The sequence below is a fragment of the Aquirufa salirivi genome, assembly GCF_045310485.1.
Lineage (GTDB): Bacteria > Bacteroidota > Bacteroidia > Cytophagales > Spirosomataceae > Aquirufa > Aquirufa salirivi.
Genome location: NZ_JBEWZH010000009.1, coordinates 115,344 through 161,305, shown reverse-complemented (window position 1 = coordinate 161,305; position 45,962 = coordinate 115,344). Strand labels below are relative to the sequence as shown.

Sequence of the window (45,962 nt, the reverse complement as noted above, 5' to 3'; positions counted from 1 at the left end):
TTCATCATTTATATTTTATAATCTCTTAATGGTATTGATAAAATATGAATTTCATAGGTTCATATTTTAAAATAATCTTATTCAGCTATCAAATAATTGGTTTAATTTTAAAGTATATCGAATGCTAATTTTGATTTTCCCCATTTTGGGAAAGTCAATATCAATGGAACTATTCATACGAAAAATTATAAATAGAATTTTCAAATTCGTTTATATAAAGACATTTATAATTCATCATTTATATTTTATAATCTCTTAATGGTATTGATAAAATATGAATTTCATAGGTTCATATTTTAAAATAATCTTATTCAGCTATCAAATAATTGGTTTAATTTTAAAGTATATCGAATGCTAATTTTGATTTCCCTCTTCTGAGGAAAGTTAATTTATATGGAACTATTCATACGATAAATTATCAATAGAAATTTCAATTTCGTTTTAGATAAATACATTTATAATTCATCATTTATACTTTATAATTTATTTATGTTTTTCTACCATTCTCCCATCGGTTTTATCCAAATAGGCCTTTCTGACAAAGGATTGACTTCCTTGCAATTTGTAGAACAAGGAGGAAATGATGCTTTGCCTGATGACTTGAAGGCTATGCAGGATGAAGTAGTTCGGAACCTAGATGCCTATTTTGAGCAAGCTAATTGGAAGTGGACTTGTCCTGTCGATTTTTCATCAGCAACTACTTTTCAAAAGAAAGTTTGGTCTATTTTGTTGGAAATTCCAGTAGGAGAGGTGATGTCCTACCAACAAATCGCTGAGTTAATCGAACAACCCAAAGCAGCGCAAGCGGTAGGGAATGCCAATGCTCAAAACCCTGTTTTGCTACTGGTGCCTTGCCATCGAGTTATTGGCTCTGATGGTTCATTGGTTGGTTATCGAGGAGAATTGTGGAGAAAAGAATGGTTGTTAAAACATGAAGGATATCCAGGCCTAAGTCAGCAATTGAATCTTTTTTAGGCTTATCTTTGGGCATGGGAAATGATGAAATTGTCGACGCACTAGAATTATTGGTGAAACTATGGGATGTCCATGGGGTCAATGAGTTTAAAAGCAAGAATCTGGCTTTTGCAGCCCGTGGACTAGATAAATATCCCGGTAAAATCTCTTCTCTTTCAGAAACAGAATTAGTACAAATACCCGGCGTAGGGAAGTCCATTGTTAAGATTATTTTAGACCTAATTCAAGTTGGTAGCAGCTCCGACTTAGATGGAATACTAGAACAAACTCCTCCAGGGATATTGAATCTGTTGAAAATCAAAGGTCTAGGTCCCAAGAAAGTGGGTTTAATCTGGAAAGAACTAGGCATTACCGATTTGGATGATTTGCTTACTGCTTGTGAAGAAAATCGCTTGGAGCAATTGAAAGGCTTTGGGAAAGCGGTTCAGGAAAATGTACAGTTATACATCCAATTCCTCAAGCAAAATTCTAAAAAGCTTCGCTTAGATAAAGCCACTCATCTGTCGCAACTCATTCTAGAGCAGTTGAAAACTAAATTCAATCAAGTTGCTGAAGCAGGGGAGTTATCTCGGAACTGTGAAGTTATTTCCGAACTCGTTTTCTTAGTTGAATCAACTGATATCTTTGGTTCTGGTGCTCTTATTAATTCCATCGATGGGATGGAAGAAGACATAAAAGAATCATCTCCCTTCACTTGGAGAGGTATATTTCATGGGCATTTATTGGCGATTCAAATTCATGTCATTGCACCAGATCAATGGGAAAATGCCCTTTTTCAGCAAGTGGCGCATCCAGAGCATTTAGTAGTCATTCAATTTTATAAGCATTTTCAAGGTAAGGCGATTGCCTCTGACAAAGAGGTGTATGAAACCTTGGCTTTGCCCTACATCATTCCTGAAATGCGGGAAGGATTCAAGGAATTTGAATGGTCGCAAAAGCATCAATCCGAGGAGTTGATTCAATACTCCGACTTAAAAGGATGTTTACACAATCATTCCACTTATTCAGATGGAAAAAATACCTTATTGGAAATGGCTGAGGCTTGTCGAGCTCAGGGGTTGCAGTATTTTGGTATAGCTGACCACTCTCAATATGCCGCCTATGCGAATGGTTTAAAGGAAGACCGTGTTCTAGCCCAACAGGAGGAAATAGATCAATTGAATGCCCGATGGAACGATTTTACCATCTTAAAAGGTATTGAGGCAGATATTTTACCTGATGGTTCTTTGGATTATGATGCCTCTGTTTTAGCGCGATTTGATTATGTGGTAGCCTCGGTTCATGCCCAGTTGGCCATGGATATAGATCGTTCCATGCCGCGTGTTTTGAAGGCAATCGAAAATCCATATACTTCTATATTGGGTCATCCTACGGGCCGACTTTTACTGACACGTGCTGGTTTTCCACTACAAATGGATAAGATTTTAGATGCCTGCAAGGCCAATGGCGTTAGCATCGAATTAAATGCTAGTCCGTATCGCTTAGATTTAGACTGGCGATACATTTATGATGCCATGGATAAGGGGATTTATGTTTCCATCAATCCTGATGCCCACCAAATAGAAGGCATCAGAGATATGGAATATGGGGTCAAAGTAGCTCGAAAAGGAGGTTTATTGCGCTCCTTAACCTTGAATGCTTTGAATGTACAAGACTTGAAAACCTTTTTTAAAAAGGCTTAGAAGTTTGGTTTCAATAGGTATTTAGCATAGAATTCATCAATCACCCTAACGGCTTCGGTAGGTGTATCAACTAAGGAGAATAAGTCCAAATCTTCCTCATTGATATTCCCTTGCGTGATCATGGTGTTTTTTACCCAATCAATTAACCCTTTCCAGTAGTCTGTTCCTACCAATACGACGGGGAAACGTCCAATTTTATGGGTTTGAATCAGTGTCAAAGATTCAAACATTTCATCCAAGGTGCCAAATCCCCCTGGCATGATGATAAATCCTTGTGAGTATTTCACAAACATAACTTTTCTGACAAAGAAGAAATCAAAATTGATGTTCTTGTCGTGATCGATGTAAGGATTGGCAAATTGTTCAAATGGCAATTCAATATTTAATCCTACAGATCTACCACCTTCGGTTTTTGCTCCTTTATTACCTGCTTCCATGATACCTGGACCACCACCGGTGATAACTCCATATCCATGTCTTACTAGTTTGGCGGCAATTTCTTCTGCCACTTGGTAATAAGGATTGTCTGGTTTTGTTCTAGCTGATCCAAATATGGACACACAGGGGCCAATTTTTGAAAGTTTATCAATACCTTCTACAAACTCACTCATGATCTTGAATATCCTCCAAGATTCTTCTGATTTTATTTGTGCCCAGGTTTTGTCTCCAAATGCTTTTTTGATTTTTTCTTCTTCGTGCTGCCGATCGTTCTCCAACATAAATTTATTCTTTTGATACTTCGCAAATGTAGGATTTATCCGCTTACCTTTGTCAAGAATTTAGAACTAAAATACAAGACAATGAGCTTAACTTTTGCTGTTGGTGGTGATCATGCCGGATTTGATTATAAAAATGATTTAATAGCTTTCTTATCAGAAAGAGGAATCACAGTGAAGGATTATGGTACTTTTTCAGCGGATTCAGTGGATTATCCAGATTTCGCGCATCCTGTGGCTTCAGCCGTAGAAAATGGCGAGCAGCGTTTCGGTTTATTGTTATGTGGTAGCGCCAATGGAGTGGCCATTACAGCAAATAAACACCAAGGTATTCGGGCTGGCCTAGCTTGGAATGTGGAAGTAGCTAAATTAGTTCGGCAACATAATGATGCCAATGTCATTTGTTTACCTGTTCGTTTTATCTCTTTAGAAGAAGCTAAAGCTTGTTTAGCCGCATTCATAGAAACTCCCTTTGAAGGTGGTCGTCATCAAGGGCGCGTAAGTAAAATCTCTTGTAGTTAAGGATTTTTTTGGTACAAATTGGGGGAGATTTGTCGATACGACTTCCTCAAACTAGGTAAATAGACGCTCAGCTTTTTGATGTTGTTTTCTGCATCGTAAATGTAATCTGGAGCGTCTTTTTCAAAATATTCATGCAGTAAAACCACGTTTTTATACTGATCTAAATTAGAAAACAGGGGTTTTGCTAAATCCCAATTGACAAATGGCCCAACCATTTGGTTCCCTAAATATTCTTCTATTTGAGGCCCCAATACCATTAATCGTTGATTTTTTAAAGTCAAGGTTGGGGCAGGTATGCGCTCATGATCCTTGTTTTTGAGTTCAATTTGCACATTGTACCATGTACCCGCAATTAACAACCAGATAGCTATTTCTTTCAGAATGGAATTGCTACTCAAATGGAAGATATTGAGTCCAAAATAAGCTAGCGCTGGAAGGAAAAAAAGTAAATTGATACGAATCAAGGAAGGGACGGTCAAGGTGGCCAAAATGGCTGTGATAAGCCAAATTAAATTAGTTTGCTGTCCTTTTTGCGCATTGGAACGGATTCTTCTACTGCGTAAAACCAGCCAAAAACCCCAAATTCCAATGAATAAGGCGGGAGCAAAAACGCCAGCAATTTGAGTGACTTCCAATTGCTCAGGGACCTGAAACTGAAAGGCTGATCGTTTAAATACTTGAATCATGAAGGGCAAATTTCCATTGATGGAAAAGAATAAAATATTCAAGGAGAAGACCATGAAGAACCCAACAAACATCAATACGATTTGTCGCAAGGTGATACCCGAATAAAAGAGTAAACTCAATAATGCCCACACAAAAAATATAGAATAACTCAAATAGAATAAACTGGCGATGGCCATGTAAATACCTATCAATATGACACGGTCATTGACAAGCAAAGTTCTTTGTTGGTAGATAATTTCTCTCCAAGCCAATAATAGAAAAGTCAAGCCGACCAAAGCTGGTCCTGGGGCTAAAAACTCCATGGATAAATGAAAGATGATGGCATACATCAAAAAAGGCAAATACCCGATTTGAGGCATCAATTCAAAGCGCTGTATGGTTTGTTGAAAAATATAGCTTTGGTAAATAACAATGATGGAAGATATATAAATGTTCCAATGTACTGGAATCGAAAACCATTGTATGATCTGATAAAATAAAGCAGCTAAAGGGGCTGTATTATCACTAATGTCCTCATAAATCAAAAATCCTTGATTCAGTTTTTGACCTAATAAATAATTTTTTATCTCCCACGGAAATGGAGCCAAGCCCCATTGCTGGATATAAAATAAACTAATAAGCCAAATGGCTACCAACAAAAGGGTAGGCAAGATGGAATCAGATTTGAAAATTTGGAACATATTTTTGGAACACCTTCCCTAAATTACGGTTAATCCAATTATTATTCTGAAATTTGTGAGATTTTTAGGTAAAGAAAGGAGAAATATGGAAAGCAAGCGTCAACAAAAGTTTGGTCGACAAATACAAAAGGATTTAAGTGATATCTTTCAAAAAGAATTTAGAGAAATTTTTGGGAAAGGGATGGTCACAATTACGGATGTAAAAATGAGTCCAGATTTATCGGCAGCTCGTTGTTATTTGAGCTTTCTTTTAGTGGATGATCCACAGAGTATCGTGGATGTTTTAGAAGAAAAAACCAAAGCCATTCGAAATGCTTTGGCTAATCGCATTCGTCATCAAGTACGAATCATCCCACATTTGTCGTTTTATTTGGACGATACTGCTGCTTATGCAGCTAAAATTGAAGCTTTATTTGAAGGATTGGTCATTCCTCCAGCTACGGAAGAGGAAGATAAATAAATTGTATTCCCTTGAATCTACCCTTATTTGTTGCAAAAAGGTATTTTTTCACCAAGTCTAAGGCGAGTTTTATCACCTTCATTTCCCGTATTTCTATGTTAGGAGTAGGGTTGGAGGTTATGGCACTCATTCTAATTTTGTCGGTTTTCAATGGTTTAGAAGAATTCCAAAAGGGATTATTTAAAACCTATGACCCAGATTTGAAGATTATATCTTCCAAAGATGCCCGATTTACGCTTTCGCCGCAACAACTAGTAGCAGCAAAATCATTAGCAGGCGTTCGTTTTGTCAATCCCATTTTAGAAGATCAAGCGCTTATTCGGTATAAGAACAAGCAATTGGTGGTTCGTTTTAAAGGGGTTGATGATGAGTTTTTGAAGGCCGAACGTTTAAAGAAACAAGTGGTAGAAGGTGATTATTTTGTCCAAAATGGAGAACATGCCTTTGCTGTCGTCGGTATTGGTGTGTTTTTAGATATGGGAATGAGTTTTGAAGATGTCTTTACACCCATAGAAGCATGGTATCCCAATCACCAAGCTTTAAAACGATTTACTGTCAATGAGCAGTCTATTCGTAGCAATCACTTTTTCCCTTCTGGAGTGATGGAAGTGGAGCAGTCTTTTGATAATCAAATGGTATTAGTTCCTTTGACTTGGATGGAAGAACTAATGGGTGTTGAAAATCAAATTTCCGCTTTGGAGATTATGGTCGAAGATGGTGCAGATGCGCAACAAATTAAAACAAAACTGGTCGGTTTATTTGGGAATACTTTTCAAGTTCAGACTCGAGACGAGCAACATGCCGCAATTTTGAAAGCGATCAAGATTGAAAAATTCTTTGCTTTCTTGATCATGGCATTTGTGATGGGAATTGCTTCCTTTACCTTGTTTTATGCCCTTTCTTTATTGGTCATTGAGAAAAAGAAAGATTTAGCCACCTTATTGGCTATGGGTTTTACCAAAAAACAGATGTTCCAAACATTCTTATTGGTAGGTGTATTAATTAGTTTCTCAGGAGCCATCATCGGAATGATCTTAGGCTATGGTTTAGGCTATATCCAAGAAGAATTTGGTATTATTTCTTTAGGAATCCCCAATTCACTGATCGACGCCTATCCCATCCAAATGCGCTTAGGAGATTTCATCCAAACTGCCCTGGTGGTCATCCTCGTTACCTTCTTTGCGTCCATATTTCCAGCGAGGAAAGCCGTTGAAATGACTTTTAGGCGCTCGTAGGTGGATTGAATTCTCCTTCCCATTTAGACACCACACAGGTAGCTACCCCGTTACCCGCCACTGATGTTACCGTTCTACCCATATCCAAGAAAGGATCGACTCCTAATAACAAGGCGATTCCTTCAGCAGGTAAATTAAACATCGTCAAGGTTCCCGCAATAATAACCAGCGAGGCTCTAGGCACTCCTGCAATTCCTTTGGATGTAATCATCAAGGTTAACAGCATGGTGATTTGTTGCTCTAAGCTTAAATGTACCCCATAAGCTTGTGCTATAAATCCTGTGGCAAAGGTCATGTACAACATAGACCCATCTAAATTAAAACTATATCCTAAGGGTAAAACAAATCCTACAATTCTGCGACTGCAACCAAAGCGTTCTAATGCTGCTATGGTTTGGGGAAAGGAGGCTTCCGAACTGGCCGTTGAGAAGGAGATTAACAATGCCTCTTTGAGTTCTTTTAATAATGCCCAATAAGGTATTTTATTAAAAATACAGATTAGCCATAAGATCACCACGGTAAAGAATAATAGGCCGCCTAAGAAACAAATCATTAAATAACCGTAACTGATTAAAATACTTAATCCCTTATTTGCTACTACAGTAGTCATTGCTGCAAAAACAGCATAAGGAGCTACTTCCATCACATAATTGACCATTTTAAAAACCACTTCAGCTAAGTTTTCAAATACATGAATCAGCTTTTTACCGGTTTCACCTATGGAACCAAGAGCCACACCAAAGAATAAAGAAAAGATGACAATTTGAAGAATTTCATTTTCTGCCAATGCCTTGAAAAAGCTATCTGGGAATATATGTAAAATGAAATCTTCCATGGTTTTTACCTTAGAAGCATCAATCCCCGTAGAAGTTCCCGCTGCAGGCTTTGGCCAAGATTGTAAACTTCCTGGTTGAGTGATATTCACCACAACGAGTCCAGTAACTAAAGACAGTAAGGTAGCGAAATAAAAATATCCAATGGTTTTTAAACCAATTCTACCAACGGCTTTAAAGTCCCCTAATTTGGCAATGCCCACTACCAGCGTACAGAATACGAGTGGTCCAACAATCATTTTGATTAAGCGAAGGAAAATCTTGGATATTACTTGAAAACGTTGTGCCCACTCATGACTTTCTTCAGGAGAGAATGACAAGTAGAAGTATTCACCTAATGCAAGGCCTAGAATAAATCCTAAAATGATTTTTTGGGTAAGGCTTAATTTCATATGTTTAGCGAAGTGTAAGTAAGGATTTATAAAAAGGTTTGCGGTAGGCTATCATCCCCCAAAGTAATGGATAAAGTAGAATATCTAAAAATTTAGAAGAAGTGGAATAAGAAATCTGATCAATGACGAGCGTTTGATTATTGGGTAGTTTCTCTAAGATATGCTCGTGTTTCCAATAGTTCATTCCCAAAGGAATGCGCCTACCTTCATCGATAAAATAGATTTTATCATCACTTTGGAAATCTTCCGTAATTTCTGAGTCCCAATACAAGCTAAATAAGCCTAATTTGATTTCTAATTGGACTAGATCTCCTTTACGACAGCCATCAAATCGCTTGATGGATACAGGAGGGAATGGGGGAGATAATTTGCTTAGTAAATCTTTATCAAAAAGAGCCCAAACATATTCAATTGGTGAATTAATAGGCGTTTGGACTCTGAATGATGGCATAAGGTTGAGTTTACTTAATCATATAACTTACAAGACTTAGTAATGTTGAGAAAATCGTTTTCACACCTATAACAATATATTTAGTCCAATGACTTCTCTCTTCATTCAATTGCGCGTCTTGTTGATTATCCTCCTCCTTTTTCTGGACTTGATTAAATTCTTTTTTCGCTGAACTAATCAAGGGCTGCTTAAATTGCTTGGTACTATCAATTCCCACAAAATATGTTTGTGGTCTCATGGCAGAATATTCCACCAATCCAAAACTACTAGTCATGATGTAGATCATGACAACTCCCAAAAAATGAATGGATTTTTTCACGGGTTTAGTCTTTAATTTTCTTTTTTGCTGATTCTACTGCTTGATTTTGAAGAATTAAAGCATCTTCAGTTGCTTTTTGATCTAATTTATTTTGCTCTTGGTTAGCGAGTAATTTCTCTTTTTCTAATTTCGCTTCTTCTAATTTCTTCGTTAATAATTCGGTTTGCCTTTTATTAGCCTCTAACTCTCTGACGAGCCTTTCTGCCGATTTCGTGTTTTTTACCTTTTGACTAGTCAAATTTGCTAGCTTTTGCTCTTCCTTTCTTACCGCTTCCTCTAAATTTAGAATTTGAATAAAATCCTCTAACCAAGCGGTGGCCTCCTTAAATTGGGCATGACCAGTTTGAATGTAATCATCTGGGCCTAAAGCGATGGAAACAAACAATTTTGTTTTATTATTTTCTTCAGAAATTTTAGACAATAAGGGGAATGAGTTCTTAGAAATCGATGTAATACGCGTATCAAAACTATTGATAGCTCCACCTTTTCCATTTTCTACTCGACCAAACTTCTTTAAATAGTTTTTCCAACTTTCAATGGCGTATTTTTCCTCTGTTGCTAAGTAAGTAAAAAAGCCTTCTTTTTTGGAACGCTCAATCTCCGTCATACCCGAATATATTTGAGCTTGACCCACGAATGCACCGAAAACAAATACTGCTAGGAAAAAATACTTAGACATAGACTTAATTTGTTGAATATAAAGAACAAAGGTAAATTTTTTAGTCAAAATACGAAATCAATTTACTGGACATTTTTCTGTAAGCGCCAGGACATTTTTTTGATGCTCATCTTGAAAGGCAAATAGAGTCCAAGGGCCACCTTCTTTTATTTTCCATTTCTTTCGTATTTCTTCGGGACTCATCGGAAAGTTTCTCGTACTGATATTGGCTTTTCCCGAAGGAATATGTGTCTCAATCCATTTTTTATCTGGATTTCCCTGAGCTATTACCTTAAATTGTCGACCAGAAAAAGAAGCCTCTCTTTCAGTAGAAGTATATAAATGGGTATTAAGCCCTAATTTTACTAGCTGATCTCCCGCAATTAATTTAAAGAAACCAGCTTTTAGTATACCTGCATGGGGTTCGTATAGGTATTGACCTAATGGACCCATTTTACATGGTGCTTTTCGCTCATCGCTTAATTTGCCTTGAAAAATCAGACTATTACTTAGACTTAATTCATGGATTTCTATCACTGGATCCATCGTAGCGTGTTGCGATTTTAGAAATAGTAATTCCTTTACCTCATTTTTTACTCCGATAATCCAAACTTTATCCACTCCTTGTAAACTATGAATGGCCCGACTGATATCAAGAAGGGGACTAGTTTTAATTAATAATTGGGTGTTCCCATTAATACAAGGTAAGAGTTCAAGCACATTGGGTTCACAATCTTCCAATAAAATGACTTTTTCTCCTTTGGAACCTCTTCTAGCAGGATCTAGGTAAATATAATCCCAACTCGAAGTATGCCTTTTCATATAGTCTATCCCGTCACCATGTATATGTTGTATGGAATCTCCCAATAATACCTGATGATTGAATTGAGTAATTTGTGCTAATTTTTCATCCCTTTCTACATACGTTACGGAATGCCCCAGCTGGGCAAATGCCCATGAGTCGACACCCATACCACCCGTTAAGTCAATTATTTTTCCTTGAATCAAACTAGCCTTGAAAAGTGCCGTATCCTCTGATGATGCTTGTTCTAGATTTAATTGGGGAGGAAAAAATACTTCTTCTTGGGCAATCCAAGAGGGTAATTTATGTGCTAACTTCTGCCTAGCTTGAATCTGAGGAACTAGTTTACCTAAGGAAATGCCATTGTTTTGTCCCTTTGACAGACTTAACTGATATGGGTCATCGTGGGCATGTTCTTGAATAAATTTGATTTCCTCTTTGGTTAGCATCTTGCAAATTTAAAGCCTTATTTAATTTTCTCATCTAAGACGAAAGGAATTTGATTTTATTGTAAATTTATCATCTAATCTATAATCAAAGCCATGAGTAAGTACAGCATCAAACTTAATGGGAAGAAACATCTGGTAGATGTGGCTTCTGATACGCCCCTTTTATGGGTAATACGTGATGAAATTGGGATGACAGGGACCAAATTTGGATGTGGGATGGGTCTTTGCGGCGCCTGTACTGTTTTATTAAACGGAAAACCCATTCGCTCTTGTTCAACGCCGATATCAAGTATCAAGCCTGAAGATAAATTAATCAGTATAGAAGGTTTATCTACTACGACAAGTCATCCAGTTCAATTGGCTTGGATAAATGAACAAGTTCCACAATGTGGTTATTGTCAATCGGGTCAGATTTTAGCTGTTGCATCTTTATTAGACTCCAATCCAAATCCAACAGATCAAGATATTGATACCGCTTTGGCAGGAAATATTTGTCGATGTGGTACCTACCAAGACATGCGCAAAGCTATACATGCTGCCGCCAAATCTATGAAAAGCCAATCTAAAACAAAATCCAAATGAGCGCAAATACAACAAAGCAAACCTCGAGAAGAGATTTTATCAAGATAAGCGCTCAAACGGCAGCTTTTCTTGCTATTGGTTTTGAAAATTTAGCCAATGGAAAAGGGGTGAAAGTCAAAAATTTGGCTCATGAACCACATATTGGAGTAGAAATAAATCCTTATGTACTGATCAACGAATCAGGGAAAGTAACTTTATTTAATGCAAGACCCGATATGGGTCAGGGAACATCCCAATCTATACCGATGCTGATTGCAGAGGAATTAGAAGTTCGTTTAGATCAAGTTGAAATAGTTACTTCTGACGGTTCAGCCAAATTTGGCTCTCAATTGTCAGGAGGCTCTTCATCCGTAAGTACCCGATACTTACCTATGCGAACAGTCGGTGCTGCTGTCAAAGAAATGCTTGTACAGGCTGCCGCAAATCAATGGCATGTTCCAGTGAGTGCCTGCTATGCCAAAGAAGGACGCGTATATCAAAAGAATAAATCCATCAGTTTAGGATACGGGGAATTAGTAGCTTCGGCAGCTAAATTACCTGTGCCTGCCAATCCTGTACTTAAAAATCCAGCCGATTTCACCCAAATTGGTAAATCCATTCCAAGACCTGAAATTCCTTCCAAAGTGAATGGAACCGCTAAATTTGGTATGGATGTCGTTATACCCGGTATGTTATATGCGAGTATAGCTCATGCTCCAAGTATACATGCCAAAGTGAAATCTTATCAAGGAGAAAAAGCAATCGCTAGTCAAGGTGTAAAATTTGTACTTAAAACGGAGCGTAAAATGCCTCATGCTAGTACAGAAGCAGTAGCCGTATTAGCTGACTCCTATTGGGCTGCCTTAAAAGGGAAGCGTCTTTTAGATATTGAGTGGGAAAGCACAGAAGCTGATTCCATGAATACAGAGAAGTATTTCAATCAATTGAAAGAAGCGGGTAAATCTTCCGGTTTTGAATACAAAGAATCGTTGACAGGTGATGTGAATAAGGCATTTGCTGGAGCCAATCAAGTCATTGAGGCTTCCTACCAAACGCCATTTTTAGCTCATGCGCCGATGGAGCCCGAAAATGCTACCGTATATGTGCAAGATGGTAAAGTGGAAGTGTGGGCACCTGTTCAAGGGCCTGACTCATTGGTCTCAGAATTAGCGGCTTATCTAGGTATTAAAAAAGAAAACGTTAAAATTAATGTTACTTTCTTAGGAGGTGCCTTTGGTAGAAAAGCCTATTACGATTATGTCTTGGAAGCAGCGCATTTATCCAAGCAAATTAATGCTCCAGTTAAAGTCGTTTGGACGCGAGAAGATGATACCCAACAAGGACCCTTCCGTCCGGGGATGTTATCTGTCATGAAAGGTGCTTTAGATGCACAAGGTAAGGTGCTGGCTTTTGAACATCGCTTAAACGGAGCTTCTATTTTAAATCAAGTATTTCAAGTTCCTATTGACAATGCTCCTGATCCATGGGCAGAAGAAGGTATCAATTTACCCGATAGTCCATATACCTTCCCAAATAGAAGAAACTCCTTTAGTCTAGTTAAAACTAAAATCCCCATTCTTTGGTGGCGATCAGTGTATGCTTCTACCAATTTATTTGGTCAAGAATCATTCATCGATGAATTAGCTCACCAAGCTAAAAAAGACCCATTGGCATTTCGATTAGACATGTTGGCTGGTTCTCCTCGTTTCGTAGGTGTTTTAAAGAAGTTAGCTGAATTGTCGAATTACCAACAACTAAAGGCTCAAGGTAAAGCCGTTGGTATCGCCATCGCTCGTTCCTTTTCTTCCATTTGTGCTCACGCCATAGTGGTGGAAAAACAAGGAAATGGAGTGGTCATTAAAAAAGTATACTCAGTCATTGACTGCGGTGTGGCCATTAATCCTCGAAATATTAAAGCCCAAGTGCAAAGTAATATTACGATGGGTTTAACAGCTGCCATTAAGAATGAAATTACCGTGGTTCAAGGACAAACCCAGCAAAGTAATTTCCATGACTACGCTGTGCTTCGACAAGGTGAGATACCTGAAATCGAAGTATTTGTAATGACCAATAACGAAGCACCGGGAGGAGTAGGAGAACCTGGACTTCCTCCAGTAGCTCCTGCCTTGTGTAACGCGGTTTTTTTAGCCACAGGAAAGCGTGTAAGAACATTACCATTTGATATCTCAAACGTCTAATGATTGGAGTTCTGTTAGCAGCGGGTTCTTCCTCCCGACTAGGTGAGCCTAAGGCTTTAATTCATTTAGGTCAGAAAACATTAGTAGAAAGGAGCTTGCAGGTTTTGCAAGCTCCTTTTATTGATACCATAGTCGTGGTGCTTGGAGCAGAAAAAGAGGCCATTCGGTCGATCATTTCTCAGGAAAGGATAGAAATACTTGAAAGCCAAGAATGGGCTTTAGGTCAAGGGAATACTTTATCTGAATGTATGAGAGCTTTGGCACCTAGGCAAGAGCCTGTTCTCGTTATGCTAGTAGATACTCCATTTGTTCTGGAAAAACATCTTCAAGCCCTAGTTGAAGCTCATGTCTCAAATCCGAGTCACGTCATTATCTCTTCATTTCAAGGTCAATCTTCTCCACCTGTTTTGATTCCTTTTGAACACCAACAGAAATTATATGATTGGAAGGGAGATAAAGGTTTTGGACCTTTTTGGAAATCTCATCCAGACATTTGTCAATGGATTTCTTTCAAGGAAGAATACCGAGATTTAGATAAAGCCGAGGATAAAAAGTATTGGGAGGAAAATTGGGATAAATAGACCAAATAATCGGAATAATCCTGATGTAATCGTTTCCCTCCAAGCAAAAATTATTACCTTTGTGCTCAATTGTGTGCTTCCCAGCCATTTCTTACATTAAAATTTATATTGTGGAATCCAACGAAAGCTTACCCACCCTCGAAACAGCCCAAAAATTAGGTTTACTTCCAGAAGAATATGATCGTATTCAGGAGATTTTAGGTCGCAAGCCTAACTTCACTGAATTATCCATTTTCTCTGTCATGTGGTCTGAGCACTGTAGTTATAAAAACTCCATTGTTTGGTTAAAAACCCTGCCGAAAGATTCTCCACGTATGTTGGCTAAAGCCGGTGAAGAAAATGCAGGTTTGGTGGATTTAGGCGACGGTTTAGGATGTGCCTTTAAAATTGAATCACATAACCACCCTTCTGCTTTAGAGCCTTATCAAGGTGCTGCTACGGGTGTAGGTGGTATCAATCGTGATATTTTTACCATGGGTGCTCGTCCGATCGCTCAATTGAACTCCTTGCGATTTGGAAATATAGAATTAGCCAAAACTAAATGGTTAGTAAAAGGTGTCGTGAAAGGGATCGGTGATTATGGTAATGCCTTTGGTATTCCTACCGTTGGGGGAGAAGTATTCTTTGATGATTGTTATTCCACGAATCCTTTAGTGAATGCCTTTTCTGCGGGTATTTTAAAAGTTGGAAAACAAGCTTCTGCTATTTCTTATGGTGTTGGGAACCCCGTATTTATTGTTGGTTCAGCAACTGGAAAAGATGGTATTGGTGGAGCAAGTTTTGCTTCAGAAGATATCACCTCAAAGTCATCAGAGAAATTACCTGCCGTACAAGTAGGTGATCCTTTCCAAGAAAAATTATTATTAGAAGCTTCTTTAGAGATCATTGAAGCAGGTTGTGTGATTGGTATTCAAGATATGGGTGCAGCAGGTATTATTTGCTCTACGTCTGAAATGTCTGCCAAAGGAGAGCATGGAATGATCATTGATTTATCTAAAGTTCCTACGCGTCAACCGAATATGAAACCTTTTGAAATTCTTTTATCAGAATCTCAAGAGCGTATGTTAATTGTGGTAGAGAAAGGTAGAGAGCACGAGGCTAAAAAGATATTTGATAAGTGGGATTTAAATTGTGAACAAATTGGTGAAGTGACTGACACAAAACGTCTTCAATTCTTCCAAGATGGACAATTGGTTGCCGATGTTCCGGCAGACGATTTAGTATTGGGCGGAGGCGCGCCAATCTATCACCGTGAATACCGTGAACCAGCTTATTACCAAGAGTTTAAGAAATTTAAGATAGATTCTGTTGCCGATTTAGAAGCCGGTGAAATGAGTAAAGCATTTGATTTTTTAATGAATCACCCAAACATTGCTTCTAAAAAATGGGTAGCCGAACAATATGATTCTTCCATTGGGCGTGCCAATCGGAACACTAATGCTCCTTCGGATGCTGCGGTGGTGAAAGTACATGGATCTAATAAATCCATTGTGATCACGGTCGACTGTAACTCGCGTTACGTGAATGCTGATCCAGAAGAGGGTTGTGCGATCGCAGTAGCTGAGGCCGCTCGTAATATTGTATGTTCTGGTGGCGTGCCCGTTGCGATCACCAATTGCTTGAATTTCGGTAATCCTTATGTACCAGAGGTATATTGGCAGTTTGTAGGTGCTATTAAAGGTATGAGAAAAGCCTGTTTGGCATTTGAAACTCCAGTTACTGGTGGTAATGTGAGTTTTTATAACCAATCGTCTGATGAAGGTCCAGTATTCCCAACACCTACGATCGGTATGTTGGGGATCTTAGAGGAGGCGAGTCAGAAAATGACTTTAGACTTCAAAGAAGAAGGAGATTTGATTTATTTAGTAGGAGAAAGTGTGAATGATATCGCTTCTTCTGAATATTTGTATTCCTATAAAGGTGTTAAAGCTAGTCCATCTCCGCATTTTGTTTTGGAGACGGAACAAAAAATTCAAGGAGGAATTGCTCGTTTGATTCAACAATCCTTGATTCAATCAGCGCATGATTTATCTGATGGGGGTTTATTAGTTGCTTTAGCTGAGTCATCATTCCCTCGTCAAAAAGGTTTTGCCATCAATTCCGACCAAAACATTCGTCAAGATGCTTTCTTATTTGGTGAAGCTCAAAGCCGTGTTTTAGTGTCGGTTGCTCCTGAAAAACAAGCTGCATTTGAAGCTCAATTGAAGTCACAAACGATTCCATTTAGTGCTTTAGGTGTGGTTACGGGTCGTGATTTCATCGTAGATGGACAAATTGTTTCTTCTCAAGCCCAGGCTTCTGAATCATTCCATACAGCATTGGAAAAGGCATTGAATTAAACAAAATCCCCACAGAAATGAGCCGTTATCTACTACAGTTTTCGTACGATGGCGGCTTTTTTCATGGATTTCAAATTCAGCAAAATGCCATTTCAGTTCAGTCGGAACTTGAAAAGGCTCTGAGTACCATTGCTGGCATTTCTGTGGATTTAGTGGGGAGTAGTCGAACTGATACGGGTGTTCATGCCCGCGAACAATTTGCTCATTTTGATATTTTTGAGGAGGCAAATCAGCCAAAGGTGGATTGGGTATATCGATTGAACCGGATACTTCCTGCAAGTTTAGCCATTCAGGCCGTATATCAAGTGCCCGATGATTTTCATGCGCGTTTTGATGCTACAGGCAGAACCTATGAATATCGCATTAGTCAGTCAAAAGATCCTTTTTCACGAGAATATGCTTATTGGTTTGAAGCTCCATTAAACTTGGATGCAATGAATCAAGCTGCTCAGATGCTATTGAATCACCGAGATTTCCAGAGTTTTTCTAAGGTAAAAACAGATGTGACGACTTTTGACTGTCAAATAAGTCGAGCAGAATGGAAAAAAGAAGGCAATCAGTTGATTTTTACGATTCAAGGAAATCGCTTTTTACGCGGCATGGTTCGTGCAGTAGTTGGGACCTTGATTGAAATAGGGCTGGGTAAATGGGACCAAGCTGATTTAATCAGGATTTTAGATGCGAAAGATCGAAAACAAGCCGGTAGGGCTGTTCCTGCGCATGGATTACATTTAATAGAAGTTGCATATCCAGAAATTACGTTCGTTTCCAAATGTTCATCATAACTTCCATCCAAGTGCTGGCCATTTGAACCTTAATCGTTTTGGCTTTATAATTGATGCTTTTCTGATTGTATTTACTAATCCAAATCTCTTTAAATCCAAGTTTTTCTGCCTCTGCGATGCGTTGATCTATACGTGTCACAGCACGTAATTCTCCTCCTAAACCTACTTCGGAAGCAAAACAAATACTGGAATCGATGACTTTATCTTCATGTGAAGAAAGTAAAGACATACAAGCAGCTAAATCCAAGGCTGGATCATCTACTCGGATACCACCCGTTATATTCAAAAACACGTCTTGTGTTCCTAGCCTAAATCCTCCTCTTTTTTCCAGAACGGCCAACAACATATTCAATCGTTTGGCATCGTATCCCGTAGCAGTTCTTTGCGCCGTGGCATAAGAAGTTTGGGTGACTAAAGACTGGATTTCAATCAATAGGGGTCTATTTCCTTCCAAAATGGTTCCAATAGCTATACCTGAAGCAGGCTCATCTCTGGAGGAAAGGAGAATTTCAGATGGATTGCTCACGGGCCTTAAACCATTGCCTAGCATTTCATATATTCCTAGCTCAGAAGTACTTCCAAATCGATTTTTCGTAGTTCGAAGAATTCGGTAAATCATATTTCGATCTCCTTCAAATTGTAGAACTGTATCCACTAAATGTTCCAATACTTTAGGACCTGCAATGGATCCTTCTTTGGTAATATGACCCACAAGAAAGATGGGTGTACCACTTTCTTTGGCAAATCTCATGAGTTCCAAGGCACATTCTCTGATTTGAGAAACAGAACCAGGACCAGATTCTATCTGATCTGAATATAAAGTTTGTATGGAATCTATGATGATTAGATCAGGCTCTAAATCGACCAAATGCTTGAAGATTTGCTGAGTGTTGGTTTCTGTCAAGATGTATAAATCTTGTGAAATTGGTCCTAAACGGTCAGCTCTCAATTTTATCTGTTGTTCTGATTCTTCTCCAGTGACATACAATATTCTTGGACCTTGAAGAGAAAGCGCTACTTGAAGCAGCAAGGTAGATTTACCAATGCCTGGCTCACCGCCGATCAAGACTAAACTTCCAGGAACGATACCTCCACCTAAGACCCGATTGAATTCTTCATCCGAACATTGAAGTTTGGGACTGCTCTCAAAGCTGATTTCCTGCAATAATTTAGGTACAGGAGCCGTTCTACTAGTGCTTTTATTTTTCCAAACTTCAGCTGGATGTATGGTCGTTTCAATGAGTTCTTCCACAAAAGTATTCCATTCTCCACAAGCAGGACATTTACCTAACCATTTAGGAGAGGACTGTCCACAAGATTGACAAATAAAAGAGGTTTTGGCTTTGGCCACATAAATAGATTAAGAACCCAAAATTACGCTTTGATTTGGTTTTTCCTTTTTTTTCGAAGTAAAAAGGATAATTTTACAAGCTAATTGAATTAAACCGCCCAATCATGAAAAAGTCAATGAAGTTCAGCTTACTGTTTTTGTTCCTTTCAGGAATGATTTTTCAAGCTAATGCCCAATTTGGGGCTAGAAAAGTTACAGGTAGTTTATTCCGATTTGGAATAAAAGGAGGTATCACTTTGTCCTCCATTAATGTAGAAAGTATGACATATAAAGGAGCCTCTGTTCCCATAAATGATATCATCAATCAGAATCTTGCATTAAAAACAGGTTATGTTGGTGGTGTTTATGCACGGGTAGGACGTAAATTGTTCATTGAGCCTGAAGTATTAGTTACTGCCAAAAATGCCACAATCAACATAACTAGTATGAATAAAATGGTGGATGTAGCTTATACAAGTTTAGATGTACCTATATTGTTGGGATACAAACTAGGACCATTACACGTTTTGGCAGGTCCTGTGGCATCGTATAATTTGAATTCAGATAATACCATTGCTCAGGCGATTACTTCCGTAGCATCTTCAGCCTCTGTTCGAGATGCTATCTCCAAGGCGTATTTTTCCTACACCGTAGGAGGAGGTTTGGATTTATTGGGATTAACTGTAGATCTACGCTATGAAGGGAATTTAACAGATTTGTCAAATACGGTGCCCATTCCTTCCGATGTGAATATTTCTCAAAAGGCTAGTGTATGGCATCTTACCTTAGGTATAAAAATATTATAATTAACGTTTTATTGAATGAATGAACAAATAAAGGTGATTCAGGATGAAATTGAGGCTTTTGTCATTTCAAATGAATCTGATGTAGAGCAATTCCGAATTCAGTTTGTAGGTCGTAAAAGTCGTTTAGCTAGTTTATTTGACGGGCTAAAAGATGTACCTGCTGAAAATAGGAGAGAGGTTGGTCAAGCCTTAAATCAATTAAAAAATCTAGCTGAAAATAAGTTTACACTAGCTCAGGAATCATTTGCTGATGCAAAGTCTAACTTTGTCATTCCTTCGGATTTGACTTTATCTAGTCCTGTTCAGCAAGGAACTATACATCCCTTGACTTTGGTCCGTAGCCGAATTTTAGAAATCTTCAATCGCATGGGATTTTCGGTTTCTGATGGACCAGAGATAGAAACAGATTTTTACAACTTTACTGCCTTAAATTTTCCGGCTAATCACCCGGCTAGAGAGATGCAGGATACGTTTTTCATTGAAAAAGGAGCAGGAGAAATTCAAGATGATGTTTTATTAAGAACGCATACTTCCAATGTGCAAATACGTTTGATGCAGCATCAGAAACCTCCCATTCGTTCGGTTATGCCGGGTCGTGTTTACCGAAATGAGGCAATTTCTGCTCGTGCGCACTGCCTTTTTCATCAGGTAGAAGGATTGTACGTTGATGAAAAAGTGAGTTTCAAGGATTTGAAAGATACACTTTACCACTTTGCCAAAGAGATGTTTGGAAAAGATACCAAAGTTCGTTTCCGGCCATCTTATTTTCCATTCACTGAGCCAAGTGCCGAAATGGATATTACGTGTCTATTGTGTAAAGGGGAAGGTTGTAACGTATGTAAACAAGCAGGATGGGTAGAAATAGCGGGAGCAGGAATGGTCGATCCTAACGTCTTGGAAAATGTGGGTATTGATTCGAAGAAATACAATGGATTTGCCTTTGGAATGGGTATTGAACGCATCACTATGTTGAAATATCAAATCAAAGATTTACGCTTATTTACCGAAAATGACGTTCGATTTTTAAAGCAATTCAATTAACAACTCTTAACAAAAAGCTTTTTTTTGGCAGGATGAATCCCTGTACATTTGATTTTAATTTCTAACATATGATGAATTTTAAACGCTTAAATAATGTAACTGGATGGTTCGTATTTACCATCGCATTAGTTACTTATACACTAACCGTTGAACCTACAGCCTCCTTTTGGGATTGCGGTGAATTCATCGCCTGTTCTTATAAGCTACAGGTTCCTCACCCTCCAGGAGCACCCTTATTTCTTTTACTTGGAAGAATGTTTTCATTATTGGCGCTGGGAGATGTGAGTCGGGTGGCCTTTTGGGTCAACATGCTTTCGGTTATCAGCAGTGCATTGACTATCCTTTTCATGCATTGGACCATCGTGATGATTGGTCGTAAGGTCATTAACAAATCATTTGAAGAACTTTCTAAGCCAGAAACCTATACCTTATTGTTTTCTGGGGTAGTTGGTTCCTTGATTTATACGTTCTCTGATTCTTTCTGGTTTTCAGCAGTTGAAGCAGAAGTATATGCCATGTCGTCATTCTTTACAGCCATTGTAGTTTGGGCGGCTTTCCGCTGGGAATTAGTCGAAGATCGTGCTGAAGCGAACCGTTGGATTTTATTTATTGCTTATTTAGTAGGTCTGTCCATCGGTGTCCATTTATTGAACTTGGTGACTTTACCTGCCTTGGCCATCTTATATTATTTTAAGCGTGAAGCTAAACCAACTTATAAAGGCGGTTTTATAGCCATGTTTATTGGTTTAGTTATTTTGGTTATCATTAATTCAGGTATCATTCCTGGCTTACCTTCTATTGCATTCAAGTTTGAATTATTCTTTGTGAATTCACTTGGATTAAGTAATGGTAGTGGAGCTCTATTTTTCTTGTTTTTAGTTATTTTGGCCGTTGTTTTAGGAATTCGTTATTCATATGCCAAAGGTAAAGAGGTGTTGAATATTGCCTTGTTTTCATTTGTATTCCTGATGATCGGTTATTCCACCTATACTGTGGCCTTAGTACGTTCAGGATATAATCCTCCGATTAACGAGAACGACCCAAGTAATATTTTGAATTTCTTAAAGTATTTGAAAAGGGAGCAATATGGTGAGCGTTCTTTGCTATACGGTCCTGTATATACGGCCGAAATTGAAGAATTTAAGCAAGGTGAGCCTGTTTATAAGTTGAAAGACGGTAAATACGAGGTTTACACTTACAAACCAGAATACGTGTACCAAAAGGACCAGCAAATGTTGTTGCCTCGTGTATACAGTAATTCGCCTCAGCATGTGGCCTTGTACCAAGAAATGTTGGGAATTCCAGCGGGTCAAAAACCAAGTTTTGGGGATAATCTCCGCTTTTTATTTACGCATCAAGTAGGGCATATGTACATGCGATATTTGTTGTGGAATTTCCTAGGTAGAGAAAGTGATTATCAAGATGCTTGGGCTATTAATCCATTCCAAGATTCATCCAAATTACCAGAAAATTTAGCCAATAATAAAGCCAGAAATAACTATTTCTTTTTACCACTCATCTTGGTTTTCTTAGGTTTTTACCTTTTGTACAATAAAAATGAAAAGGATTTTCTGATAACAATTTTAATGTTCGTTCTCAGCGGAGTAGCCTTGGTGGTTTACTTGAATTCTCCACCTGTGGAGCCTCGTGAGCGTGATTATATTTACGTAGGTTCTTTCTATTTTATGGCGATTTGGGCAGGTTTAGGTGTCATGCAAATCGGTGAATGGTTGACCAAAATTGTTCGAAGTCCGCAATTGAAATGGTCATTATTAGCTGTATTTGGACTTTCTGCACCCTTGATTATGGCTCAGCAAAACTGGGATGATCACGATAGAAGTGGTAGATATCATCAAATCGACTTTGCTAAAAACTTGTTGAATAGCTGTGCGCCTAATGCCATTCTATTTACTGGGGGTGACAATGATACTTTTCCTCTTTGGTACGTACAAGAGGTAGAAGGTTTCCGTACCGATGTGCGTGTTTGTAATTTATCTTTATTGGGTACAGATTGGTACATCGATCAAATGAAGCGTCAAACGTATCAATCAGCACCCTTGCCCATTGAATTAACCAAAGACCAATTCTTAGAGGGTGTTAATGATCAAATCATGTACAATGGTAATCCGAACATCACGGGGATGTCATTGCCAGACTATTTGGATTTATTGCATAAAAATGACCCGAGAATTCAAGCTCAGACTCAATCGGGCGATACGATCAATACTTTCCCTTCAGATTCATTGGTCATACCCGTTAATCCTACGGAAATTGCGTCCAGTAATTGGTTCCCTAAAGAGTTTACTCCATTCTTGAGTACCAGCATTGGTTGGAAGCTTCCGGGTAAAAATATTTTCAAAGGTGAATTGATTCAATTGGAAGTTATTTCAAATAATGCGAAAGCAGGGTGGAAGCGTCCTATCTATTTTGCATCTACTTTGCCGAATGATCAATATTTAGGATTGAAAGAAAGTATGCAATTGGAGGGTTATGCTTACCGTTTGATGCCTTTCAAAATCCCAGGAGCCAAAGATGGTTTTGTGAACACAAAAATCATGGCTGATAATTTCTTAAATAAAATGTATTGGAGAGGTTTAAATAATGAAAATATTTACTACCATGGAGATTTTTATTTGGGAATTCCTAGTGTTACGGCCCGACTAGGGGTGTATCGTTTAGCCGATCAGTTGATTCGTGAAGGTAATTTACCCAAGGCGAAACAAGTATTGGATTATTTGGATAAAGTCATGCCGAACAAAGTCATTCCATACGACCAGTTTTCGGCTAGCTCGGTTGGTTTGTATTTAGAGATTGGTGATGAAGCTAAAGCCTTGAGTATGGCGAATACCATTATTAAACGAAATTCTAAGGCGATTGATTTTTACTTCTCTGAGGACAATATTCGTTCACATGATCGGGATATACAGATCGCATTCTATGAGATGAATTTGATCGTTTCTGCTTTTAAAGAATCAAAAGTTAATCCTGCGAAGTACAAGGAATTGGAAGAAATTTTCAATAAACAGATTACCCGTATCAATGGGTAAAATGATGATTGATTGCTGTAAAACAAAGAAAGGCTTGAGTGATCAAGCCTTTCTTTGTTTTAATACATATTGAGTGTTTTCTAACTGAACATATCTCGAACCTTGTGGAAGAATCCCTTGTCGGATTTTCCTGGTTGAGGAGTAAAGTTTTCCGAACTTCTTAATTTCTCTAAAATCTCAGTTTCTTCTTTGGTCAATTGTTTGGGTGTCCAAATATTCACGTGTACTAATTGGTCACCTACATGATAGCCATTCAACTCTTTGATTCCTTTGCCTTTTAAGCGAAGAATTTTACCACTTTGAGTTCCTGCCTCTAAATTGATTTTAGCTTTACCTCCGATCGTAGGAACCTCTACTGAAGTACCTAAAGCGGCATCAGCAAAGCTGACGTATAAATCAAAGATGATATTATTGCCATCTCGGTGTAAAACCTCATGGGCTTCCTCTTCAATCACAATTAATAAATCACCCGCTACTCCACCCCGAGGAGGAACATTTCCTTTTCCATTCATGGATAGCTGCATATCGTTGGATACACCAGCAGGAATTTTGATTGGGATGATTTCTTCTTCTAAAACACGACCTTCACCAAAACATACATCACATTTAGCTCCAACACTCTTACCTTCACCACTACAAGTAGGGCAGGTAGAAGAAGTCACCATTTGACCTAACATGGTTTGTTGTACGCGACGAACTTGACCTGAACCTTGACAAGTTTGACAAGTCTTTAAGTTGGTACCATTTTTAGAGCCGTTTCCAGAGCAAGTCTTACAGGCTACATGACGTTTAACTTTAATTTTTTTCTCTACACCATTGGCAATCTCTTCCAAATTCAGCTTGAGCTTAATACGTAAGTCTGAACCCTTGCGCTGGCGTCTTCCTCCACCACCTCGGCCTCCAGAGAAAAAGTTTCCAAATGGGCTTTCGTCACCAAAGATATCTCCAAATTGAGAGAAGATATCTTCCATGTTCATATTTCCACCATTGAATCCTCCACTAGCAGCACCACCCATACCGGCATGCCCAAATCGGTCATATTGGGCTTTTTTCTGGGCATTGCTTAAAACTTCATAGGCTTCAGCTGCTTCTTTGAATTTTTCTTCTGCTTCTTTATTATCAGGGTTTTTATCTGGATGGTATTTAATGGCCATCTTACGATACGCCTTCTTAATCTCCTCCTCAGAAGCTGTTTTAGCTACTCCCAATACCTCGTAATAATCTCTTTTTTGAGCCATTTTACTTATTAATTACCAACCACCACTTTCGCAAAGCGGATGACTTTTTCGTGTAACGTATATCCTTTTTCAATCACTTCTATCACCTTACCTTTATCAGCTTCTGTTGGTGCGGCAAATTGCGTAATACAATCATGTATTTCCGCATCAAATACCTCACCTTTGGCAGGTAATTCTTTTAAACCTTTCGATTGTAAAACCGAATTGATTTTGGCAAAAATTAATTGAATACCTTCTGAAATTTCTCCTTCGGGAGCATTGGCTAGAGCGCGTTCGTAATCATCGATGACAGGAAGTAATTCTACGATCAATCCTGCTGATGCCGTTTGGATTAAGTCTACTTTTTCTTTAGCGGTCCGCTTTCTAAAATTTTCAAAGTCTGAATACAAGCGAAGGTATTTTTCCTTCATTTCTGCCAACTCATCCGTAGGAGTCTCTTGGGTATCTGTCTCTTCGTTATCTGTCAAATTTTCCTGATTTTCGGATTGGATTTTCTCTTCTTCTAAATTATTCTCGTTTTCTTTCTTTTTCATAAGGCAAAATTAATACGCTTTCATAGCCTCACAAATCATAAGCCAAAAAGTATTTTATGACAGTTTGGCAGAGATAAGGCATCTTCGTAATTTTAGGAATATGACACGAGATCCCAAACAAGTTTCTTCTTTGATTAAAAATCGCGCTTTTGAGGCGGGTTTTTCTTTTTGTGGAATATCTAAGGCTGATTTTTTAGAAGAAGAAGCTCCTCGTTTGGAGGCTTGGTTAAATCAAGGATTGCAAGGTGAAATGGCTTATATGGCCAATCATTTTGATAAGCGTTTAGATCCTCGAAAATTGGTTGAGGGCTGTCAGACAGTGGTTTCATTAGTTTTTAATTATTTTCCTAGTCCAGAACTTGTACCATTAAATCATCATTTTAAGATTTCCAAATATGCCTATGGTGAAGATTATCACCGGGTGGTAAAGGATAAAATGCAAATTTTGTGGGATAAGCTCCAAGATGATTTTGGTGAAATTTCGGGCCGAATGTTCGTAGATTCAGCTCCTGTTTTAGAAAAAGCATGGGCAAAGAAATCGGGTTTAGGCTGGATGGGTAAAAACGGCAACTTAATTATTCCCAAGCAGGGGAGTTTTTATTTTATTGCAGAATTACTTATTGATCTACCTGCTGAACCTGATGGACCTATCAAGGATTTCTGTGGGACCTGTACCCGATGTATTGATGCTTGTCCTACTGATGCTTTAAGCCCATACTGGGTAGATGGGTCAAAATGTATTTCCTATTTCACCATTGAATTGAAAGAAGGCATTCCGGCATCGATGAAATCGGATTTTCAAGAGTGGATTTTTGGATGCGATATTTGCCAAGATGTTTGTCCATGGAACCGCTTTTCCAAAGCACAGCATGAACCCAGGTTGGAAGCGAAACCAGCGTTTTTAGAGATGGAAAGGGGAGATTGGGAATCTTTGTCGGAAGAGGTATTTAAAGAACTATTTCATTATTCGGCCATTAAACGGACTAAAATAACAGGCCTACAACGAAACATAAATTTTGTAAATAAAAAAAACGAGTCATGAATTTCATGACCCGTTTCTACAAAATTAAACCCTAAAGTGATAGTCTTACGATCAATTGTAGATCAATTTCTTCTGTAGTCTTATAGCTTTCCCCAATAAGGGCTGCTGCTCTTCGACCGATTTTCTCAGGTTGATTGGAAAGTACGGTGATTCCTCCTGATAATATTTCTTTATATCCTTGATCATTGTAGGAAATGATTCCCACATCTTGTCCTAATTTCCAGTTTTGCTTATCTGCGTATTTGATGGCCTGAATTAAGTCGGAATCATCTAAAGTAAAGTACAATTCACCTTGGTTTAATTCTTCTCCGTCCAGACCATCCAATACTTTAAAATCCATGTTGATGGATTCACAGAAATCTCCACAGCCATTGATAAATTCCGCATCGAAGTATTCTTCTTCGGTAAGCACGAGATTTAAGCAACGGTATTTTTGAAACAGGTTTGTATGGTTGGTAAATTCTTGAATGATTTGTGATTTGGGATGACAAACAATACTCGCATGGGTATTTTGCATGCTTTCAAATTGTTGGTCCAATAAGATCAAACGATCTCCCGCAATCTTCTTTAAACATTTGATGTTTTCTTCTTCCTCTTCGATCAAATGCGGCATAATGACATAATAGTGGTAATTACCCAACTGCTGACCTAAAATTTCTTGAAATTGGCGCGTCTTGTATTGATACGTAAAAATATCTACTAAGACATTTTTACCTACCGCCTCATTGAATGAATTGAAGATGGCTTTATTCGTATCGGTAATCTTACCCACTAAAAACATCACTTTTGTTTTTAGTTTCAATGAAGAATTTGAAATGAAATATCCTTTTCTGAAAATGGAAGTAATGGCTCCCATTTTGTGTAATTCGGTGTAGGCTCTTTCTACTGTATCTCTGGACAAGTAACATTCTTCTGAAGCTTCATTGATGGATGGAAGCCGCTCTCCTGGCTTCAATTCTCCCATCTCAATATCTTGAAGAAGTGAATTAATTAATTGCTGGTATTTCGGCAATTTATTGTCAAAATTTCTGCCAGAAAACGAAACAAATGATTTATTCATAATTTGATTCAGGTAAATTTTAATAGATGGAGATGCTTTAGGATAAAAACTAAATTATTTTGTCTTAAAACGTGTTCAAAATTAAGTTTCATAGCTTGGATACTTTAGGACAAATCTTTCATATATCAGGATATATCTTGCAGAATGGCCGTTTTGTAAGATTTTAAGTGTAAAAATTACCTTTTAATCATCCTTTGGAGTCATATTTTCATACAAGCTTTTATTCCTGTCAGGGATAAATCAGCTCAGGATTCAGGAATAATTTTCTAATTTTAGTTTTTATTATACTGCAATATTCATCCATTGAAACGAAGTTTTCGCCCTTTCTTAGTTTTGATTTTATGTGCCAGTCATTTCTTGCTAGCACAAAGAAGTCAACGTTACGAACGTTTGACAACGGCTTCCGGATTATCGCAAAGTACCATCTCCAAAATTATTCAAGATAAAAAAGGCTTTCTTTGGTTTGCTACTTCCGACGGCCTTAATCGCTATGATGGAAATAATTTTGTGGTCTTTAGAAGTGATCCATCCGACTCCACCACACTCAGTGGTAGTGATATTTTTACCATGTGTGAAGACGATGAAGGGAATATGTGGGCAGGTACCCGTAATGCAGGATTGAATAAAATCGACTTAGCCACAGGAAAAGTGTATCGTTTCAGTAAAGGGCCCAATGGGGAAGATTTTTCTTCCATGACGGTTTCATCCATTTTGAATTTAGGTAATCACCGTGTCATGGTTTCCGCTACTGGATTAGGTATTTTAATTTATGATACTCGAGAAAACAAATTGATTGCTAAGGAATCCGATGTGAAAAATCCCATGATGGCAGATGTCGTAAGGATTTATAGACATTCCAAAGGGTCTATCTGGTTTGGAACCAGAACGGGTTTATTAATCTCTCGCTTGGGACCTAGGTCCTATTTACCTTTTAAATTGGCAGAAAATAATAATACGCCAGATTATCGAGTTCGTGTTATCAATGAATCCTTGAATGGGGATATCCTTGTAGGCACAGAGGGACGCGGACTATTCCGTTTTAATCCGCAAAATCAGCGTTTTGCACGAGTTTTTTATAATGCATCAAACCCATTAAGTAGACAAAATATTGTTACGAGTTTAACCAAAGACGCCTATCAGAATTTGTGGATAGGTACGGATAATGGTGTTTATGTATTAAATAAGGAAGACTTTTCTTCTTATTATCAAATTTCGTCTAACCCAGATCCCGATTTAGGGATTAGTTCATTTTCAGTGACTAGTTTATTCACCGATGCGAACCTTAATACTTGGGTGGGAACTTGGGAAGCGGGTTTGAATATTGCTTTTTTTCAAAAACCTCGATTTTCCATTTTACGGTATAAACCTAATACTTTACAAGGCCTATTAAGTAATAAGGTGACCGCTATCAGTGCCAGTAAAACGGATCCTAATGGGGTTTGGATAGGTTTGAATGTAGGTTTATCGTATTTCAATTACAAAACGGGGAAAATTGACCACATCGTCAATAATGCTGGGGTGAATAAATTAAATCCTGTTGCGGATTTTGATGTCAATATATTGCAGTCTGATTCGGATGGAAATTTGTGGATTGGAGTATGGGGACATGGACTTATCAATTTGACGCCACAAAGAAAGCAGGTGGCATATCCTTATCAATTAGGCAATCGGGCAGCAAATTTTACCGCCATGAACTTGATTGGGGACAAATTATTGCTTGGCACAGCCGGATTAGGGGTCATTGAATTTGATATACCCAGTAAAAAATACGGAATACCATATCCCGCTCTAGGGGCTAAAAATTTTGTGGCCAAAAATATATCTAGCCTTTTGGTGGATGAAAACAAGCAAATTTGGATAGGTACTACGGGTTTTGGTATTTATATCTACAACATTAGCTCAAAACAGTTGACTCATATTGAAAAAAATGGATTAGCCAATGGGATTCGCTACAATAACATTACCAAAATATTCCAAGATCGGAATAAGCGGATTTGGGTGTTGACCAATGGTGGGGGATTACATTTATTTTTGGGACCAGGCAAAGGATTTAGAAATTTTACCGTGGCTGATGGTTTAGCTTCAAATACTTTGAGAAGTATGATGGAAGATAAACAAGGAAATCTTTGGATAAGTACCAATGGTGGAATTTCTAAAATGAATGCTAAGACGCTTAAATTTGTCAATTTTAATGAATTAGACGGCCTTCAAGGAAAAGAGTTCTTAGCCCAAGCTTATGGACAAAATTCCAAAGACTGGTTGTTTTTTGGAGGAGCCAATGGCCTTAACTACATCAAGGCAGATAGTTTGAGGATGAAAATGGATATTCCTCCTATTTATTTGACAGGTTTAAAAATATTTAATAAACCGGTTAAAGTTGGGGAAGAGAATTCTCCTTTAGAAAGAGATATCCTGCTAACTAAGCACTTAATTCTTCAACCAGATCAAACGGTATTTAGTCTTGATTTTGTGGCTTTGGAATATCAAAGACCTAAAAATAACCGATATGCCTATTATTTAGATGGTTTTGATAAAGAATGGAATGAAGTAGGGACACAGCGCACGGCAACCTACACCAATTTAAATCCAGGAGATTATACCTTTAAAGTAAAAGCTACGAATTCGGATGGAGTATGGGGGGAGAAACCTTTCGAGTTGAAAATTACCGTTTTACCACCTTGGTATAGAACTTGGTGGGCTTATGGACTTTATACCCTGCTCTTGTTAGGAATGGTCTTTGGTTTTATGCGCGAAGTCCGTATCCGAGAGGCATTTAAAACGGATCTGCGGATGAAAGAAATAGAAAAAGAACGAATCAGGGAATTAGAACAAGTTAAAACGCATTTCTTTACGAATATTTCCCATGAATTAAGGACTCCATTGACGCTGATTATCAGTCCATTAGAGAAATACTTTTTAAACAATACTCAGGCTAACAAAGAGCAGAAATCACGTATTCTGGCCATTTATCAAAATGCTCAAAAACTCTTACATCTAATCAATCAATTATTGGATTTGTCTAAAATTGAAGCGGGAAAACAACAGCCTGTTATTGCTCAGCATGATTTAATTTTGCAAGTGAATGGTATTTTGCAGGGTTTCGAGACTTATGCTGTACAAAAACAAATCAAGCTGAAATGGACAGCTCCTGTGGATTCATTGTTTGTCTATTATGATGCCGATATTATTGAAAAATGCATCAGTAACTTACTTTCTAACGCGTTTAAACATACGCCAGAGGATGGCACAATCGCGCTAAAGATGGATCTTTTGAAGCAGTTTAAGGCGGATTCAGAAGAAGTACAAGTAGTGAAAATCCATGTTATGGATACTGGAAAAGGAATAGATTCAACTCATTTACCCCATATCTTTGATCGTTTTTATCAAGTGCCAGATTCCATCGGTCGAGTAGGAACAGGTGTGGGACTTTCCTTGTGTAAAGAGCTAATGGAATTACATTTGGGGCATATACAAGTTAGTAGTGAATTAGGAAAAGGCAGTGATTTTTGCATTGATTTTCCTGTGACTAAAACCGACTTTGATCCTTCTTGGATACATTCCCACCTTATATTTCCAGCAAATGTACTAGCATCTAGTATTAAGAAGACAGATGAGCTTGACATAGAACAAGAAAAACAAATTTTGATGGTGGTGGATGATCATGCTGAAATGCGACTGTTTATCTCCGATATTTTTAAGAATCGCTTCCAAATTATTCAAGCAGAAAGGGGCGAGGAAGCCTTAGAAATGGCTTTAAAGTTTATACCTGATGTGCTCATCACCGATTGGATGATGCCAGGAATGAGTGGGGTTAATTTGTGTAGAGCCTTACGTCAAAATCCGAAGACCAACCACATTCCTTTGTTGATATTAACTTCCAAAAGTTCGCATGAAAGCCAAATTGAAGGAATGCAAGCCGGCGCAGATGATTTTGTATCAAAACCATTTAATGCAGATATTTTAGAAATTCGCGTGAATAAACTGCTGGAGACCAAAGAGAGAATGAGGAAAAACTGGCAAAAGCAGATGATTCAGCAAGGCTTAACTGAAGGAAAACTGCCAGTATATGAGGATCCATTCCTGCAAAAAGCCACCCAGTTGGTTATCGATCATCTTTCTGAAACAGAATTTGACGTGGATGATTTAGAAAAAGGATTAGATATGAGCAAAATGCAGTTGTACCGAAAATTAAAAAACTTAACTTCTTTAGCTGGAAATGAGTTTATTAGGTCGATTCGATTGCAACAAGCTAAATTATTGTTAGAAAATTCTGAGTTTAATATATCCGAAGTAGCTTACCAAGTGGGATTTAATGACCCAGCTTATTTTACGCGTGCCTTTAAAAAACAGTATGGGAAATCCCCCAAATCATTCATTCAACAAATTCAAGATGAAAAATCCTAAGTATTTATTTTTATTGATTATTCCTTTCACACTGTTCATCTCTTCTTGGGGGTTTTTAGCTCATAAAACCTTACAGCAAGTGTCTATTTATGCTTTACCAGAACCGCTTGGAGCTTATTTTTTTGCGAATCAAGACTATTTAGTGAATCAATCCGTACGACCAGATGTGCGTAGAAATGAGGATAAAACCGAAGATGTAAAACATTATTTGGATATGGATGCATCCATTTTTGGTTCAAATTACAAGACCGATATTCCTCATGAATATACTGCTGCTGTGGCTAAATATGGTTTAGATTCACTTCGTAAAGAGGGATTAGTACCCTGGGAAGTTGTTCGTGTTTATGGACGATTAGTTAATGCCTTTAAAAAGGAAATGAAAGATTCGGTATTGTTTTATGCCGCAGACTTAGGTCATTATGTAGCAGATGCTCATGTTCCATTGCATACCACCAAAAATCATGATGGACAATTGACGGGTCAAAAAGGTTTACATGCTCTTTGGGAAAGTTTGGTTCCAGAGGAGCAATTGCCGCAATATCAGCTAGCCAAATACCAATCAAAACCATTGGTGTATATTGCCAAACCTCAGGATTTTATTTTTGAGATTTTAATGGAATCTCATGCGATGTTGCCTGAACTGTTTCAAGTAGAAAAGGAAGTAACTGCCGCCATTGGTATAGAAAAGAAACATATGCAGGTTGTGAGAAACGGTCGAACCTTAAATTATTATACCAAAGAATTTATTCAAGCTTATGGCCATCGATTGGGTGATAAGGTACAGGATCGGATGTTGGTTTCAGCGCACCGAGTAGCCTCATTTTGGTATTCAGCTTATAAAGATGCAGGTTCTCCTAGTTGGGTGAATGCAGATACTCAATCGAACAAGGAGCTGTTGCTTGCCTTTCAAGGTGAGAAAAAAGCTTGGCTTGCCAATAGCTTAATTTCAGACAAATTATTGATTTCTGTTAAAAATAAAAGAGCCGAGTAGGGTGAAGAAAATATTGATCATTTCGGATACACATTCCTATTTAGATCCTAGGTTGCTCCCTCATGTAGAATCCTGTGATCAGATATGGCATGCAGGTGATTGGGGATCTGTTCAGTTGGCTGATCAATTAATTGCCTATAAAAAACCAATAGCGGGCGTTTATGGGAATATAGATGATAGAATGATCCGCAACATGTACCCCAAAATTATGCGTTTTCGTTGCGAAGAAGTCAATATTGCCATGACGCATATTGCTGGAGCACCATCTTCCTACAAACCAGATGCTTATGAGGCTTTTTCTAGAGGAATTCCCCAAATCTTCGTTTGTGGACATTCTCATATTTTACAAGTCAAGCGAGATATCAAAAGAAATAACATGCTCTTTATAAATCCAGGTGCAGCAGGTCAGCATGGTTTTCATCCTATTCAGACAGCCATACAACTAAAAATTGATGGATCCAGGATATTTGATGTAGAAATTATTCAAATGGAAAGAAATAGAAAAGTACCTAAAGAAATGCTCGAGGAAGGTAAATGAGTGAAAATGAGGACAAAAAGAAAGGTGTAAACAAAAGAATGTCTACACCTTATTATACGAACACAGGATTTGGTAATTAAAAGGCGGAATTAAATAATATTCTTATAGAATCTTGAATAGTCAAAATTATAAATAAGCTTTTTGTTTTATTTTCAACAAAACAAAATTCAATAAAATTGCTTGATACCTAAAGGTGAATTTGTGGCAGTTAGTGGTAAATATGAAACCTTATTGATTGATTGTTCTAAATTCTAGTGGAGTGATTCCTGTCGCTTTCTTAAAATATTTATTGAAATTGGTCGGTTCATCAAAGCCAATATTAAAACAGATTTCCTTTACAGAAAGGCTAGTAGAGCTTAATTTTCTTTTAATCTCAAGTATAATATAATCATCTAAAAATTCTTTGGCTGTTCTGTTAGTAAATCGCTTGGAAATCTCATTGAGGTGTTTGTAAGAGATATTCATTTTGTTCGCATATTCATTGACATTCCTACCATTAGGGTATTCTTCTTCAATGAGGTTTTTGAACTTTTCAAACAAATCAAAACCTTGCTTCGAGTTTTGATGAGACTGAATGAGTAAATTTCTATTATTTAATTTGTATAGAATAATGGAGAACAAGGAAGATATAATTTGATTTTTAAGCACATAAGGGCTGTAAACGTATTCTGATGCCACCCTCCCCGCATAATCCATCATGCATTTATCTAACTGATATACAGGGTTAAATAGATGGTAGTTAAATAATTGAGAAATATGAAAATACGTATTAGGAGTAAAATAGTGTAATAAATACTCTTTAGTGAAGAGGAAGAAATATCCGTGGTATTCTGACTCCGAATTTAGGGCATGGATTTGGTTGGGAGAAATAATCAAACATTCATTCTCATTAACTAAGAATTCTTTTAAATCAACCTTGTGCCGAACGGAGCCTTTTGTGATCACCATTAAAACAAAAAAATCAAGTCGATGTGGCAAAAAAGGAGTATTGGGTCCTAAGCTAGACCAATCTCTTTTAGAAAACTCTTGTAAATCAATGCTCTCAAAACCTTCCATTTTGAGATCTTCTTTAAAACCTAGTTTTGGTATTGATTTCAATGGTAAAAAATTTAAGTGATCTAAAAATACGAGCTCAATCTATACCCATTCGTCATGGTAATTTACGAACCTGGATGCTCAAATTTAATTTTTCTGATTAAATTTTAACAGGCACAAATGAATGTTCGTATTATTTTTTGATTTGTTGGCTGAATAAAGTATTTCCTTTTTCATCTATAAATTGGAATTCCAAGACTTTTGGTTGAATGAAAAATGCGACAAATCCATTGCTGGATTTTGCAAATTTGGCTTTATCTGTCGATTTCAATGCTGTTATTTTACTTCCTGCTCCTGAAATCAAGTGATTCAACTTTGGACTAAGCTGATTGTATTCCAAATGATGCTCATGTCCAGCCAAATAAAAGTCTACTCCAACCTTTTCCAATAAGGATTGCCATGAGTTTGCTACATGGTTTTTCCTGTCCATTCGTGGTCCCGAAGTTACCAATGGGTGATGACCTACCGCAATTTTCCATTGGGCTTTGGAACTAGTCATTAAATCAGTAAACCATTTTTTTTGTGCAATGGTATCTTGTGAAGCCACATGGGTTCTGAATGGTTCGTCTTCATCTTGATAATACCCCAGTTCAAAAGGAGATGTATCTAAAAATGCAATCAACAATTGGCTTCCATCTGATAATTTATAGTTTTTAGAATAGTATCGGGCAGGCATATTCCATCTTCGACTGATTTGAGAATAGTCTATTTCTGCTTGTGGGTTGCCCGCATAATCATGGTTTCCTAATACAGGATACCAATTGACGTGCAGACTATGTCCAGTGTAAATATCTTCAAAACTACTTTTCCAAGCTGGATCTAATGGACTTGCTACGCCTTTGGGATAAATATTGTCACCCGTGGTAATGATGAAATCAATGTCGGCTTCAGTTCCAGTTATAGCCATTTGTTTGGCTACTTCTTTTTGGTTGTATTCACCTTGTCGACCAAAATCTCCCATGACCAAAAAACTAATCTCCGCTTTTGGATAGCTTTTTGTTGATTGAGCAAAATGGACTTGTGTGCATAGAAGAATTATAAATCCAATTAAACTTACTTTTTTCATACTTCAAAAGATTGAATATTTTCAAATACACTTCCTTTTTGAAACGATTTTAAAATCCATCCTCCACCAATGACATCATCGCCTTCATAAAATACCGCTGCTTGCCCAGGAGCAATTCCTGAAACTTCATCGTGAAATTCGACCTTGATTTTACCTTGAAACTGCACAATTTTGGCCTCTGTACCTGGATCTTTGTAGCGAACTTTGGTGATTGTTTCTAATCCTCCTGCAGGTATTTCTGCGTATTTCTGCAGGTTTAATTGACCTACAAACATACCTGTTCTATTTAAATCCTCTAAATGACCAATCACCACCTCATTCGTCTCTTTCCGTATTTCTGTGACAAAGGCTGGGAACCCAAAGGCTTTACCTAGTCCTTTTCTTTGACCAATGGTGTAAAAAGGATAGCCTTCATGTTTACCGATGATTTTTCCAGCTTGATCCACGAAATTTCCACCATGAACAGCCTCTTCCAATTCAGGTAAACGTCGTTTTAGAAAACCACGGTAATCATTATCAGGAACAAAACAGATTTCATAGCTTTCTGACTTGTTGACTAAGTCGACAAATCCACGCTCTGTTGCCATTTCTCGGATGCGTTGCTTGGTTAAATGTCCTAAAGGCAAAATGGTTCTGGCAAGGCTATCTTGCGAAACACCCCAAAGCACATAACTTTGATCTTTTAGGGCATCCACTCCTTTAGAAATGATGTATCTGCCGTTTTCTTGGCGTATTTGGGCATAATGACCCGTAGCTATAAAATCACAACCCAATTGATCTGCTCTTCGTAAAAGTGCATCCCATTTAATGTGGGTATTGCACATGACGCATGGATTAGGCGTACGACCCTCTATGTATTCATGCGTAAAATAATCGATGACAGAATCCCCAAATTCTTCACGAATGTCCAAAATATAGTGTGGGAATCCCAAGGATACAGCGATGTGTCGGGCATCGTTGATGGAATCCAAGGAACAGCAACCTGTTTCTTTTTTGGTTCCTCCCGAACTAGCATAGTCCCATGTTTTCATGGTCATGCCAATTACCTCATATCCTTGTTCGTGTAATAAAACAGCTGCGACTGAGCTGTCAATGCCGCCGCTCATAGCGACGAGAACGCGTCCTTTTGTTTTCATATTCAGTTCAGGTTCAAAGCCTGCAGAAATTTTCCGCAATTTAGTGATTTATTTCTCCAATAAGTCAATTTTATTTGTAATTCACGTCCTAAACCGTAGTTTTGCCAATTGTTTTAGAAGAGAATATGATGTTAAAAACACGCGTTAAGGTTTCCTCAATAGATAACCTTTCAGACGCTCGCTATTGTGCCGGCATGGGGGTTGATTGGTTAGGATTTGCCTTACATGAAATGCCCTTAAATAAATACAAAGAAATTAGGAATTGGTTAAGTGGAGTGGAAATCGTAGCTGAACTTTCTGGTCTTTCTGCTGACCAAATGAAAGAGATTGTTCAAAACTATGCTCCGGATTGGATCGAAGTGGATTCTCGTGCTCAATTACCTCGTTTATTGGAATTGGATATTCCTAAAATGATGCGTGTCAACATAGATGCGGATAATTTACCAGCTTTATTTGCAACGGCTGCCCCCTATGTGAATTACTTTTTATTAGTAGCGGATTCTCCAGATTCTTTACAAGGAATGGAAGCTCAAATAGAAACCTGGGCTGCTCAATATCCCGTTATATTAGGATTGGAGCTACCTGAGGAAGATTTAGAAGAATGGGTGGAACAAAGTTCAATCCAAGGTATTGGGCTCACAGCAGGCCAAGAGGATAGGCCAGGTTTTAGGGATTTTACGGATTTAATGAGTATCTTAGAAAAATTAGAAACGGAATAATTCAATCCATTTATGCTACAACGAATTCGCGCAATCGTTCAACAGCTTAAAAGCCTTTTCTGGACAGGATTGGAGCATTTAACTGCTTTCTTATTGCCCTTATTTGCCCGTGTACTGGGTGAAAAAAAATATTCTTGGTTAGTCGGCCAAGTGGCCATGACCCGTTTTTTTCTACGAACAAAATGGCGCTTGATTGAGGCTTATTATGAAGCGCATGTAGATCGCAATTCACCTTATTACAAGCCCATCGTGACCATGTGGAAGGTGGCAGGTAAAATGGTCATATATGTGCTCATTTACCTTTTTGTGATCGAAACCAATATTTTTTGGTTGACTGGTGAAATGCCGGGTGTCGATGAATTACAAAATCCCAAATTGTCCCAAGCTTCAGAAATTTATTCCGCTGATGGAGTTTTGCTTGGTAAGTATTTTGCTGAAAATAGAACCCCCATACGTGATTATAAATTGCTTTCCCCATATTTGGTACAGGCATTAGTTGCCACTGAAGATGCGCGTTTTTATGAGCATACGGGTATTGACTTTCAAGCTTGGGCTGGTGTAGCTGTTGGGTTAGTAAAAGGAGGTGATCGTGGAGGAGGAAGTACTATTTCTCAACAATTAGCTAAAAATTTATTCAAAACTCGGACTAAAAAGAGTTTTACTAAAACGGGTTTATTCGGTTATGTACCAGGACTGAGTAAATTGATCTATAAATCCAAAGAATGGGTTACTGCTATTAAGCTAGAACGATTTTATACTAAAGATGAAATCATCCTTTGGTACTTAAATACAGTAGATTATGGAAACAATGCCTATGGTATCAAAGTGGCATCCAAAACTTATTTTAACACGTCTCCAGATTCATTGAATGTTCAAGAAGCAGCCATTTTAGTAGGCCTTCAGAAAGCCACAACCACCTACAATCCTAAAAGGTATGAAGGTAAACCCTTCGAGCAAAACAGGGCTTGGAAGCGCCGCAATGTGGTTTTAGCCCAAATGGTGAAAGCTGGATATTTAAAGAAAAACAGCTATGATTCCTTAGCAAAAATGCCGATTGAGTTGCATTCCAATGAGGAGTCTCCTTACGATGGTACAGGTAATTATTTCAAAGTAGCCATTGCCAAATATTTGAATGAATGGGCCAAAGCGAATGATATGGAAATCGACTTGTATCGTGATGGTTTAAAAATTTATACCACCATAGATTCAAGAATGCAGATACATGCAGAACAAGCCGTCGAGTCAGGTATGCGTTCCATTCAAAAGACCTTTGATAATCATTGGACTGGACAAAATCCTTGGGTAGATGAACATGGTAAAGAAATTCCAGGTTTCATTGATACAGTCGCCAAACGTACGGAATATTATAAGGCCTTGGTGCATAAATATCCAAAGAATCCAGATTCTGTCATGCATTACATGAAAAATGTGAAACGGAAAATGTGGGTTTATTCGAGAACGACCTTAGGCGAGGAACAAATGACCATGAGTGCATATGATTCCATACAATATTACAAGCGATTCTTACAGTCGGGCATGATGACTTTAGATCCATATACGGGACATATTAAAGCGTGGGTAGGGGGATTAGATTTTAAGTATTTTAAATACGATCACGTCAAACAGTCGAGACGTCAACCAGGTTCAACATTCAAACCATTTGTTTACACGGCTGCCATTGATGGTCCTAAGGATTTATCGCCATGTTTTATGATGACTGATGAGCCATTTGAGTTAGAAGTTGAAGAAAAAGGAGAAAAGAAAATTTGGCGTCCATCGAATGCCGATGGTACATTTTCCTATTCAGCCATGCCGATTCGAAGAGCTTTAGCAAAATCCATCAACTCCATTACGGCGCGTTTGACCAATGAAGTGGGCGCTGATACCGTCATGTATTATGCTCAGAAAATGGGAATTAAGAGCCCCTTAAAAGCAGTTCCTTCCATAGGTTTAGGTTCATTTGATGTGTCTTTATATGAAATGATTGGAGCCTATTCGGCTTTTGTTAATGAGGGTATTCATGTGGAACCGATGATTGTTCAAGAGATAAAAGATCAAAACGGAAAGGTTTTACAACGATTTGATCCAGTTTCCTACCGAGTGATTAAAAAGGAGTCGGCCCAACTGGTTCGTTCTATGTTAGAAGGCGTAGTATATGAAGGAGGAACAGGAAGTTCCTTGCTTTGGAATGAAGGAGAAGTCTTATTGCCTAGCAATAATCGGTATGCTCCTGCATTTGCTGCAAAAACGGGTACTACTTCCAATCACTCAGATGGCTGGTTTATAGGGATGACCCATAATTTGATTTCAGGTGTTTGGGTTGGTGGTGACGACCGGTCTATTCACTTTCGAACGGGAGCCTTGGGCGAAGGTTCTAAAACAGCCTTACCGATTTATAAACGTTTCATGATTAAAGTGGTCAATGACCCATTATTGGCTACGTATAAACCTGTACCATTTGATAAGCTGGATAAACGGGTAGTTAAAAAAGATTTTAATTGCCAGAGTTCTTACAGTACCCTACCTGATTCACTTCAAGTAAGTGATTCGGAATTGGATTCACTTAATTCGTTGTTAGGCAGTCCAACAGAAGTCCCCGATACCAATCAACAATCTCCTCAATAAGTATGCGCAAGGAAGTCATAGCTGATTATTTCAAAGGTTTGCAAGATTCAATCTGTCGAGGTATTGAGGCAGTGGATGGCGGAAGTCGATTTAAAGAAGACAATTGGAAGCGTAAAGAAGGTGGAGGAGGGAGATCTCGTGTCATCATCAATGGAAATATCTTAGAAAAAGCGGGTGTTAATTTTTCGGCAGTATTTGGACCTTTGCATCCCAAAATGGTGAAGAGTTTAGACATTAAAGAAGAAGTCGATTTTTTTGCTTCTGGCGTGTCCATTGTTATGCATCCTATTAATCCTTGGGTTCCTATTATTCACATGAACGTTCGGTATTTTGAATTAAGCAATGGGGATCATTGGTTTGGTGGTGGAATAGATTTGACTCCGCACATCATTATACCTGAGCAAGCAAAATGGTTTCACGAACAGATTAAGGCAGTATGTGATCGATTTGATAAGTTGTATTACCCAAAATATAAAACATGGGCAGATGATTATTTCTTTAATTCACATCGAGAAGAAACGCGGGGAATAGGGGGAATATTTTTTGATTATATCAAGGCCAAAAATTTGGAAGAAAAATTAGCCAATTTTGAGTTTGTGAAGGCAATAGGTGAGGCATTTGTTCCAATTTATAGTCATTTGATGCAGGAAAATGCCATTCGTCCATTCGGAGAAGCAGAAAAGGCATTTCAATTACTCCGCCGTGGAAGATATGTGGAATTTAATTTAGTCCATGACCGTGGTACCAAATTTGGTCTTGAGACGAATGGAAGAACTGAATCCATTTTAATGAGTTTGCCTCCTTTGGCTAGTTGGGATTATATGCACGATTATTCAGATTATCCTTTGGGTCTAGAAACGCAGAAATTGTTGGTAAAAGGAGTCGATTGGGTGTAGTATTTTCTTCCTATCGTATCTATATAAAAAGCCACTAGAAATTAATTCTAGTGGCTTTTTAATGTTATCCAAATATATGATTTGAGATAGCTAAATGCTAAATTGCTTTTTCCCAAACAACGCTGATACCCTTAGGAGTCATTAAAAGAATTCGTGTTGGAGAAGGCAGCAATACCAATCTAGCACCTACGGCTGGATTTTCAATCCATTCAACCTCCACACCTTCTTTTTTGCCTATTTCAATTCCACCATCTTCGGTTTCTACAAATTTCTTGGCTAAGTAAGCTGTTGGTAAAAGAACGTCAGACTCTGGGCAATGTTTAAGGTGGACTTTCTCCAGAATTTCTTCTAATTGATCACCGTATTTTTCATTAAAATCATCTTCTAAATCGTGCAAAATTTCTTCTACATCATCATAACTTTCGTCAGAATAGTTCAATTTAGAGAGTTCTAAGCGTTTTTCTAAGATGGCAATCATTGCCGCGTCAATGGTATTCATGAAGTATTTTTCTAATTTTTTGTAAAGATAGGCCTTAAAATGTATTTCCTAAACATGATTTTCGTGAAATGGATTGACACGAACGAAATTTGGGTTAAAATGTAAATTTCCTCTTTGAATCGATAAACCTGAAGCAAAATTATTGGTATACAAAGAACCTGTTCCTAATCCTTGAGGAATTTGTGGAGTATATTCTGCCGTAAATTGTGCTATGGCTTGTAAACCAATGTTTGATTCCAAAGCTGATGTTATCCACCAACCCATGTCATGTTTTTCTGCTGCTTGAATCCAATCATGGCTAGCAGAAAAGCCACCTACTAAACTAGGTTTAATGATGAGGTAATCAGCTGGAATTTTATCTAATAATTGATTTTGTTGCTCTTCACTTTCTAATCCAATCAATTCCTCGTCCAAAGCAATAGGTAAAATATTCTCTTGGCATAATTCAGCCATGGCTTTCCAAAGTCCCGCCCGAATGGGTTGTTCAATGCTGTGAATATCCAATTTAGCCAATTGCTCTAATTTATGTGCCGCTTCTTGGGTACTAAAGGCTCCATTGGCATCCACTCGAATAAGTAATTTCTCTTGGGGAAATTGACTTCTGAGATTTTTTAAAATGGCGAGTTCTTGATCAAAATCAATGGCACCAATTTTTAATTTGAGGCAAGTGTATCCTTGTGCTAACTTTTGTTCGATTTGATCTTCCATGAAATCAGGTTTTCCCATCCAAATCAATCCATTGATGGGAATAGCCTTTATTCCATGACTAAATGGATTATTGAAATATATCCCATTTTTAGCTTGGATATAGTCATAAACAGCCATTTCAATGGCAAATTTATAAGAGGGGTAGCCTAAGGGTAGATGAGAAATAAATAAAGGGATCTCTTCTAGATTTTCAGGAAATAACTCCCATTTCGCACTCTTGATGTATTTTTCAAACCCCGCTAATCCTTCATCTTCAAATTCTGGACTCAGGCCTTTCAAGGGGCCAGCTTCACCAATTCCTATTTGTATTGGATTCTTCTTGTTTTTGATCTGGATGAAATACGAGTTTTTCTCAGTCAATATTCCACGTGAAGTACCTGCTTCAAAGTGAAATTGTAAGGAATGTTTTTGGTATGAAACGGAGATATCAAACATAGTCGCAAGTTATTATTTTCTTGGCTGTTTTGCCGCCTCGACGATTCTTTTTAGCTTTAAACTTGATATGAAAAAAATAATCACCTGGTTTCCTGCCTTACTTTATGGAATTGTAATTTCCCTACGTAATGCATTTTATGATTGGGGCTGGTTCAAATCTCATCATTTTAACAAACCCAAAACCATTGTTGTTGGAAACTTAGCAGTGGGAGGAACAGGTAAAAGTCCCATGGTGGCTTATCTGATTCAGCATGCCGGTTTGAGTAAATCATTAGGTATTTTAAGTAGAGGTTATGGCCGAATTACCCAAGGATTTAGATGGGTAGAGCCTGGTTCAAGCGCTAGCGAAGTTGGGGATGAACCACTAACTTACAAGACTACATTTCCTAAATTACACGTGGCTGTTTGTGAAAGTAGGGTTGAAGGTATTCAACAGATGACGGCACAATTCCCTGACATCGATACTGTCATTTTAGATGATGCATTTCAGCATCGAGCTTTGAAAGCGGATTTTAATATCATTTGTACCACTTTTGATAAGCCTTATTTCAAAGACCATTTGATGCCCATGGGGCGCTTAAGGGAATGGAGAGAGGGTATAAAAAGGGCTGATGTGGTCATTGTGACTCGTTGTCCTAGTACTTTGGATCAGCTACAAATAGACTATTTTGAATCAGAAATCCCTAAACCAGTTTTTTTTGCTTCCATTCAATATGGTAAACCACAAGGTATACATAAGCTTAGCTGTCATTCATGGCACGCTTTGGCAGGAATTGCTGATCCTTCGTTGTTTTTCGAACAAGTGAAAAATTTAGGAGCCTTGAAAAGCACACAATCTTATCCAGACCACCATCATTTTACTCAAGCTGAACTACAGGATTTAAATACAAAGGCAGTCAAAATGGCGGAGGAAGAGGCATTTATCACGACACACAAGGATTTTGTTCGCTTTCAATCTGTATATCATGAGTATCCTGCCTTAGCAAAAAAAATAGCCTATCTGCCTATGGAGATGTATTTTTTGAAGGGGGAAGCTGATTTTTGGAGCTTATTGAACCAAAGCTTGTCAAGATAATTTCCTTATTTTAAGCTACCTTTGCGGCGATGAAACATCGGTTAACCTTACTTTTTGTTATTTCTTTTTTGCTTCCATTTTCGATTTGGGCTCAAGTTTTGACACCTGGAACGACCTCTGGTTTTCCCGGTACACAAAACCCAAATGATCGAAATGGCTTCCCTAATCCAGCGACTCAAAATAACCAAGGTAAAAGTAAAGGACCTCAAAAAAACGGTCGAGCTGCTTTAGATGATTCAACGAAGCAAGTGTATGGACCTAATACCATGTATTATGTTCATGAATCTGATGTAGTTAATTCTCGAGATACAAAACGACGAGTAGATACCACACTTAGTTTATTTCATCGGTATTTATTTCAAGAGAAAAGTGGTTTTTTGACAGCTAATTTAGGGAATGATGGTACAGCAGTTCGGAATGTATTTTTCCAATCTCCGGGTAGCTTAGGTACCCAATTAGGCTATTCGGTATATTCTCCATACGCATTTCAGTCGGATCAAGTACGGTATTTTAATTCCAAATCGCCTTATTCCGAAGTGGAATATAACCTGGGTGGGGGAGGCCAAACTCGCTTGAATTTTAATTTTGCCAGAAACGTAGATTCCCTTTGGAATATAGGCATTGCTCTGCAGCGTATGGTGGCCGACAAAGTTTTGACAGATGCCGCATTTAAATCGGGTGAGCAGAGTTTATTGGGTCAATGGGGTTTAATGTTGCATACTAATTTTCAATCAAAAAATAAGAAATACCGCTTATTGGGGCATATTAATTATTTTGATCAGGGTACAAATGACCAAGGTGGAGTGAAATTATCAAAGACTTTGACAGCTGATGAAGCGTTGAAATACATTGATAACACCGCTATTTTGTCTAATTCATTATCTCAATCCAATGACAAATTCATTAAGTTTCACGTTTACCATGAATATGTAGGCTGGAAAGGTTTACAATTATTCCAATCCTTGGATGTGGAAAATCGAACGGTGAAGTTTAGAGATAAGGCATTCCAACAATCATTAGCGGATGGATTTTATCCTCGCACCTATATTCAGTACATTCAAGCTCCAACTGAGGATTCATTGTACAATGAAAATCAATGGTCGTCCTACAGTCACCAAACAGGTTTAAAGGGAATTTATAAACAATTTGTTTACCGAACTTATTTAAAGCAACGATATTGGTCTGTTTATAATCCAATGAATGAGAGTAAGTTAGACCGATTTGAGAATTATGTTGGTTTGTGGATTAATCAGTCCTTTAATCAGAATATAGATTTTACTGCGGAAGGAGAATATTTGTTAGGATCAGATTATCGATTAAAAGCTAGTTTTCAATCTCCTATTTTCCAAGTTAGTGCCCAACGAATTTCGTATAGTCCAAGTGTAGCTCAAAACTGGGTTTACAATACGTCTTATCGGTGGAAAAATGATTTTGCTAATATTTCTATGGATGAAATTTCTGGAGGTATTAATTTGAAGTCTAGGTTTATTTATTTCAAACCTGGCATCACGATTCAGCGAATTTCAGATTGGGTATATTTTGATTCCTTGGCAACGCCAACCCAAACAAAATTGGGTATTGGGGTTTTTAGAACTTCGGTGGATTTGGGTGGACAATGGCGGAAATTTTCTTGGTTTACTAAGGTGTATGCCAATACTCAAACAGGGCCCGATGTTCTCCGCATGCCCAACTTATTGATTGATGCAAATTTGGCATTGGATGTGCAATATAAGAAGTTATTGTATGTTCAATTTGGAATAGATATTCATCATCAATCGGCCTATTATGCGGATGCTTATCAGCCTGCTTTGCAACAGTACCATTTACAGAATAATTATCAAATACCGGCTTTTGTCCAAATAGATCCTTATGTTTCCTTGCGGATTAATCGGGTTCGTCTATTTTTCAAAATGTCACATGCCAATTATGGCCTTTTGAATAACAATTATTATACGGCTTACCTTCATCCTGCTATGTCAAGGGTTTTTGGTTATGGGGTAAAATGGCTGTTGTTTGACTAAAGAACCACCCTCAGGAATCCAATCAACAATCCCAAAAACTGGAGAAAGAAGCGAACTCGTACTAAGCCGAGTATAACTTAGTGTATTTCATTTTCCTTTTACCTAGCTTTTCAGCATAACAAGCTCCCGAATTTTCATTAGATTTACTCTGTTTAAATTCTATTTCTAATGACAACAATTTCTCGCCGCGAATGGGTAAAAGGAATGGCCTTAGCTACCCTTGGATCCGTGGCTTTTTATGACCTTACCGCCCAAATAAAACCAGTTTTTCCTTCATCATGGAAACCCATGGTGTGGACTAAAGAACAAGACCAACTACTAAGTGACTGGGT

At 37.9% G+C, this 45,962-nt stretch carries 39 protein-coding genes (1 of these 39 only partly in view); 23 read left to right on the top strand and 16 right to left on the bottom strand.

Going from position 1 to position 45,962, the window contains the following annotated elements; genetic code table 11:
• Nucleotides 1–489: 489 nt before the first annotated feature.
• Nucleotides 490–975, top strand: a complete 486-nt coding sequence (locus tag U0R11_RS12455; protein ID WP_406752006.1) for a methylated-DNA--[protein]-cysteine S-methyltransferase — start codon at nucleotides 490–492, stop codon at nucleotides 973–975.
• A 14-nt stretch (nucleotides 976–989) separates the two neighbouring features.
• On the top strand, nucleotides 990–2,657 hold the full coding sequence (locus U0R11_RS12450; protein WP_406752004.1) for a helix-hairpin-helix domain-containing protein: 1,668 nt from the start codon (nucleotides 990–992) through the stop codon (nucleotides 2,655–2,657).
• Here the strand turns inward: U0R11_RS12450 and U0R11_RS12445 are convergent.
• Nucleotides 2,654–3,376, bottom strand: coding sequence for an LOG family protein (locus U0R11_RS12445; protein WP_276343762.1), 723 nt, complete (start codon nucleotides 3,374–3,376; stop codon nucleotides 2,654–2,656). The genes U0R11_RS12450 and U0R11_RS12445 overlap by 4 nt on opposite strands.
• An 81-nt stretch (nucleotides 3,377–3,457) precedes the next feature.
• On the opposite strand from U0R11_RS12445, the gene rpiB reads away from it, so the two are divergent.
• Nucleotides 3,458–3,895 carry a ribose 5-phosphate isomerase B gene (rpiB, locus tag U0R11_RS12440; RefSeq protein WP_406752002.1) on the top strand — a complete coding sequence of 146 codons (438 nt, stop codon included), beginning with the start codon at nucleotides 3,458–3,460 and terminating at the stop codon, nucleotides 3,893–3,895.
• On the opposite strand, the gene U0R11_RS12435 is transcribed toward rpiB, so the two are convergent.
• Nucleotides 3,892–5,262: a hypothetical protein gene (locus U0R11_RS12435; RefSeq protein ID WP_406752000.1), complete on the bottom strand. Its 1,371-nt coding sequence runs from the start codon at nucleotides 5,260–5,262 to the stop codon at nucleotides 3,892–3,894. The genes rpiB and U0R11_RS12435 overlap by 4 nt on opposite strands.
• Before the next feature lie 85 nt (nucleotides 5,263–5,347).
• Between U0R11_RS12435 and rbfA the strand changes: the two genes are divergently transcribed.
• Together rbfA and U0R11_RS12425 are read left to right on the top strand one after the other, a co-directional pair.
• A complete protein-coding gene (rbfA, locus tag U0R11_RS12430; protein ID WP_406751999.1) occupies nucleotides 5,348–5,722 on the top strand; it encodes a 30S ribosome-binding factor RbfA in 375 nt (124 codons plus the stop codon).
• 11 nt (nucleotides 5,723–5,733) lie between these two features.
• Complete coding sequence (locus U0R11_RS12425) at nucleotides 5,734–6,957, top strand: ABC transporter permease (RefSeq protein ID WP_406751997.1); 1,224 nt, start codon at nucleotides 5,734–5,736, stop codon at nucleotides 6,955–6,957.
• On the opposite strand, the gene U0R11_RS12420 is transcribed toward U0R11_RS12425, so the two are convergent.
• Genes U0R11_RS12420 through U0R11_RS12400 form a run of 5 tightly spaced genes read right to left on the bottom strand, consistent with a single transcriptional unit; the run spans nucleotide 6,944 to nucleotide 10,861 of the window.
• Entirely contained in the window at nucleotides 6,944–8,182 is a 1,239-nt protein-coding gene (locus U0R11_RS12420) for a dicarboxylate/amino acid:cation symporter (protein WP_166374287.1), read from the bottom strand. The two genes, U0R11_RS12425 and U0R11_RS12420, sit on opposite strands and share 14 nt — an antisense overlap.
• A gap of 4 nt (nucleotides 8,183–8,186) precedes the next feature.
• A complete protein-coding gene (locus tag U0R11_RS12415; RefSeq protein ID WP_406751995.1) occupies nucleotides 8,187–8,633 on the bottom strand; it encodes an SRPBCC family protein in 447 nt (148 codons plus the stop codon).
• A gap of 10 nt (nucleotides 8,634–8,643) precedes the next feature.
• Entirely contained in the window at nucleotides 8,644–8,952 is a 309-nt protein-coding gene (locus tag U0R11_RS12410; protein WP_406751993.1) for a hypothetical protein, read from the bottom strand.
• A 4-nt stretch (nucleotides 8,953–8,956) separates the two neighbouring features.
• Nucleotides 8,957–9,631, bottom strand: coding sequence for a hypothetical protein (locus U0R11_RS12405; protein WP_406751992.1), 675 nt, complete (start codon nucleotides 9,629–9,631; stop codon nucleotides 8,957–8,959).
• A gap of 57 nt (nucleotides 9,632–9,688) precedes the next feature.
• Nucleotides 9,689–10,861 carry a class I SAM-dependent methyltransferase gene (locus U0R11_RS12400; RefSeq protein ID WP_406751990.1) on the bottom strand — a complete coding sequence of 391 codons (1,173 nt, stop codon included), beginning with the start codon at nucleotides 10,859–10,861 and terminating at the stop codon, nucleotides 9,689–9,691.
• A 93-nt stretch (nucleotides 10,862–10,954) separates the two neighbouring features.
• Here U0R11_RS12400 and U0R11_RS12395 point away from each other — a divergent pair, with 93 nt between their 5' ends.
• The 5 genes from U0R11_RS12395 (at nucleotide 10,955) to truA (ending at nucleotide 17,325) form a co-directional block, all read left to right on the top strand.
• Nucleotides 10,955–11,443, top strand: a complete 489-nt coding sequence (locus tag U0R11_RS12395; RefSeq protein WP_406751987.1) for a (2Fe-2S)-binding protein — start codon at nucleotides 10,955–10,957, stop codon at nucleotides 11,441–11,443.
• Complete coding sequence (locus U0R11_RS12390; RefSeq protein WP_406751986.1) at nucleotides 11,440–13,620, top strand: xanthine dehydrogenase family protein molybdopterin-binding subunit; 2,181 nt, start codon at nucleotides 11,440–11,442, stop codon at nucleotides 13,618–13,620. Before U0R11_RS12395 ends, U0R11_RS12390 begins: the two co-directional genes overlap by 4 nt.
• Nucleotides 13,620–14,201, top strand: a complete 582-nt coding sequence (locus U0R11_RS12385) for a nucleotidyltransferase family protein (RefSeq protein ID WP_406751985.1) — start codon at nucleotides 13,620–13,622, stop codon at nucleotides 14,199–14,201. Before U0R11_RS12390 ends, U0R11_RS12385 begins: the two co-directional genes overlap by 1 nt.
• A 110-nt stretch (nucleotides 14,202–14,311) precedes the next feature.
• A complete protein-coding gene (purL, locus tag U0R11_RS12380) occupies nucleotides 14,312–16,540 on the top strand; it encodes a phosphoribosylformylglycinamidine synthase subunit PurL (RefSeq protein ID WP_406751983.1) in 2,229 nt (742 codons plus the stop codon).
• A 17-nt stretch (nucleotides 16,541–16,557) separates the two neighbouring features.
• Nucleotides 16,558–17,325 carry a tRNA pseudouridine(38-40) synthase TruA gene (gene truA, locus U0R11_RS12375; protein WP_406751982.1) on the top strand — a complete coding sequence of 256 codons (768 nt, stop codon included), beginning with the start codon at nucleotides 16,558–16,560 and terminating at the stop codon, nucleotides 17,323–17,325.
• Here truA and radA read toward each other — a convergent pair.
• On the bottom strand, nucleotides 17,297–18,676 hold the full coding sequence (gene radA, locus U0R11_RS12370; protein WP_406751981.1) for a DNA repair protein RadA: 1,380 nt from the start codon (nucleotides 18,674–18,676) through the stop codon (nucleotides 17,297–17,299). The two genes, truA and radA, sit on opposite strands and share 29 nt — an antisense overlap.
• A 104-nt stretch (nucleotides 18,677–18,780) precedes the next feature.
• Here radA and U0R11_RS12365 point away from each other — a divergent pair, with 104 nt between their 5' ends.
• The 3 genes from U0R11_RS12365 to U0R11_RS12355 all read left to right on the top strand — a co-directional run bounded on the left by U0R11_RS12365 (nucleotide 18,781) and on the right by U0R11_RS12355 (nucleotide 23,549).
• Entirely contained in the window at nucleotides 18,781–19,461 is a 681-nt protein-coding gene (locus U0R11_RS12365) for an outer membrane beta-barrel protein (protein WP_406751980.1), read from the top strand.
• 15 nt (nucleotides 19,462–19,476) lie between these two features.
• Nucleotides 19,477–20,502: a phenylalanine--tRNA ligase subunit alpha gene (pheS, locus tag U0R11_RS12360; RefSeq protein WP_166374275.1), complete on the top strand. Its 1,026-nt coding sequence runs from the start codon at nucleotides 19,477–19,479 to the stop codon at nucleotides 20,500–20,502.
• Nucleotides 20,503–20,570: 68 nt separating this feature from the next.
• Complete coding sequence (locus U0R11_RS12355; RefSeq protein ID WP_406751979.1) at nucleotides 20,571–23,549, top strand: glycosyltransferase family 117 protein; 2,979 nt, start codon at nucleotides 20,571–20,573, stop codon at nucleotides 23,547–23,549.
• An 80-nt stretch (nucleotides 23,550–23,629) separates the two neighbouring features.
• Here the strand turns inward: U0R11_RS12355 and dnaJ are convergent, their stop codons facing one another.
• The gene (gene dnaJ, locus U0R11_RS12350; RefSeq protein WP_406751978.1) at nucleotides 23,630–24,787 is read right to left on the bottom strand and encodes a molecular chaperone DnaJ; all 1,158 of its coding nucleotides are present in this window, start codon (nucleotides 24,785–24,787) and stop codon (nucleotides 23,630–23,632) included.
• A gap of 8 nt (nucleotides 24,788–24,795) precedes the next feature.
• Nucleotides 24,796–25,320 (bottom strand): nucleotide exchange factor GrpE, encoded by a 525-nt coding sequence (locus U0R11_RS12345; protein ID WP_406751977.1) that lies wholly within the window; start codon nucleotides 25,318–25,320, stop codon nucleotides 24,796–24,798.
• A gap of 100 nt (nucleotides 25,321–25,420) precedes the next feature.
• Between U0R11_RS12345 and queG the strand changes: the two genes are divergently transcribed.
• On the top strand, nucleotides 25,421–26,362 hold the full coding sequence (queG, locus tag U0R11_RS12340; RefSeq protein ID WP_406751976.1) for a tRNA epoxyqueuosine(34) reductase QueG: 942 nt from the start codon (nucleotides 25,421–25,423) through the stop codon (nucleotides 26,360–26,362).
• A gap of 31 nt (nucleotides 26,363–26,393) precedes the next feature.
• Here the strand turns inward: queG and U0R11_RS12335 are convergent, their stop codons facing one another.
• Complete coding sequence (locus U0R11_RS12335; RefSeq protein WP_406751975.1) at nucleotides 26,394–27,422, bottom strand: GntR family transcriptional regulator; 1,029 nt, start codon at nucleotides 27,420–27,422, stop codon at nucleotides 26,394–26,396.
• A gap of 303 nt (nucleotides 27,423–27,725) precedes the next feature.
• Here U0R11_RS12335 and U0R11_RS12330 point away from each other — a divergent pair, with 303 nt between their 5' ends.
• From U0R11_RS12330 to U0R11_RS12320, 3 genes are read left to right on the top strand one after another with little or no spacing between them, the layout of a single operon-like run.
• On the top strand, nucleotides 27,726–31,826 hold the full coding sequence (locus U0R11_RS12330) for a hybrid sensor histidine kinase/response regulator transcription factor (RefSeq protein ID WP_406751974.1): 4,101 nt from the start codon (nucleotides 27,726–27,728) through the stop codon (nucleotides 31,824–31,826).
• The gene (locus U0R11_RS12325; protein ID WP_406751973.1) at nucleotides 31,813–32,817 is read left to right on the top strand and encodes a zinc dependent phospholipase C family protein; all 1,005 of its coding nucleotides are present in this window, start codon (nucleotides 31,813–31,815) and stop codon (nucleotides 32,815–32,817) included. Before U0R11_RS12330 ends, U0R11_RS12325 begins: the two co-directional genes overlap by 14 nt.
• 1 nt (nucleotide 32,818) lies before the next feature.
• Nucleotides 32,819–33,355, top strand: coding sequence for a metallophosphoesterase family protein (locus tag U0R11_RS12320; RefSeq protein ID WP_406751972.1), 537 nt, complete (start codon nucleotides 32,819–32,821; stop codon nucleotides 33,353–33,355).
• Nucleotides 33,356–33,583: 228 nt separating this feature from the next.
• On the opposite strand, the gene U0R11_RS12315 is transcribed toward U0R11_RS12320, so the two are convergent.
• The 3 genes from U0R11_RS12315 to mnmA form a co-directional block, all read right to left on the bottom strand.
• Entirely contained in the window at nucleotides 33,584–34,453 is an 870-nt protein-coding gene (locus U0R11_RS12315; protein WP_406751971.1) for a helix-turn-helix domain-containing protein, read from the bottom strand.
• 130 nt (nucleotides 34,454–34,583) lie between these two features.
• Nucleotides 34,584–35,516 carry a metallophosphoesterase gene (locus U0R11_RS12310; RefSeq protein WP_406751970.1) on the bottom strand — a complete coding sequence of 311 codons (933 nt, stop codon included), beginning with the start codon at nucleotides 35,514–35,516 and terminating at the stop codon, nucleotides 34,584–34,586.
• Nucleotides 35,513–36,652 (bottom strand): tRNA 2-thiouridine(34) synthase MnmA, encoded by a 1,140-nt coding sequence (gene mnmA / locus U0R11_RS12305; protein WP_406751969.1) that lies wholly within the window; start codon nucleotides 36,650–36,652, stop codon nucleotides 35,513–35,515. The genes U0R11_RS12310 and mnmA overlap by 4 nt, the downstream gene beginning before the upstream one ends.
• A 128-nt stretch (nucleotides 36,653–36,780) precedes the next feature.
• On the opposite strand from mnmA, the gene U0R11_RS12300 reads away from it, so the two are divergent.
• The 3 genes from U0R11_RS12300 to hemF are packed head-to-tail and all read left to right on the top strand — an operon-like array spanning nucleotide 36,781 to nucleotide 40,892.
• Complete coding sequence (locus U0R11_RS12300) at nucleotides 36,781–37,371, top strand: N-(5'-phosphoribosyl)anthranilate isomerase (RefSeq protein ID WP_406751968.1); 591 nt, start codon at nucleotides 36,781–36,783, stop codon at nucleotides 37,369–37,371.
• Nucleotides 37,372–37,383: 12 nt separating this feature from the next.
• A complete protein-coding gene (locus U0R11_RS12295; RefSeq protein ID WP_406751967.1) occupies nucleotides 37,384–39,996 on the top strand; it encodes a transglycosylase domain-containing protein in 2,613 nt (870 codons plus the stop codon).
• A 2-nt stretch (nucleotides 39,997–39,998) separates the two neighbouring features.
• A complete protein-coding gene (gene hemF, locus U0R11_RS12290; protein WP_406751966.1) occupies nucleotides 39,999–40,892 on the top strand; it encodes an oxygen-dependent coproporphyrinogen oxidase in 894 nt (297 codons plus the stop codon).
• A 97-nt stretch (nucleotides 40,893–40,989) separates the two neighbouring features.
• Here the strand turns inward: hemF and U0R11_RS12285 are convergent, their stop codons facing one another.
• Nucleotides 40,990–41,391 carry a hypothetical protein gene (locus tag U0R11_RS12285; protein ID WP_406751965.1) on the bottom strand — a complete coding sequence of 134 codons (402 nt, stop codon included), beginning with the start codon at nucleotides 41,389–41,391 and terminating at the stop codon, nucleotides 40,990–40,992.
• A gap of 48 nt (nucleotides 41,392–41,439) precedes the next feature.
• Complete coding sequence (locus tag U0R11_RS12280; protein WP_406751964.1) at nucleotides 41,440–42,534, bottom strand: o-succinylbenzoate synthase; 1,095 nt, start codon at nucleotides 42,532–42,534, stop codon at nucleotides 41,440–41,442.
• 67 nt (nucleotides 42,535–42,601) lie between these two features.
• Here U0R11_RS12280 and lpxK point away from each other — a divergent pair, with 67 nt between their 5' ends.
• The 3 genes from lpxK to U0R11_RS12265 form a co-directional block, all read left to right on the top strand.
• Entirely contained in the window at nucleotides 42,602–43,609 is a 1,008-nt protein-coding gene (gene lpxK / locus U0R11_RS12275) for a tetraacyldisaccharide 4'-kinase (protein WP_406751963.1), read from the top strand.
• Nucleotides 43,610–43,638: 29 nt separating this feature from the next.
• The gene (locus U0R11_RS12270) at nucleotides 43,639–45,630 is read left to right on the top strand and encodes a putative porin (protein WP_406751962.1); all 1,992 of its coding nucleotides are present in this window, start codon (nucleotides 43,639–43,641) and stop codon (nucleotides 45,628–45,630) included.
• Between the two features lie 168 nt (nucleotides 45,631–45,798).
• A protein-coding gene (locus U0R11_RS12265; protein WP_406751961.1) for a gluconate 2-dehydrogenase subunit 3 family protein crosses the window boundary here: on the top strand, nucleotides 45,799–45,962 show its 5' end (the start). It continues 376 nt past the right edge of the window; the window shows 164 of its 540 coding nt (coding positions 1–164); the start codon lies at nucleotides 45,799–45,801; the stop codon falls past the right edge of the window.

What these genes read in the sequence shown, in the direction of transcription:
- U0R11_RS12400 (WP_406751990.1), bottom strand. Translation starts at nt 10,861, where the DNA reads ATGCTAACCAAAGAGGAAATCAAATTTATTCAAGAACATGCCCACGAT.
- mnmA (WP_406751969.1), bottom strand. Translation starts at nt 36,652, where the DNA reads ATGAAAACAAAAGGACGCGTTCTCGTCGCTATGAGCGGCGGCATTGAC.
- U0R11_RS12405 (WP_406751992.1), bottom strand. Translation starts at nt 9,631, where the DNA reads ATGTCTAAGTATTTTTTCCTAGCAGTATTTGTTTTCGGTGCATTCGTG.
- U0R11_RS12435 (WP_406752000.1), bottom strand. Translation starts at nt 5,262, where the DNA reads ATGTTCCAAATTTTCAAATCTGATTCCATCTTGCCTACCCTTTTGTTG.
- U0R11_RS12295 (WP_406751967.1), top strand. Translation starts at nt 37,384, where the DNA reads ATGCTACAACGAATTCGCGCAATCGTTCAACAGCTTAAAAGCCTTTTC.
- rpiB (WP_406752002.1), top strand. Translation starts at nt 3,458, where the DNA reads ATGAGCTTAACTTTTGCTGTTGGTGGTGATCATGCCGGATTTGATTAT.
- U0R11_RS12415 (WP_406751995.1), bottom strand. Translation starts at nt 8,633, where the DNA reads ATGCCATCATTCAGAGTCCAAACGCCTATTAATTCACCAATTGAATAT.
- U0R11_RS12285 (WP_406751965.1), bottom strand. Translation starts at nt 41,391, where the DNA reads ATGAATACCATTGACGCGGCAATGATTGCCATCTTAGAAAAACGCTTA.
- hemF (WP_406751966.1), top strand. Translation starts at nt 39,999, where the DNA reads ATGCGCAAGGAAGTCATAGCTGATTATTTCAAAGGTTTGCAAGATTCA.
- U0R11_RS12365 (WP_406751980.1), top strand. Translation starts at nt 18,781, where the DNA reads ATGAAAAAGTCAATGAAGTTCAGCTTACTGTTTTTGTTCCTTTCAGGA.
- U0R11_RS12395 (WP_406751987.1), top strand. Translation starts at nt 10,955, where the DNA reads ATGAGTAAGTACAGCATCAAACTTAATGGGAAGAAACATCTGGTAGAT.
- U0R11_RS12335 (WP_406751975.1), bottom strand. Translation starts at nt 27,422, where the DNA reads ATGAATAAATCATTTGTTTCGTTTTCTGGCAGAAATTTTGACAATAAA.
- U0R11_RS12445 (WP_276343762.1), bottom strand. Translation starts at nt 3,376, where the DNA reads ATGTTGGAGAACGATCGGCAGCACGAAGAAGAAAAAATCAAAAAAGCA.
- dnaJ (WP_406751978.1), bottom strand. Translation starts at nt 24,787, where the DNA reads ATGGCTCAAAAAAGAGATTATTACGAGGTATTGGGAGTAGCTAAAACA.
- U0R11_RS12390 (WP_406751986.1), top strand. Translation starts at nt 11,440, where the DNA reads ATGAGCGCAAATACAACAAAGCAAACCTCGAGAAGAGATTTTATCAAG.
- truA (WP_406751982.1), top strand. Translation starts at nt 16,558, where the DNA reads ATGAGCCGTTATCTACTACAGTTTTCGTACGATGGCGGCTTTTTTCAT.
- U0R11_RS12310 (WP_406751970.1), bottom strand. Translation starts at nt 35,516, where the DNA reads ATGAAAAAAGTAAGTTTAATTGGATTTATAATTCTTCTATGCACACAA.
- pheS (WP_166374275.1), top strand. Translation starts at nt 19,477, where the DNA reads ATGAATGAACAAATAAAGGTGATTCAGGATGAAATTGAGGCTTTTGTC.
- U0R11_RS12345 (WP_406751977.1), bottom strand. Translation starts at nt 25,320, where the DNA reads ATGAAAAAGAAAGAAAACGAGAATAATTTAGAAGAAGAGAAAATCCAA.
- U0R11_RS12450 (WP_406752004.1), top strand. Translation starts at nt 990, where the DNA reads ATGGGAAATGATGAAATTGTCGACGCACTAGAATTATTGGTGAAACTA.
- U0R11_RS12385 (WP_406751985.1), top strand. Translation starts at nt 13,620, where the DNA reads ATGATTGGAGTTCTGTTAGCAGCGGGTTCTTCCTCCCGACTAGGTGAG.
- U0R11_RS12420 (WP_166374287.1), bottom strand. Translation starts at nt 8,182, where the DNA reads ATGAAATTAAGCCTTACCCAAAAAATCATTTTAGGATTTATTCTAGGC.
- U0R11_RS12270 (WP_406751962.1), top strand. Translation starts at nt 43,639, where the DNA reads ATGAAACATCGGTTAACCTTACTTTTTGTTATTTCTTTTTTGCTTCCA.
- rbfA (WP_406751999.1), top strand. Translation starts at nt 5,348, where the DNA reads ATGGAAAGCAAGCGTCAACAAAAGTTTGGTCGACAAATACAAAAGGAT.
- lpxK (WP_406751963.1), top strand. Translation starts at nt 42,602, where the DNA reads ATGAAAAAAATAATCACCTGGTTTCCTGCCTTACTTTATGGAATTGTA.
- U0R11_RS12355 (WP_406751979.1), top strand. Translation starts at nt 20,571, where the DNA reads ATGATGAATTTTAAACGCTTAAATAATGTAACTGGATGGTTCGTATTT.
- U0R11_RS12300 (WP_406751968.1), top strand. Translation starts at nt 36,781, where the DNA reads ATGTTAAAAACACGCGTTAAGGTTTCCTCAATAGATAACCTTTCAGAC.
- U0R11_RS12280 (WP_406751964.1), bottom strand. Translation starts at nt 42,534, where the DNA reads ATGTTTGATATCTCCGTTTCATACCAAAAACATTCCTTACAATTTCAC.
- U0R11_RS12455 (WP_406752006.1), top strand. Translation starts at nt 490, where the DNA reads ATGTTTTTCTACCATTCTCCCATCGGTTTTATCCAAATAGGCCTTTCT.
- U0R11_RS12325 (WP_406751973.1), top strand. Translation starts at nt 31,813, where the DNA reads ATGAAAAATCCTAAGTATTTATTTTTATTGATTATTCCTTTCACACTG.
- queG (WP_406751976.1), top strand. Translation starts at nt 25,421, where the DNA reads ATGACACGAGATCCCAAACAAGTTTCTTCTTTGATTAAAAATCGCGCT.